Origin of the sequence: Roseateles subflavus (assembly GCF_030285365.1) — a bacterium.
Taxonomy (GTDB): domain Bacteria; phylum Pseudomonadota; class Gammaproteobacteria; order Burkholderiales; family Burkholderiaceae_C; genus Roseateles_B; species Roseateles_B subflavus.
This window is the reverse complement of the sequence record NZ_JASVDS010000002.1, coordinates 57672-112868: the sequence shown is the minus strand read 5'-3', so window position 1 is coordinate 112868 and position 55197 is coordinate 57672. Positions and strand designations below refer to the sequence as shown.

Below are 55197 nucleotides of genomic sequence, written 5' to 3'. Positions count from 1 at the left end.
CCCAGACAATCAGCTTGGCGACCATGGAGTCGTAGAAGGGGCTGATCTCGTCGCCCTCGTCGACCCCGGAATCGATGCGGACGTCACCGCGCTGGAACTTCACGTGGGCGGGCCAGCGGGCCACCCCGAGGCGGCCGGTGGCGGGCAGGAAGCCGGCTTCCGGGTTCTCGGCGCAGATGCGGGCCTCGATGGCATGGCCGTGCATGCGCAACTCGTGCTGCTTCAGCGGCAGCGGCTCGCCGGCGGCCACGCGGAGCTGCCACTCGACCAGATCCTGGCCGGTGATCGCTTCCGTGACGGGATGCTCCACCTGCAGGCGGGTGTTCATCTCCATGAAGTAGAAACGCCCATCCTGCTCGGCGATGAACTCGACCGTGCCGGCACCCACGTAGCCCACCGCCTTGGCCGCGGCCACGGCCGCCTCGCCCATCTCGCGGCGGCGAGCCTCGGTCATGCCGGGCGCCGGGGCCTCCTCCAGCACCTTCTGGTGACGGCGCTGCACCGAGCAGTCACGCTCGAAGAGGTAGACGCAGTCGCCCTGCGTGTCGCCGAAGACCTGGATCTCGATGTGGCGCGGCTTCTGCACATAACGCTCGATCAGCACGGCGTCATCCCCGAAGCTGTTGATGGCCTCGCGCTTGCAGGAAGCCAGCGCGGCCTCGAACTCCTCGGCCGCATACACCGCACGCATGCCCTTGCCGCCGCCGCCCGCGCTGGCCTTGATCAGCACGGGATAGCCGATGCGGTCGGCTTCCTTCTTCAGCAGGGCCGGGTCCTGGTCCGCGCCATGGTAGCCGGGGACCAGCGGCACGCCGGCCTTCTCCATCAGGCGCTTGGACTCGGCCTTGAGGCCCATGGCCAGGATGGCCGAGGCCGGCGGGCCGATGAACACGAGGCCGGCGGCCGCGCAGGCCTGGGCAAAGTCTTCGTTTTCCGACAGGAAGCCATAGCCCGGATGGACGGCCTCGGCGCCGGTGGCCTTCGCCGCCTCGATGATGCGCTGCCATTGCAGGTAGGAGTCACGGGGCGCAGGACCGCCGATCAGCACGCCCTCGTCGCAGGCCTGCACATGGCGCGCGCGGGCGTCGGCCTCGGAGTAGACCGCCACCGTCTTCACGCCCAGGCGACGGGCAGTCGCCGCGACGCGGCAGGCGATTTCGCCGCGATTGGCGATCAGGATCTTCTTGAACATGGCGGTGACTCCGTTTTCTTGTGATCAGCAGGGCGGCGGGTAAGCCGCGGTAGGCATCGGGAGGGCGGGGTGGCCTCTTGGATCCAAAGGTTCAGTTCGAGTGGCAGAACAGCTGGCAAAGCGCTGACTTGTGCTCAGCGGCGCCCGAGGATCCGGCCTGGCCGGGCCTGCGGTCGACCTGGCCGTCCGCGTCGCGCCCGAAGGCCCGACGCGTCGCCGGGTGGGTCAAGCCGCTGCGCTGCAGCCGCGCAGCGTGCCCACCGGCGCCGGCTCGACGGCATTCAGGCGGATCTTGGCTTCCTTGCCATGGCCGTCCGACAGCTCGGCTTCCGTGGCGCAGTGCATGCCCAGGCGATCCAGCAGCGCGCGGTCCTTCTCGGCCTGCGGGTTGGACGTGGTGAGGAGCTTGTCGCCGTAGAACATGCTGTTGGCGCCCGCCAGGAAGCACAGGGCCTGCAGACTTTCGGGCATCTCCTCGCGGCCAGCCGAGAGGCGGACCATGGCGCGCGGCATGATGATGCGGGCCACGGCGATGGTGCGCACGAACTCGAAGGGATCGAGCTGGGCCGTGCCGGACAGCGGCGTGCCCTCGACCTGCACCAGGTTGTTGATGGGCACGGACTCCGGGTAGGGGTTCAGGTTGGCCAGCTGGACCAGCAGGCCCGCACGCTCGCGGCGCGTCTCGCCCAGGCCCACGATGCCGCCGGAGCAGACCTTCAGGCCCTGTGCACGCACGCGGTCCAGCGTGTCCAGGCGATCCTGGTAGGTGCGGGTGGTGATGATCTGGCCGTAGAACTCGGGCGAGGTGTCGAGGTTGTGGTTGTAGTAGTCCAGGCCGGCATCCTTGAGCTTCTCGGCCTGACCGTCCGCCAGCATGCCGGCGGTGAGGCAGGTCTCCAGGCCCAGCGCCTTGACCTCGGAGATCATCTCGCCGATGGCCTCGATGTGACGCTCCTTGGGCGAACGCCAGGCGGCGCCCATGCAGAAGCGCGTCGCGCCATTGGCCTTGGCGGCACGCGCGGCTTCCATCACTTCCTGCAGCGGGATCAGCTTCTCGGCCTTGAGCCCGGTGTCGAAGTGGGCCGACTGCGGGCAGTAGGCGCAGTCCTCCTCGCAGCCGCCGGTCTTGATGGACAGCAGCGTGGAGAGCTGGATCGCGTTGGCATCGAAGTGCTCGCGGTGCACCTGCTGGGCGCGGAAGAGGAGGTCATTGAAGGGCAGCTCGAACAGCTCGGCGACTTCGTTGACCGTCCAGGCCTTGGCGTTGCGACGCTCGGCGTCGGTGGTGGGCGTGAGCGTCTGGACTTGGTTGGTGGTCTGCTTCATGGTCAGGGTTCCTGGACTTGTCGCACGGCCTGCAGCAAGGTGGCAGGCATCAGGGAGAAATGGGCGGCCACGGCCGCAGGCGAAGGATCGGCGAGACGGGGCACCTCGCCCCAGCATGGCGCGCCCATCCGGTCGAAATGGGCGGTCAGCGCGGCGACATTGTCGGCCACATGGGTCTGGCGCGGGTCGGCGACGTTGGCCACCCATCCCGCCAGGCGCAGGCCGCGGGCGCGGATGGCCTCGGCCGTCAGCAGCGCATGGTTGATGCAGCCGAGGCGCAGGCCGACGACCAGCAGCACCGGCAGCGCGAGGTCCACGGCGAGGTCGGCGGTGTCGTAGGCGTCGTTGAGCGGGACGCGGAAGCCGCCCACCCCCTCGACCAGTGCCAGCTCGCCGAGCTGCGCGCTGGCGCGGATGGCGGCGAGCAGCGGCTCGCGCTCGAGCGTCCGCCCCTCCAGCCGCGCGGCGATGTGCGGCGCGCAGGGTTCGCGGAACTGCACCGGGCCGACCTGCACCGGCGTGAGCCCAAGTCGCTGCGCGGCGTGGAGTTGCAGCACGTCCTCGTTGACCCACTGGCCGGCGGCGTCCTGCACCTGGCCCGCGGCGAGGGACTTCACCGGCGCCACGCGCGCCCCGGCCTCCGCCAGCGCGTGCGTCAGGCCGGCGGTGATGCAGGTCTTGCCGATCTCGGTGTCGGTGCCTGTGACGAACAGGCCTTGGAGGCGCGTGCTCATGCGGCGGCTCTTTCCATGTCAGCCGCCGCGGTTTCCAGCGCAGCGAGCAGGCGATCCACATCGGCGACGGTGTGGGTCGCGCACAGCGTGATGCGCAGGCGCGCCTCGCCCACGGCGACGGTCGGCGGGCGGATGCCCGGCACGCGCAGACCCTCGCGCTCCAGACGCGCGGCGAGCTGCATGACCTCGGCGTTACCGCCGACGATCAGCGGGCGCACCGGCGTTTCGCTGGGCGCCAGGCGCCAGGGCAGGCCGCGGTGGCGCTTGAGGATCGCCTTGATGCCCTGCGCGAGCTGCAGCTGCAGCGCCTTCAGGTGCTCGCGCCGCTGCTGGCCGACCTCGCTCTCGATCAGGTCGAAGCTCGTGAGCAGCGCGTGCTCCACGGCCGGCGGCGAGGCCGTCGAGAAGATGTAGTTGCGCGCCGCCTGCAGCAGGTACTCGGTGATGGTCTCGTGCGCGACGACGAAGGCGCCGGCCAGGCCCGCGGCCTTGCCCAGCGTGCCCACGAGGATCAGGCGTTCGCTGCAGAGGTCGAAGTGCTCCAGCGAGCCCCGCCCCTTGCGGCCCAGCACACCGAAGCCATGGGCATCGTCAACGATCAGCCAGGCGTCGAATTCCTCGGCCAGGGCGAGCAGCGCGGGCAGCGGCGCGATGTCGCCGTCCATGCTGAAGACGGCGTCGGTGACGATGAGCTTGACCTTGGCCGTGCTCGCTGCCAGCAGCGTGCGCAGGCCCGCGACGTCGGCGTGGCCGTAGCGCGTGGTCCTCGCGCGGGCGAGGCGCGAGCCGTCGATCAGCGAGGCGTGGTTGAGCGTCTCGGAGAAGATTTCCGTCTCGACATCACCCAGCGCCGTCACGACAGCCAGATTGGCCATGTAGCCCGTGCAGAAGCCCAGCGCACGGGCCTTGGGGATGTGCGGCGAGAACCAGTCGGCCAGGGTGTCGGTGACCCGCCGGTGCGCGACGGAATGGCCGCTCACGAGGGGCGATGCGCCGCTGCCGCCGCCATAGAGCCGCGCGCCCTCGGCCAGGGCTTCCGCGAGGCGCGGATGGGCGGCGAGGCCCAGGTAGTCATTGCTGCAGAACATCAGCAGCTCGCGCGGGAGGCCGTCGGCGCCGCGCACGGTCTGGTGCGGCGCGGTCGGGCTTTCCGCCTCGCGCAGGAAACGGGTCAGGGACTGCGCTTCAATCGCGCGCAGCTTGGACTGCAGGTGCTCAATCAACATCGGATTCTGGGAAAAGATCGGCCAGGGTGCGCCGCACCGCCGCGGCCAGCCAGGCGGCCACGTTGGCATCCAGCAGGTAGGGCGGCATCACGTAGACCGTGCGCCCGATCGGGCGGATCAGCAGCTCATGCCGGCGTGCGGCGAGATGGAAGGCCTCCGCGAAGCCCGCGGGGGCGTCGACCACGTCAAAGGCCAGGATCATGCCCTGCTGGCGCAAATGGGCCACGCGGGCATGCTTCGCCAGCGGGGCGAAGGCCTCGGCCAATTGCGAAGCCTGTTCGGCATTGCGCGCGAGCTGCCCGGCATCGAAGCGGTCCAGCACCGCGTTGGCGGCGGCGCAGGCCAGGGCGTTGCCGGTGTACGAGTGCGAGTGCAGGAAGCCGCGGGTGACGTCCTCGGACCAGAAGGCGCGGTAGACGGCGTCGGTCGTGAGCACGAGCGACAAGGGCAGCGTGCCGGCGGTGATGCCCTTGGACAGCAGGATGAAATCGGGCCACGGGGATGGTGGGCCCCCACGCTCGCCGGCAGGCGAGCTGCCCCCCACAGGGGCTTCGCCAGCTTGGGGCGGCGCGGCGCTGGCGAGGTCGCCATCAAGCAGCGTGTGCTGCCAGGCAAAGAACTGCCCCGTCCGCCCGCAGCCCACGGCGATCTCGTCGGCGATGAGGTGGACGCCGAATTCGCGGGTCATGGCGCGCACCTGGCGCAGGTAGTCCGGCGAGTGCATCACCATGCCGGCCGCGCCCTGCACGAGCGGCTCCAGGATCACGGCGGCGATGTGGGCATGGCGCTCGGCCAACAGCGTGCGCAGCGCGGCCAGGGCCTCGGCCTCGTTGCCCAGGCGGCTGTCGGGCGACTCCACGATGTGGGCGCGCATCAGCAGTGGGTCGTAGGCATCGCGGAAGATGGCGACGTCGGTCACGGCCAGCGCGCCGATGGTCTCGCCGTGGTAGCCGTTGCGCAGGCACACGAACTCGCGCTTCCCGGCCTGCCCGAGGTTGCGCCAGCTGTGGAAGCTCTGCTTCAGCGCGATCTCCACGGCGCTGGCACCATCGCTGCCGAAGAAGACATGGCCCAGCGCACCACCGGTGCGCGCGCTCAGACGCTCGCCGAGGCGGATGGCGGGCTCGTGTGTGCAGCCGGCCAGCATCACATGCGGCAGGGTGTCGAGCTGCTGCTTGATGGCGGCGTTGATTCCGGCATCCGAGTGGCCGAAGAGGTTGACCCACCAGGAGCTGTTGGCGTCGAAGTAGCGGCGGCCGTCGAAGTCGAAGAGCCAGGGGCCCTCGCCCCGCGCGATGGGCAGCGGCGGCACGCGCTCGGCGCGCGCCATCTGCGTGCAGGGGTGCCACACCGCGTCGAGGCTGCGGCGTTGCAAGGCGGCGGTGGTGCGGTCGTCAGCCATGGTCCGGCGTCACGCGAGCCACGAGGGCTTGGCCTTGTTCAGGAAGGACTGCACGCCCTCACGCCCTTCGGCGGACGCACGGATGTCGGCGATGCGGCGCGCGGTGTCGTCGCGCAGCTGGGGCGTGATCTCGCGGTGGGCCACGTCCTGCACCAGCCGCTTGCAGGCGCGCACGGCGGCCGGACCGTTGGTGCACAGGGCGTCGACGAGGCCCTGGACCTTGGCATCGAGCGTCTCGGGCGTGGCCAGCTCATGCACCAGGCCCAGGCGGTGGGCTTCGGCGGCGCCGAAGCGCTCGGCGGTCACGAAGTAGCGGCGCGAGGCCTGCTCGCCCAGCGCGCGCACGACATAGGGCCCGATGGTGGCCGGCAGCAGGCCCAGCTTGGCCTCGGACAGGCAGAAGCCCGCGCCCTCCACCGCCACCACCATGTCGCACACCGACACCAGGCCCACGCCGCCGGCATAGACGTCCCCTTGCACGCGGGCGATGACGGGCACGGGGCAGCTGTAGAGGGTCCAGAGCATCTCGGCCAGGCGGCTGGCGTCGGCGTGGTTCTCGTCCCAGCTGTAGCCGGCCATGGCCTTCATCCAGTTGAGATCGGCACCGGCGCAGAAGGCCTTGCCCTCGGCCGCGAGCACGATGGCGCGCAGGGTCAGGTCTTGCCCCAGCGCGGCGAAGGTCTCGGTCAGTTCGGCGATGACCCCCTCGTTGAAGGCGTTGCGGACATCGGGGCGATTGAGGGTGACGCGGGCCACATGGCCTTCGCGTTCGATCTTGAGCGTGCTCGTCATGGGGTTCTCTTCTCAGTGCTTCCAGACCTTGAGGCCACGGTGGACCTCCAGGGCGTCGAAGTCGCGGTCCTTGTGCAGCAGGGCGTAGTCGTTCTCGATGCAGAAGGTGGCCAGCAGGACGTCGATGGGGCTGCGCACCGTGTAGCCCTGGGCGCGCAGATGGCGGTAATGGTCGACAGCGGCCATGGCCAGCGCCTCGCCGCCCGTGGTCTCGACGGCCAGGCTCTGCATCAGCAGCGTGGCCTGGCGCAGTTCGCGCGGATGGCGGAACCCGCGCAGGACCTCGAACAGCACCAGGTCCGGCACCACGAGGCGCAGCTCGCCCTGCTCCAGCAGCGCGGCCAGCTGATCGACGGCCGGGTGCGAGGCCCCCGAGAAGAAGTCGATCCAGACGCTGGAATCAACGACGAGCACGGCGCTCCCCCGGAGCCGGTTCCTGGACGGACAGGGGCGCGGACGCGGGCGCAGCCGTCCAGTCGACGTCATCACCGCCCTCCCACTTGAGCTTGCCGCGCCACTTGAGCAGCTCGCGGTAGGCCGCCTGGCGCGCCAGCAGCTTCAGCCCCGCCTCGACCGCTTCCTTCTTGGTCTTGAAGGGGCCGGCCTGCAGGGCTTTGGCCATCAGCTCGTCATCGATCTCGATATTGGTGCGCATGATGTGTACGTTTTGCAGACGGAACGCACATTGTATGCATCACATGCGGAAAACGCCGAACTTGGCGTCCGGGATGGGGGCATTCAGCGCGGCCGACAGGCCCAGTGCCAGCACGCGGCGGGTGTCGGCCGGATCGATCACGCCGTCGTCCCAGAGGCGGGCGCTCGCGTAGTAGGGATGGCCCTGGTCCTCGTACTGCTGACGGATGGGCGCCTTGAAGGCCTCCTCCTCCGCCGCGCTCCACTGCCCCCCCTTGGCCTCGATGCCGTCGCGCTTGACGGTGGCCAGCACGCTCGCCGCCTGCTCCCCGCCCATCACCGAAATGCGGGCGTTGGGCCACATCCACAGGAAGCGCGGGCTGTAGGCGCGACCGCACATGCCGTAGTTCCCGGCGCCAAAGGACCCGCCGATGATCACGGTGAACTTCGGCACGTTGGCGCAGGCCACGGCGGTCACCATCTTGGCGCCGGCGCGGGCGATGCCCTCGTTCTCGTACTTGCGGCCCACCATGAAGCCCGTGATGTTCTGCAGGAACACCAGCGGGATCTTGCGCTGGCAGCACAGCTCGATGAAGTGGGCGCCCTTGTTGGCGCTTTCGGCGAAGAGGATGCCGTTGTTGGCCACGATGCCCACGGGCATGCCCTCGATGTGGGCGAAGCCGCACACCAGGGTGTTGCCGTAGCGGGCCTTGAACTCGTCGAAGGCCGAGCCGTCCACGACGCGGGCGATGACCTCGCGCACGTCGAAGGGCTTGCGGGTGTCGGTGGGGATCACGCCGTGCAGCTCGGCCGGGTCGAACAGCGGGGCCACGGGCGGCTGCAGGCGCAGCGACTGGGGCTTGGTGCGGTTCAGGCTGGCGACCACGTTGCGGGCCAGGGCCAGGGCATGGGTGTCGTTCTCGGCCAGGTGGTCGGCCACGCCGGAGAGGCGGGTGTGGACGTCACCGCCGCCCAGGTCCTCGGCGCTCACCACCTCGCCGGTGGCGGCCTTCACCAGGGGCGGGCCGCCCAGGAAGATGGTGCCCTGGTTCTTGACGATGATGGTCTCGTCGCTCATAGCGGGCACATAGGCGCCGCCGGCGGTGCAGGAGCCCATCACCACGGCGATCTGCGGGATGCCCTTGGCGGAGAGGTTGGCCTGGTTGTAGAAGATGCGGCCGAAGTGGTCGCGGTCCGGGAAGACCTCGTCCTGGTTGGGCAGGTTGGCGCCGCCGGAGTCCACGAGGTAGACGCAGGGCAGGTTGTTCTGGTCGGCGATCTCCTGGGCGCGCAGGTGCTTCTTGACGGTGACCGGGTAGTAGGTGCCGCCCTTGACCGTGGCGTCGTTGCAGACGATCACGCACTCCACGCCATTGACGCGACCGATGCCGGCAATCATGCCGCCGCCCGGCGCGGCGTTGTCGTACATGCCGAGGCCCGCCAGCGGCGCGATCTCCAGGAAGGGCGTGCCGGGGTCCAGCAGCATCTCGACGCGGTCGCGCGGCAGCAGCTTGCCGCGGGCCGTGTGCTTGGCACGGGCCGCCTCGCCGCCGCCCTCGGCGATCTTGGCCAGACGGGCGTTGAGGTCGGCGATCAGGGCCTGCATGGCCTCGGCATTGGCCTTGAAGTCGGCGGAGCGCGCGTTGAGCTTGCTGTGCAGCACGGACATGGTGTCTCCTGGCGGGCGGGGTGCGGAGCCTGATCTGAGTCAAGCTCAATTCATCATGTGAAACCCATTGAATCGTGTTCGCCGGGCTCGCGAATCCGTGAGGATACGACATGCGGCAACACCCCAGCAAGCAAGACTTGAGCTTGACTCAGAATTTCAGGGAGAATGGCCCGCATGAGCCTGCCCGCCGACCCGCCCGCCGTCATGCCTCCCGCTCTGCAGCGCCGTGCGCCAGCGGGCGCCAAGGCGGAGCAGCGCGTGCGGGACCTCCTGCGCGTGGGCCGCGAGGTCTTCGCCGCCAAGGGCTACGAGCGGGCCACCACCACCGAGATTGCCAAGCGCCTGGGCATCTCGGAGGCGACGGTGTTCACCTATTTCCGCGGCAAGCGCGAGCTGTGCATGCGCGTGATCGCCGACTGGTACGACGAGATCATCGACGCCATCGAGCAGGGCCTGCCCCGCGAGGCGCCGATCCGGGAGCAGCTGGAGTTCGTGGTGCACACGCACCTGCGGCTGTTCCTGATCCAGGGCACCGGGCTGTGCGAGCTGGTGCTCTCGGAAGGCCGCAAGCGCGAGGCCGACATCACCGGCGGGAGCGGCAGCTCCGCGGAGTTCGGCGAGGCCTTCATCGAGCTGCAGCGCCGCTACACCGCGCCGCTGATGGAGCTGCTGTCGCGCGGGCAGCAGCTGGGGCAGGTGCGGCAGGACATTCCGCTGCGCATGCTGCGCTCGCTGGTCTTCGGGCCGATGGAGCACATGCTGTGGGAGGTGATCATCGCGGGCCGGCAGATCAACGTCGACCAGAGCGCCCGCGACCTCGTCGCCCTGCTGTGGCCCGCCCTGCAGGCGCCGGAGGCGGAGCTGCTGCGCCTGCGCGCCCTGAAGGCGACGCTGCAGCAGGCGCTGGGCCAGGCCTGACCGCACCCCGGCCCACGACGGGCGCGCGCCATGAAAAACGCCCCGTCGTCGCGGGGCGTGCCGGTGAGCGAAAGAGCGCTCAGCCTTCGAGCTTGACCAGCCCCAGCAGGCCGTCCCGCGTGGAGTCGCGCACCTTCGGGCCGATCCACACCTTCATCATCATCGGGAAGAAAGCCTCGCCCGCGATCGGGTCGCCCAGGCGCTTGCCGTTGAGCGAGAACTCGGTGTTCTTCTCGACGGGGTTGTAGTCGATCACCACCAGATCGCCCTTGTTGACCTTGCTGCGCTGGCCGAAGACGGCACCGAGCTGCGAGGTGGCGATGACGTTGGCCGAGAACTCCTCGGTCGTCACGTTCTGACGGATGCGGTCCAGCATCGCATTGGCCAGGTCCTTGGCGGACACGGCGCGCAGCATGTAGAACTGGATGCGCTTGGGGCCCTTGATGCCCGTGGCGCCTTCCATGGTCGTCTGCTTGCTGGGCAGGTAGAAGGCCACGACGGTGGAGCGGGTCGAGAGAATGCTCGAGGCCGCAATGCCGTTCAGGACGAGGTTCTGGTTGCCCACGGCGGCCGTGGTCGGAAAATCGAAGCCCTCGAACTTGACGTCCGTGGCCTGTGCCGAGCCGGCCAGCACGAGCAGGCCCATCGCGAGGGGTCGCAGGAATCGCAGCATCTTGTCTCCTTGACATGCGGCAGCGCCACATCACGACGGTACTGCCAGGGGGCGGATCATAGAGAAGTGCGCTCGCCGACGCAGCAGCGCAGTCCGGCAAGATTACGCAGCTTGCACCGATTCGACAGGCGCCTCTAGCTGGATTGCTGTGCATTTCACGCCAACACTGGCAGCATCCGCCCCACTCCCCGTCCCGGCGCCCCCGGGCCCGCCCGCAACGCTGCCGCGCCGACCGCACGGCGGCGTCTTGCGCCTTCCCTTTTTCCAGCAATCAGGACCACCATGAAGAAGTACACCCTGGCCCTCCTCGCTGCCACTGCCGCCCTCGGCACGGCCCATGCCACCGAAAACGGCCAGCTGCGCGCCCTGCTCGGCGCCCCGAGCTACGAACTGGCCTCGCCCCAGTTTCCCGGCTGGTACGGCCAGCTCTGGCTGCAGCACTACAGTGCCAAGCGCCTGAAGGGTGACGATGGCCAGGCCCTGCAGACGCAGGCCGCCACGCCCCTGGGCACGCTGCCCGTGCAGATCCAGGGCGAGATCGACGCCGACGTCTTCGTGACGCGCGGCACCTGGGTCACCGAGAAGCTCGTCGCCGAAGGCCGCCTGGGCTTCTCCGCCACGCTGCCCCTCATCCGCCAGCGCAATGACATCCGCCTGAGCGCCACGCTGCCTGCCGGCGTGCCGGCCGGCGCCGCGACCGCCGTGCAGGCACTGCTCGACCAGCAGAGCGCCGCACGCTCCGGCAGCAAGACGGGTCAGGGCGACCTGGACGTGGCCGGCTTCGTGGACTGGCAGAACGACGACAGCCGCCTGGTGCTGGGCCTGAGCGTGGTCGCCCCGACGGGGGCCTACGACGCGCAGCGCGCCGTGAACCCGGGCGCCGGCAAGTTCTGGACCGTGCGCCCGCTGGTGATCGCCTCCAAGGTCTGGGAGAACGGCGTGGAACTGGGCCTGCGCGCCACCTACTCCGTCAACACCCGCAACACCGCGACCGACGTCCGCTCCGGCCAGTACCTGCATGCCGACTACGCCGCCATGTACCGCATCAATGACGAATGGCGCACCGGCCTGCAGGGCTATCTGGTCGAGCAGACCACCCGCGACAACGGCCCGGGCGTCGCCGCCAATGGCAACAAGGCCCGCGTGCGCTCGCTGGGCCCGATGGTGGCCTATGTGTCGGAAGACGGCGTGTGGTCGGCCGAGTTCAAGGTGGCCAAGGAGTTCAGCGTGCGCAACCGCCCGGAAGGCACGACCGCCTGGGTGCGCCTGAATCTGCGCCTGGATTGATGCATCAGTCCTAGATGCGAAAGGCCGGGCATTGCCCGGCCTTTTTACCTCAAACAAGCAATATCCCGCTTAGGGATTCGGCTCAGCAAACTGGAACTTAGGCTTGCCCTTATCCAACGCCGGCCCGCCGAAATCACCGATTGCAGAAGACCCAGCTCGAGGACCAGAAACCTCCACGGGAGGCAGCACGTTCTTGCCTTCCTTATCCGTCCCCTCCCCCTCGCCACCTTCTCCGCCGGCAACGAGTTCAATTTCAGCAGCAATCAAATTCTTCATATACATCCCTCAAATATCGATACAGGAGCCCCAATTATTGCGACCAAGCAACCTTCAGACAACACGGAAACCATTACATATGAAGAAAGTAATGCGCAAAAAAAAGCCGGGCATTCGCCCGGCTTTTTGCATATGCGCTGGCGCTGCCAGCTGCGTTACAAGCTTAGAACTTGTACTCGGCACCCACCTTGATGGTGCGGGGACGCACGCCGTAACCGCCGCGCAGGTCGACCGGGAACTCGTCGTGGAACAGGTTGCCGATGTTCATGCTCAGACGCAGGTTCTTGATGCCGCTGTAGGCCATGTTGAAGCTGGTGACCAGATCCTTGCCGTAGTAGCAAGGCAGGCTACCCGGCTTCAGACGAGCCTGGCAGGACGCCTCGCCCCACACGCTCGGATCGGTCTCGTCGAAGTTGAGTTCCGTACGCGAGGTGTAGTTGAAGCGCAGACCGGCGGTCCAGTCGCCTCGAGCCCACTGGGTCGTCAGGATGGAACGAACGCGCGGCGTGCTGCGAAGGCCGACGGTGTTCGGGCGCCATTCGTTGGCGTCGATGTCCCAGCCGCGCGACTTCAGGGCGTAGGTGGTCTGCCAGCCGACGGTGAAGGTGCCGACGTCAGCAACCTTGAAACGGCCCTTCATGTCGATGTCGATGCCGGAGGACTCGGTCTTGCCGAAGTTCTCGTACTGCAGCAGCAGCGTGATCAGCTGGCCGGCATCCCACTTCAGGTTGGCACCCGGCTTCAGCGCGTTGGCACGTGCAGCCCAGGCTTGGTCTTGAGCGGAGATCGGCTGACGGGCGATCAGAGCTGCGTACTCAGGCTTGTCTTCGCGGTCCAGCACATAGCTCGGGTCACGGTAGCTGATTTCGTCGCGGCGCTCGATGTGGAAGTAGTCCACGGCCACGGAGAAGTCACGCACCGGCTCGAACACGAAGCCGACGGTCTTGCTGGTGGACAGCTCAGGCTTCAGCTTGGAGTTGGCGGAGATCATGGCCGGCACGGAAGCCAGGCAGCCCGTGTTGTAGGCCGTGGTGGCGTCCTGCTTGTCGTTGGCGTCGCCCAGGCGCAGCGCGTCACGGATGGCCGTGGCGGTGTCGCAGCGCTTCGGATCGTAGGTGCTGTTGAAGAAGCCAGTCAGACCCACCTTACCCAGCGTTTCGGGGATGTTGGGGGCGCGGAAGCCACCAGCGATCGTGCCGCGCAGCAGGAACTGCGGGCTGGCTTCCCAGCGCAGGCCCAGCTTGGGAGACACGCGGCCGTCGAAGCCCGTGGCCTTGTCGTAGCGCAGGGCGCCGTTGGCGGTCAGGCTCTTGACGATCGGGCCTTCCAGCTCGACGAAGGCAGCGGTCAGCTTGCGATCGCCTTCCACCCAGACCGAGCCACGGTTGATGATCTCGGCGTTCATCACGTTGTCGCTGGACTTGATCTTCAGGTGCTCGTCACGCAGATCCACGCCCACGGCCATCTGCAGCGCGCCGGCGGGCAGCTTGGCGACTTCGCCGCTGACCTTGGCGTCGATGAAGCGGGTGCGGTTCTCACCCTTCATCTCGAGAGGCACGAACATGCGGTCCAGCAACTCCTGGCTGTTCTGGGCACCAATCTTGTACTCGCCGCTTTCCACAGCGTTGATGAACGACGTGCGATGGGCACCGACGCCACCCTTCTTCGCATCAGCGCCGATCTGGCCGAAGGCGGTTTCCCAGTCCCAGTTGCCATAGGTGCCGCGGAAGCCGGCCATCACACGGTACTGGTCAGCAGTGGCGGGGGCGCCCCACATGTCCAGGTTGTCCATGAAGCGGTATTCCAGGCCAGCCACACCACCGGTGTTGTTGGCCGGATTGTTGGCGGCCAGCAGGGGCTTGTTGACCGTCTGGATGGTTTTGCTGTTGCCATCGAACCAACGGAAGGGCGTACCCGGGCTGTTGATGCCGAAGGGCAGATCGCGGTACTCCGTCTTCGTGTGCGACAGGCTCACTTCAGCGAAGGCTTCCACGTTCTCGTTCACGGCGTAGCGGCCGGCCGTGTACAGGTTCACTCGCTGCGCAGGGTCCGAGAAGGGGTTGATGCCGGTCAGGTCGCTCGTGCAAGCCTTGGCGCTGTTCAGCTGCGAAGCCGGGCACAGCGGGCTGGCCACGCGCGAGGAGGCGACGAAGTTGCCGTTCTTGTCCTTGGCGCCCTTCAGCAGGTTGCCAGGGTAGGACACGAGGCTCGGATCGCCGAAGGCCGGGCTGACGAACTGCTTATGCCACGCGGGGTAGTAAGGAATGATGTCCTTCTGCATGTAGCCCTCGCGCTTGTACAGCTCGAGGTTGGCCAGCACGTTGTAGCGGTCGCGGGCCATGTCGCCCATGCCGGCCACGATACCTGCAGTGGTCTGCTTGCCGGTGGCGGGCGAAACGCCACGCTGGTAGCTGGCGGACAGGCCCACGCCGCTGTAGTCGCGGCGGGTGATGATGTTGATCACGCCGGCCATGGCGTCGGAGCCGTAGATGGCGGAGGCGCCGTCCTTCAGGATTTCCACGCGGTCGATCACGTCGGCCGGGATGGAATCGATGTTGACGAAGGTTTCCTTGGCGCCGTCGGCCAGGCCGAAGTTGGCGATGCGGCGGCCGTTCAGCAGCACGAGGGTGGCAGCCTTGCCCAGGCCGCGCATGCCCACGCCAGTGGCGCCGGCGGCGAAGCTGGAGCTGTTGCCGTCGTCACGCAGTTCGCCGGTGTTGGTGGCGGTGATGGTGTCCAGCACCTGGCGCACGGTGTTAGCGCCGGTCTGCTTGACTTCATTGCGGGTGATCACTTGGACCGGGGATGCGGTCTCGGCGGCCAGGCGCTTGATGTTGGAGCCGGTGATTTCCACGCGCTGCAGCTGCACGGGTTCCGACTGGGCCTGAGCGTGTGCCGACAGGCAGGCGACGCTGCTGGCGATGGCCAGGGTGGACAGCGCAAGCTTGCGCTGGCTGATGATGATTCGAGACATTGGAAAGCCCTCTGACATGGCGCCACTTGTGGCGGAGCCGTAGCTCTGATGTAGTAGTTGCCCGCTGCCAAGTCCCCGACGTGCGGTACACCGGACAGCGCGGGGCGATTGTTTCATCCGTGTGTAGAAACGTATCTGGGAACTCCACCAAGTCTGCGGGCATGTGATGCAGGAATGCCACAGATGCCGCCGTCGGCGCGACGGCGTGCGCGCGCAGCGCCCGCCCCAAAGCCGGTTCAGGCCCGTTTCGGCGCTCCTTCTGCCCCCTCCCCGCCCAGGCACCGTGAGCAGCTGCACATAAATCGGGCGGCCGCGGGGAAGGTGCGCATCGCGCCAGGGGTTTACACCAGTTTCGGCGGGTAGCCGGCCTCGGTAAGCGCCTCGACCAGCCGGGCGTCCTCGGCGGCACTGCCGACCTGCACGGTCCGGGCCTCGCGCTGGAACTCCAGCTTAACCTCGGGATCGACGGCCTTCAGCGCCTCGGTGATGGCCGCCACGCAGTGGCCGCAGCTCATGTCGGGAAGGTGGAAGGTACGCATGGAAGGCTCCTAGACAGTTGATTCGCGCTGCAGCTTATTCATTGCCATCATGGCAAGGTCAAGCACAGACCCGGGCGGGTCACAGACCGCCGAGCACGGCTTGACCTTACCATCAGGTGAAGCTTGAGACTGGCGCCATGAACACCCCTGCCCCCCTGACCCTGCCCATCACGGGCATGAGCTGCGCCTCCTGCGTTAAGCGCGTCGAGCGCCTGCTGGCCAAGGTTCCCGGCGTCGCTGCCGTGACGGTCAACCTGGCGACCGAGCAGGCTGAACTCTCCGGCGAGGCCAGCCTCCCGGTGCTTGCCGCCGCGCTGCAGCAGGGCGGCTACGGACTGCGGGAGCGGCATTGGCAGCTGCAGGTCACCGGCATGACCTGCGCGTCCTGCGTCGGCCGGATCGAGAAGGCACTGCGCAAGCTGCCGGGCGTGCTGGACGCCACCGTGAACCTCGCCACCGAGACCGCCAGCGTGCGCGGCCTGGCCACGCTGGACAGCGACAGCCTGATCGCCGCCATCACCCGCGCAGGCTACGGCGCCCGGCTCCAGGACGAAGGCCAGACGGCCGAGGAGCCCAAGGGCATGCTGTGGCAGTCGCTGCAGGAGGGGCGGCTCGGCCTGGCCCTGGCCGTGCTGCTGAGCCTGCCGCTCTTGCTGCCCATGGTCGGCATGCTGTGGGGGGCGCACTGGATGCTGGACGGCTGGCTGCAGCTGGCGCTGGCCACGCCGGTGCAGTTTGTGCTGGGCGCCCGCTTCTACCGCAAGGGCTGGGCAGCCCTGAAGGCCGGCAGCGGCAACATGGACCTGCTCGTCGCCCTGGGCACGAGCGCGGCCTACGGGCTGTCGGTCTACGAGCTGCTGCGCCATGGCCCCATGAGCATGTCGCTCTATTTCGAGTCGGCCGCCGTGGTCATCACCCTCGTGCTCCTGGGCAAGCAGCTGGAGGCCCGCGCCAAGCACCGCACGACGGAGGCGATCCGCGCGCTGCGCAAGCTCCGCCCCGAGACCGCCCGCCTGCGCCGCGCCGACGGCAGCGAGCAGGACGTGCCGGTCGCCACGCTGGCGCTCGGGGATCGCGTGGTGGTGCGCCCGGGCGAGCGCATCCCGGTCGACGGCACGGTGCTGGAGGGCGCCAGCCATGTGGACGAATCGCTGATCACCGGCGAGAGCCTGCCGGTGGCGCGGGGCGAGGGCGATGCCGTCGTCGGCGGTGCCATGAATGGCGAGGGGCTGCTGCTGCTGGCGGTGCGGGCGCTGGGGGCCGAGTCCACGCTGGCGCGCATCGTGCGCCTCGTGGAGTCCGCGCAGGCCGGCAAGGCGCCGATCCAGCGCCTGGTTGACCAGGTCAGCGCCGTCTTCGTCCCGGTGGTGGTGGTTCTCGCCGCGCTGACGGTGCTCGGCTGGGGCCTGGGCACGGGCGACTGGGAGCGCGCGGTGCTGCATGCAGTGGCGGTGCTCGTCATCGCCTGCCCCTGCGCGCTGGGCCTGGCGACGCCCGCGGCGCTGATGGCCGGCACCGGCGTGGCCGCGCGGCGCGGGCTCCTGATCAAGGACGCCGAGGCGCTGGAGATGGCGCGCCAGCTGGAGGTGGTCGCCTTCGACAAGACCGGCACGCTGACCGAGGGCCGCCCCCGCCTGCTGGCGCACCAGCCCGCCGGGGCCCTCGCCGCCGACGAGCTGCTGCGGCTGTCCGCCATCCTGCAGCAGGGCAGCGAGCATCCGCTGGCCAAGGCCGTGCTCGGCGCCTGGCAGGAGGCGGCTGCGGGCCGGTCTCTGCCCCGGGCGACCTCGCTGCGCGCCGTGCCCGGCCGTGGACTGTCGGCCGAGCTGGACGGGCAGGCGCTGATGCTCGGCAGCCAGCGCTACATGCAGGAGCTGGGCGTGACGCTCGCGCCGCTGGAGGCCGCGGCGACGGCGCTGCAGGCCGAGGGCCGCACGCTGTCCTGGCTCGCCCGGCGCCCCGCCCCCGAGGCGCCCGCTGAGCTGCTCGGGCTGCTGGCCTTCGGCGACCCGGTGAAGCCCGGCGCGCGCGAGGCCATCGCGCAGCTGCGGCAGCTGGGCCTGCGCACCGTGCTGCTCAGCGGCGACAACCGCGGCGCGGCCGAGGCCGTGGGCCGCGAACTGGGGCTGGACGAGGTCCACGCGGAGGTGCTGCCGGAGCACAAGGCCGAGCAGGTGACGGCGCTCAAGGCCGGCGGCCGGCGCGTGGCCATGGTGGGTGACGGCATCAACGACGCGCCGGCCCTGGCCGCGGCGGATGTCGGCCTGGCCATGGGCAGCGGCACGGACGTCGCCATGCACGCGGCGGGCATCACGCTCATGCGCCCGGACCCGCGCCTGGTGGCCGAAGCCATCGACATCTCCCGGCGCACGGTCGCCAAGATCCGCCAGAACCTCTTCTGGGCCTTCGCCTACAACGTCGTGGGCATCCCGCTGGCGGCGCTGGGACTGCTCAACCCCGTGATCGCCGGCGCGGCGATGGCCCTGTCCAGCGTCACCGTGATCAGCAACGCGCTGCTGCTGCAGCGCTGGAGGCCCACCCGATGAACGGACGTCTCAACATTGGCGAAGCCGCGGCGCGCTCGGGCGTGTCGGCCAAGATGCTGCGCCACTATGAAAGCCTCGGCCTGCTCGGCGAGGTGCCCCGCACCGAGTCCGGCTACCGGCAGTACAGCGAGCGCGAGGTCCATCTGCTGCGCTTCATCCGGCGCGGCCGGGACCTGGGCTTCTCGATGGCGGAGATCGCCGAGCTGCTGAGGCTCTGGCAGGACCGCGACCGGGCCAGCAGCCAGGTGAAGAAGATCGCGCAGGCCCACATCGCCGACCTCGACCGCCGGCTCGCCGAGATGCAGGCCATGCGCCAGACCCTGCTGCAGCTCACCCAGTGCTGCCACGGGGACGAACGGCCGGACTGCCCCATCCTCGAGGGCCTGGCCGGCGGCGCCAGCGGCTGACGGTCGGCCGCCCGCGCGACTCGCACTCGTCAGCCGGCGAGCGCCTGCAGCAGCGTGTGCGGCAGGTCCGCCCGGCCCAGGCGCGCCGGGCGGGTGCTGTCGGGCACGGCGATGTCGAAGCGGTAGTCCTCGTCGCCCAGCTCGATCCAGCACCGCAGGCCGTGGCGCTGCCGCAGCGCTTCCACCAGGGCCGCCAGGCCCGGGGCCTCGGCGGGAATGCCGGACACGAGCGCATCCCAGCCCGGATCGGCCGATTCAAGCCGCGCGCGGGCATCGTCCAGCGTCGCATGGCAGTCGAAGGCCAGGCCGGCCGCCCCCAGCAGACGGGCGCATTCGACGCGGCTGCTCTCCTGGGGATCCAGCACGAGCACCCGCATCGACCGGTCCAGGCGGCGCCGGGGCAGGGCCGCGCCTTCCGCCCCCGCCGAGGGGTGATCCAGGCCCACGGCCGGTCCCAGATGCAGCTCGACGTCGATCGTCCCCGCGGGCGTCTCGCGGCGCAGCAGCGCCCAGCCGCGCGCCCGGGCCAGCAGTCGCAGCAGCTGCCAGTGCAGCTCATCCTCCGCGGCAGCCGGCCCGAGGCCGGACAGGCACAGGCGGTGGCGGGCCTCGTCGAGTGTTGAAAGGCTCAGCCGCACGTCCCGCCCGCCCGCCAGGCCATGACCCAGCAGCAGGTCCAGGGCGTGCTGCAGCAGTCCGGCATCGAGGTGCTGCACGAGGGCGGGCCCCGGCAGCAGCTCGGCACGCAGCCCGGCCCGATGCCAGGCGGGCGCCCACAGCGCCAGCGCCTGTGCCGCCGCCGCGTGCAGGTCCAGCGCTTCCGCGGCGCCGGGCCGTGCGCCGCGCAGCGCGTGGACCAGCGCCTGCATCTCCAGCCCCAGCTGCTCCAGCGCCGCGCCGGCCCGGACGACCCGCTCCGGACGGTCAGCCTCGGCCTGCAACTGCAGCGCCTGGCGCGCCAGCCACTCGCCGAGGCTGCTCAGCAGCAGCGCGGGCACTTCCAGGTTCAGCGGACCGGCCAGGTGGGCGTCGGCGGGGGGAGGTGTCATCTGGAGCTCCTTGCGGTCATGGGTCCGTCACTGGTTGCTGGCCGCCAGCACCTCGGAGAGGTCGGTCAGGCCGGCCAGCACCTTCTCGATGCCATCCTGGCGCAGCGTGCGCATGCCGGCCTGCAGGGCCAGCTGGAACATCTCGGCGGCAGGCGCCCGGCGGCGCACCAGCCCTCGCAGCGGCTCGTCGGCCACCAGCAGCTCGTGGATGCCGAGCCGGCCCCGGTAGCCGCTGCCCCCGCAGGCGTCGCAGCCATGGTGACGGTACTGCACCAGCCGGCCGTCCACGCCGAAGCGCTCGCGCCAGCGGGCCAGCAGGGCCTCGGTCGTCAGCCCGGGCGGCGGGGTCTGGAGATAGAGCTGCGCCAGGGAGTGCGCGGCCCGGTCGTCGAGCGGCTCCGCGACCCGGCAGTCCCGGCACAGCCGGCGCACCAGCCGCTGCGCCAGCACGCCCAGCAGGGAGTCGGAGAACATGAAGGGGTCCAGCCCGATCTCGAGCAGCCGGGTCACGCTCTCGGGCGCCGAGTTGGTGTGCAGCGTGGACATCACCAGGTGGCCCGTGAGCGAGGCCTCGATGGCGATGCGCGCGGTCTCTTCGTCCCGCATCTCGCCGATCATGATCACGTCCGGATCGGCCCGCAGAAACGTCCGCATCGCCGCCGCGAAGGTCCAGCCGATGCGGGCGTTGACCTGGACCTGGCGCAGGCCTTCCTGTGTGATCTCGATGGGGTCCTCGGCGGTCCAGATCTTGCGCTTGTCCTCGTTGAGCTCGCGCATCACCGAGTGCAGCGTGGTCGTCTTGCCGCAGCCCGTGGGACCGCAGATGAGCAGCAGCCCGTAGGACTTGGCCATCACCCGCCGCAGCCCGTCCAGATTGCCGGGCGACAGGCCGATCTCATCCAGCGGCAGCGGCTTCATGCCTCCCAGCAGGCGCAGCACCACATCCTCCAGGCCGGTGTTGGTGGGCACCGTGACCAGACGCAGCTCCACCGGCGGGCCGCCGAAACGGCTGAAGTCGATCTTGCCGTCCTGGGGGCGGCGGTGCTCCGAAATGTCCAGGTCCGCCATGATCTTCAGGCGGGCGATGAGGGCGAAGCGCACCCGCGTGGGCAGCTCCAGGTAGCGGACCAGATCACCGTCGATGCGCAGGCGCACGCGCACCGGACGCGGGGCATCCGAGGCCTCGATGTGGATATCCGAGGCGCCCAGCTCGACCGCATCGGCGATGAGCCGGTTGACCAGGCGCACGAGCGTGTTGTCCGACTCCGCCACCACGCCGACCTCGGCGTCGCCCGTCAGGCCGTCGGACTCCGCCAGCTGCTGGGCCAGTTCGCGGATGGTCGTGGCCTGCACGTCCGGGGCGAGGGCCTTGTCCGGGGCCTCGCCGGCCCCCCGCGCGGCGCTCGTCAGGTCCTGCTGGTAGGCCCGGGCTATGGCGGGCAGCAAGGTGCCGGGCCGGGCCAGGACCGGCCGCACGTGCAGCTCGCTGACGAAGCGCAGCACGTCCAGCAGGTGCTGGTCCCAGGGGTCCGCGACGGCCACCACCAGCTCGTCGGCCCGCACCATCAGCGGGCAGACGGACTCGCGCAGCGCGATCATGCGGGGCACCTGGGCCAGGGCCTCGGGCTCGGGGCGCACGCGGGCCAGGTCCACGGTGGGCACGCCCTGCCAGGAGGCGAGCATCTGCCGCAGCTGAGCCGGGCTCAGCACGCCGTCCTTGACCAGCTGCTCACCGAGCGGCAGATGGGGCACCGCCCCGAGCTGCCGGCTCAGGGCCCGCTGCAGCTGAGGCCGGCTCAGCAGACCGGCGGCGATCAGGGCCTCGCCCAGGCGGGCCGCGCGCGTGCCATGGCCCGTCTGCATGTGGCGCCAGAGCTGATCCAGGTCGGTGTGGACCTGGGCTCCGGCGGGCGGCGGCGCCGCGGTGTGGGTCAGATCCTCCAGGGCGGCGGGGACGGTGTCGTGCTCGTACTGCAGCTTCGTATCCATGCAACAAAGTGTGACAGCACGGGCGCAATCCGCACAATGTGCAGATTGCACCGCCGCCACGACTCGCTGCACCACACCGCCGATTCTTGAGCCATGTCAACGCCGGGTGGCCCGTCCCGGCCCGCCGCGTCCTCAGGCCAGCCGGCCGCTCTGGAAGTCGCGCACCGCCTGCATCAGCTCGGCTTCCGTGTTCATCACGAAGGGGCCGTACTGGGCGATCGGCTCGCCCAGCGGGCGGCCGGCGATGAGCAGCAGCCGGGCCCCCGCCTCGCCCGCCTGCAGGCGCACGCCGTCGCTGCCGGGCGTGTTGGCGAGAAGCGCCATGCGCTGCTGCGGCACGGTGCAGCCGCTGTCGAATCGCACGGCGCCGCGGTAGACATACACGAAGGCGTTGTGCGTGTCCGGCAGGGCATGCTCGAAGCTGGCGCCAGGCGGCAGGTGGACGTCCAGGTAGACCGGTTCGGTGTGCTCGCGCTGCACGGCGCCGGCCACGCCGCGGTGGGTCCCGGCGATGACGCGCACGACCGTGCCGTCCTGCGTCCATTGCGGGATCTCGCTGCTCGGGATGTCGCGGTACCACGGCTCGCAGAGCTTGTTGCGGCCGGGCAGGTTCAGCCACAGCTGGAAGCCTTCCATGCGGCCCTCTTCCTGCTCGGGCAGCTCGGAATGGATCACGCCGCGCCCGGCGGTCATCCACTGCACGCCGCCGCTCTGCAGCAGGCCTTCGTGGCCCGCGGAATCGCGATGACGCATGCGCCCTTCAAGCATGTAGGTGATGGTCTCGAAGCCGCGGTGCGGGTGGTCGGGGAAGCCGGCGATGTAGTCGTCGGCCTTGTCCGAGCCGAAGGCGTCGAGCATCAGGAAGGGGTCCAGGCGCTGCTGCAGCGTGTGGGTCAGCACGCGCGTGAGCTTGACGCCGGCGCCGTCGCTGGTGGGCTGCCCGGCCACCAGGCGTTCCACCAGGCGGGGTTGGGTCAGCGGGAGCGTGTCGGTCGACATGAGAGATCTCCTTTCGATACGCCTCGGCCGGCGCGGCCCGCAGGCGCCCCGGCTCAGAGACCGCGGCGGCGGGGCCAGTGGGCCCAGGCCACGGCACAGAGGCAGCTGATCATCAGCACGCTGAACTCCATGCCGCCTTCACCCGGGCCAACGACATACCAGCCCAGGGGGTAATGAAACACCACGATGCCCGTCAGCAGCACCACCACATGGGCGACGCAGGCCGGCACCACCAGGCGCCCGGCCAGCATCAGCAGGCTGGCGGCGGTCTGCGCCAGCAGCACGATCCAGGCCAGCACGCCGCCGTAGGGGAAGCCCAGCGAGGACAGGTACTCGCCGAAGCGCGGAATGTTCTCGAGGTGGGCATAGCCATGCAGCGGATGCATGAGGATGACCAGCGCCACGGCCACGCGCACCAGCGCCACGCTGACATGCGCCTGCGTCGGCGCGCTGCGAATCCAGGTCGAGATCATCCTCTTGCGCTCCTCGTGCGGGGCCGTGACCGGCCTTGTCGAAATCGAATTGCGCGCGATGGTGCCATGCCCGGCCCCGCACCCCGACGCCGTGGCGCCGGGGACTTACCCTCAGGCGGGCTGGGCCTCGCCCTGGCCCTGCAGCAGCGACGCGATCTGCTCGCGCGCGGCGGCCAGGCCCTGCGCCTCGGCGTCGGGGCCCATGGACAGGCCTTCGGCGTAGATGAAGTGCAGGTCCGTCATGCCCAGGAAGCCGAGCACCGTCTTGAGGTAGGGCACCATGGTGTCGCTCGGTTGGTCGCGGTAGATGCCGCCACGGGTCAGGACGATGTAGACCTTCTTGCCCCCCAGCAGGCCCTCGGGGCCGTTGGCGGTGTAGCGGAAGGTCACGCCGGCCTTGGCGATGGCGTCGATCCAGTGCTTGAGCTGGGTCGGGATGCCGAAGTTGATCATGGGCACGGCCAGCACCAGGGTGTCCTGGGCGCGGACCTGCTCGATCAGCGCCATGTCCTGGGCGACGCGGGCGGCCTGCGCCTCGCTGCGCTGCTCGGCCGGCGTGAACAGGGCCTGCAGCGTGGCTTCATCGAGCGCGGGCAGATTGCGCTGGCCCAGGTCCAGGATGTCCAGGCGGGCCGCCGGTTGGCCTGCGCGCAGGGCGGCGACCAGCTCATTGGCCAGGCGGGTGGAATGCGAGCCTTGGCCATCGTCTTGAAGGCGGCGGGCGCTGCTGTTGATCTGCAGGATGTTCATACCGGGCTCCTTGCTCGCCGCAGGGCGGCGTGTTGTTGGCATGGCTGAACTTTATTGATCGCAAGACAGCACCAGAAGACCATCGAATGGATAAGATTGTTCCACCAACGGAACAATCACCATGAGCCTGGATGCCGACGACCTGCTGCTCTTTGCCCGCGTGATGGAGGCCGGCAGCTTCAGCCGGGCCGCCGAGCGCCTGCACCTGCCCAAGTCCACCGTCTCGCGCCGCATGGCGGCCCTGGAGGACCGGCTGGGGGAGAAGCTGCTGCAGCGCTCCACCCGACGCCTCGCGCTCACCGACTTCGGCCAGGGCGTGCTGGAGCATGCCCGCGTGGTGGCCAGCGAGGTCGACGGTGCCCTGGCGCTGGCGCTGCACCGGCAGCAGCGGCCGCGCGGCCGCCTGCGCGTCTCCATGCCCGGGGACTTCGCCCAGCAGGCGCTGCCGGAGATGCTGTCCGCCTTCGTGCGCGACAACCCCGAGGTGCAGCTGGAGCTGGACCTCTCACCCCGCCGCGTGGACCTCATCGCCGAGGGCTTCGATCTCGCGATCCGCATGGGCACGCTGCCGGAGGACTCGCAGCTCGCGGCCCGCCGCCTGGCCCTCATCGGCACCGGGCTCTATGCCTCGCCGGGCTATCTGGCGCGGCACGGCGAGCCTCAGCTGCCGCAGGCGCTGACTAGCATGCACGGCCTGATGATCCTCAGCCGCCATGGGGACGCCGTCCCCTGGAAGCTGCGCCGCGGGCACGAGGGCGCCTGGGCGCTGTGGGAGGGGCAGCCTCAGCTCAAGACGCTGGTCAACGCCCCTGACATGCTGCTGCGCCTGGCCTGCGCCGATGTCGGCATCACGGCGGTGGGCGCGCACTTCGCGCAGCCCTTCGTGGACCGGGGCGAGCTGGTGCGCGTGCTGCCCGACTGGGAGCTGCTGCCCACGCCCTGCTGGGCCGTGTTCCCGGAGCGTCGGCTGATGCCGCTGCGCACGCGTGCCTTCCTCGATGCGCTGGTCGCCACGCTGAGCCGCTGCCCGAGCAGCGCCAGCGGCGCCTGACGCTCCCCCGGATGCCGACCCCGCAATGAAAACGGCCCCGAGATGGGGCCGTTCAGGCAGGGCGGGCGGCCGCGTCAGTCGAGCTTGAAGCCGATCTCGACGGTGGCTTCGCGCTGCTTGGGGATGGGCGCGAACTTCCACTGCTGGACCGCGGCAATCGCGCTCGAGGCCAGGCGCTTGTTCGGATTGCCGAGCGTCTCCACCTTGGTCGTGGTGCCGTCCGGCTTGACCTGGAAGCGGACCATGACGGAGCCGTTGCGGATGTTGCTGACCAGTTGGCGCGGGATGTCCGGATCGACCTTCTGGATCAGGCGCAGCGCGACTTCCTCTTCAGGCTCCGGCTGCGGCTGGGGCGCCGGGCGGGTGGGTTCGGTCGGCGGCGGTGCCGGCGGCGTGGCGGGAGCGGTGGCGACCAGCTCGGCCTTTGGCGCGGGCTCGGGCTCGCGGGCCGCGACCTGGGACTCCTGGCTGGCGGCCGGCGCGGGCACGGAGGCGGCGGCCTGCGACGGTGCGGCGGCAGCGGCCGTCACGGCCGGCTTGGGCGCCGGTGCCGCGGCCTTGGCCGTGGGGGCAGGCTTGGGGGCCGGCGCCGGGGCCTCCGGCTTGGTGGCGTGCGAGGCGTGGAACTTGATCCATTGCAGGACCTTGTCGGCATCGCGCTTGGCGCGGTCGGAATCACTCAGCCCCGAGGCGGAACCGGCCTTGCCGGCGGGCTCCGCCGTCTGGGCGGACACGGCTGCGCTCAGCAGCAACTGGCAGGCCAGCGCCAGCGCGGTGGCGGAATACAGCTTGGTGGACATGCTCATTGCAACCCTAAGACCCCTGGCACGGTGTCGTGCCATCCCGTGAACAGCGGAACCTCTGCGGGCTCGTCCGTCGTTTTGATTCAGAAGTTGGCGGTCTCTTACGCCTATGACTTCCGGAAACAAGTGTCCTCCACCGGTCTGCAACCGGCACTGCGGGATTCCACCAAGCCTGCGTGCAGATCGCACGCTTCCTCCTATACACTGGCGCCTTGCTCCGGGGAGCCCTGATGCGCCAAGGCGATGGCCTTGGCGTCGGGCTGAGACGTGGTGGAAGCCATGGACCCGCTGAACTTGATCCGGTTCGTACCGGCGTAAGAAGAGCCTGCCAGCCCGTGCCTCCTGCCGGGGCTGCGGGCCCTGGCACCAGGGCCGCCATCCGCGAGATGGCGCACCCGCGGCGACCCGGGCCCCACCCCGCACCCACGCCCCGCTGGCGCCCTCGCGCCCCGACGGTTCCTGCTCGGCCTCCGGACCCAACCTGGAGACCGCATGAACAGCCTCACCGATCCGGGCCTCGCCGACGGCAGCCCCCTGGCCCCATCCCTGACCCTGACCCGCGAGCCGCTGCCGGCCTCGCGCAAGGTCCACCTGAGCGGCCGGATCCACCCGGACCTGCGCGTGCCCCTGCGCGAGATCGCGCTGACCAACGGCGAGCGCATCAGCGTCTACGACCCCTCCGGCCCCTACACGGACCCGGGCGCCACCCTCGACGTCAGCAAGGGCTTGCCTGCGCCACGCGCCGCCTGGGTCGAGGCGCGCGGTGACACCGAACCCTACGAGGGCCGCCCGATCCAGCTGATCGACGACGGCCTGCGGGACCAGGCGCAGCAGCTGCGCCTGCGCGAGCTCAGCGCCGGCCTGCAGCGCCAGCCGCGCCGCGCCAAGGCGGGCGCCAACGTGAGCCAGATGCACTACGCACGCCGTGGCATCGTCACGCCCGAGATGGAGTACGTCGCGATCCGCGAGAACCAGCGCCTCGAGTGGATGCGCGAGTACGAGGCCGACGCCGAGCGCCAGCAGCGCCTGGCCGGCAATGCCTTCGGGGCCAGCATTCCGGACGTCATCACGCCGGCGTTCGTGCGCGACGAGATCGCCCGCGGCCGCGCCATCATCCCCGCCAACATCAACCACCCGGAGCTGGAGCCGATGATCATCGGCCGCAACTTCCTGGTGAAGGTCAACGCCAACATCGGCAACTCCGCCGTCACCTCTTCCATCGAGGAAGAGGTCGAGAAGCTCGTGTGGGCCACGCGCTGGGGCGCCGACACGGTCATGGACCTCAGCACCGGCCGCAACATCCACACGACCCGCGACTGGATCATCCGCAACAGCCCCGTGCCCATCGGCACCGTGCCCATCTACCAGGCGCTGGAGAAGGTCGGCGGCGTCGCCGAGGACCTCACGTGGGAGCTCTTCCGCGACACCCTCATCGAGCAGGCCGAGCAGGGCGTGGACTACTTCACCATCCACGCCGGCGTGCGCCTGCCCTTCGTGCCGATGACGGTGAAGCGCCGCACGGGCATCGTCTCGCGCGGGGGCTCGATCCTCGCGAAGTGGTGCATCGCCCATCACCGCGAGAACTTCCTCTACACGCACTTCGAAGAGATCTGCGACATCATGAAGGCCTACGACGTCAGCTTCTCGCTGGGCGACGGCCTGCGCCCCGGCTCGCTGGCGGACGCGAACGACGAAGCGCAGTTCGCCGAGCTGCGCACGCTGGGCGAGCTCACGAAGATCGCCTGGAAGCATGACGTGCAGACCATGATCGAAGGCCCCGGCCACGTGCCCATGCACATGATCCAGGCCAACATGACCGAGCAGCTGAAGCACTGCGACGAGGCGCCCTTCTACACCCTGGGCCCGCTGACGACCGACATCGCGCCCGGCTACGACCACATCACCAGCGGCATCGGCGCCGCGATGATCGGCTGGTTCGGCTGCGCCATGCTCTGCTACGTCACGCCCAAGGAACACCTCGGGCTGCCCGACCGCGATGACGTCAAGCAGGGGCTGATGGCCTACAAGATCGCCGCCCACGCAGCCGACATCGCCAAGGGCCACCCCGGCGCGCGCGCCCGCGACGACGCGCTCTCCAAGGCCCGCTTCGAGTTCCGCTGGGAGGATCAGTTCAACCTCGGCCTCGACCCCGAGACGGCGCGCGAGTTCCACGACGAGACGCTGCCCAAGGACAGCGCCAAGGTGGCCCACTTCTGCTCCATGTGCGGACCGAAGTTCTGCTCGATGAAGATCACGCAGGACGTGCGCGACTACGCGGCGCAGCTCGAGCAGGAGGCCGGCATGCAGGCCAAGAGCGCGGAGTTCAAGGCGCAGGGCGGGGAGCTCTACATCCCCATCCAGAAGGCCTGAGCCCCCGGGAGCACGCATGAGCGCGACCATCGCCATCGCGGGGGCCGGCCTGGCCGGGCGACTCTTCGCCTGGGCCCTGGCCCGGGCCGGGCACCGGGTGCAGGTCTTCGACGCAAGACCTGGCCCCGAGCCGATGTTCGACGGCCTCGGTGCCGCCGCGTTCACCGCAGCCGGCATGCTCAGCCCGCTGGCCGAGCTGGAGAAGGCGGACGTCGCCATCGCCGCGGCGGGCTGGCGCTCGCTGGCGCTGTGGCCCGGCCTGGTGCAGCAGCTGCGTCGGTGCCGGCCGGTCGGACTGCAGCTGAACGGCAGCCTGCTGCTGGCCCAGCGCAGCGATGGCGGTGCCGCCCGGCGCGTGCTGGACCGCCTGCAGCAGCCGGGACTCGGCGCTTTCCCGACGCCGCAGGCGCTGGACCCCGAGGCCCTGGCCGCCCTGGAGCCCGCGCTGCGACGCAGTGCCGGCCTGCAGGCCTGGCTGCTGCCCGGCGAGGGCCTCGTGCACCCGCTCGAGGCCATGGCCGCGCTGCAGGCCGACGCCGCCGGCGTGGCCTGGCACTGGTCCATGCCCGCCGTGCAATGCGAGGCCCACCGGCTGACGCTCGCGGACGGCCGCGGCCTCGATGCCGACTGGGTCATCGACTGCCGCGGCCTGGGCGCCCGGTCGCAGCTGCCCGCCCTGCGCGGCGTGCGCGGCGAGGTCATCGCCCTGGAGGCGCCGGGCCACGGACTGACGCGGCCGGTGCGCCTGCTGCATCCGCGCCATCGCGTCTACCTCGTGCCCCGCACGGCGGACCAGCTGCTCATCGGCGCCAGCGAGATCGAGAGCGAGGACCGCAGCCCGGTGAGCCTGCAGAGCGCCGTCGAGCTGATGGCGGCGGCCCACAGCGTGATGCCGCAGCTCGGCGAGGCCCGCATCACGCGCCTGGACCGCAACCTGCGCCCGGCACTGCCCGACCACCAGCCCCACCTCCACCACGAAGCCGGCCTGCTGCGCCTGAACGGGCTCTACCGCCACGGCTGGCTGCTGGCGCCGGCCCTCGTCGACCAACTTCTCCGGCGCAGCGGCCTCGGCGCGCTGCCCGACCCCGCATGAAACCTGCCATGACGCCACGCATCGATCACTACGCCACCACCGTGCCCAGCTCGCTGCGCGTCCACCTGGACGGCCAGCCCATGGAAGTGCCCGACGGCTGCACGCTCGCCCAGCTGCTGAGCCTGCTCGGCCAGGCCCAGGAGGCCGCCGCGACGGCCGTCAACGGCCAGCACGTGCCGCGCGAGCATCGCGGCCTGCATGAGCTGCGCGAGGGCGACCACATCCTCCTGTTCCGTCCCATCGTGGGCGGTTGAGACGCGCCATGGACGATCTCCTGCACATCGACGGCCGTGCCTTGCGCAGCCGCTTCTTCATCGGCTCGGCGGGCTACCCGAGCCCCCAGATCCTGAGCGAGGCCATCCGGGCTTCGCAGAGCCAGGTGCTGACCGTGGGTCTCAAGCGCAGCCTCCAGGGCGCCGGGGACAACGGCGCCGTGGCACTCGCCCTGCAGTCCATCCAGGCCCAGGGCGGACACCTGCTGCCCAACACGGCCGGCTGCCGCAGCGCGCGCGAGGCCGTCACGCTCGCGCACATGGCGCGGGAGCTGTACGGCACGGCCTGGGTCAAGCTCGAGGTCACCGGCGACGATCACACGCTGCAGCCGGACCCCTTCGAGCTGCTCGACGCCGCCGCGCAGCTGGTGCGCGACGGCTTCACCGTCTTCCCCTACTGCACCGAGGACCTGGTGCTGTGCCGCCGACTGCTGGAGGTGGGCTGCGCGGTGCTGATGCCCTGGGGCGCGCCCATCGGATCCGGCCAGGGCCTGCTGCACCGCCACGGTCTGCGCACGCTGCGAGAGCGGCTGCCGGACGCCGTGCTGATCGTCGATGCCGGCCTGGGTGCCCCCTCGCAGGCGGCGGAGGCGCTGGAGATGGGCTTCGATGCCGTGCTGCTGAACTCGGCCGTGGCCCAGGCGCGCGATCCCGTGCGCATGGCGGCGGCCTTCCGCGATGCCGTCCTCGCCGGCCGCACGGCCCGACGAGCCGGGCTGATGGCCCCGCAGGACTTCGCCGTGGCCAGCACGCCGGTGGGCGATCACGCCTTCCTGCTGGGATGACGACCATGGCGACCCTGACGACCGCCCTGCCCCACCCCAGCCTGCCCTCACCCTGGTTCGAGGCCCCGGACCCTGCGCTGACGCAGCTGCCCGACTGGACGCAGGAGGCCACGCCCCCCGTCATCTGGAGCGTGGCCGGCCACGACAGCGGCGGTGCGGCAGGCCTCAGTGCCGACGCCCGGGCCGCAGCGGCCTTCGGCGTCCATCTCTGCCCGGTGGTCGCGGCCATCACCGCGCAGAACTCGCTCGGCGTGCAGGCCTTGCATCCCGTGCCGGCCGCCCAGATCCGCCATCAGCTCGCCGCGCTCGCGCAAGACCTGACCCCGCGCGTCATCAAGACCGGCCTGCTGGGCAGCGTCGAGGCCATCGAGGCGCTGCTGGAGACGCTCGCCGCCCTGCGCGCCGATGGTCGGCGCGTGGACCTGGTCGTGGACCCGGTGCTCGGTGCCAGCGCGGGCGGTGCGGCCTTCTGCAGCGACGCCCTGCTGCAGGCCTGCCGCGAGCGCCTGCTGCCCCAGGCCACCCTGGTCACGCCCAACCGGCGCGAGGCGCTGGCCCTGCTGGCGCACCTGCCTGGCGCCGCGTCTCGCGAGGCGCTGGATGTCCCCGCACTCGCGGCGGCCCTGCGCCAGCATCTCGCCCCCCAGGCGGGCGTCTGCATCACGGGGGGTGACGACGCCCTGCCCGTGCCTGGCGCGCAAGACCTGGCCCTCGACTGGCTGGACTTGCCCCCGCACGCCGGCCCGGGGCTGCGCGGCTGGATGGCCCTGCCGCGCCAGCAGCAGACGCCCCTGCACCATCACGGCAGCGGCTGCACCTTCGCCAGCGCCGCGGCCGCCGCACTGGCCCGGGGCTTCCCGCCGGCCGACGCGCTGGTGCTGGCCAAGATGTGCAGCTGGCACGGCCTGCGCCAGGGGCATGCGGCCGGTGCGGGTGCCGGTCCGCTGCGCCCGGCGGCCTCCTTCATCCACGCCCCCGAGGCCCTGCCGGTGATGGGATTCGGCGACGAGACCCGCCCCGACGCGGCCACCCTCGCCCGCTGGCAAACGGTGCTGACCGGTGCCGCCGAGCCCGGCGCCTTCGCGCCCGGGCTCTACGGCATCGTCGAGGACGAGGAACGCCTCGCGGCCGTGGCGGGCTGGGGCCTGCCGCATCTGCAGCTGCGCAGCAAGACCACCCCCGGCCTGGATCCCGCGTCACTGCGGGCACGCGTCACGCGAGCCGTGCAGTGCATGCGCGACCATCCGGGCACGCAGTTCTGGATCAACGACCACTGGCAGCTGGCCCTGGAGGTCGGGGCCACCGGCCTGCATCTGGGCCAGGAGGACTGGGCCTGCCTGGACGCGATGCAGCGCCGGCGGATCCTGGACAGCGGCATGGCGCTCGGCCTGTCCAGCCACAGCCTGTGGGAGCTGGTGCGGGCACGCGGGCTGGCGCCGCGCTACATCGCCTGCGGCCCCGTCTGGGCCACCACGACCAAGCACATGCCCTGGCTGGCCCAGGGTCTGAGCCAGCTGGCGTGGTGGGCGCGCATGGCGGGGCGGCCGGTCGTGGCGATCGGCGGCGTGCTGGAGGCGGCTCAGGTGGAGGCGGCCGCGCGCTGCGGCGTCTCGGCCGTCTGCCTCGTGCGCGGGCTGGATGCACAGCGCCTCACGGCCTGCCGTGCCGCCTGGGAGGCCGGTCGATCCTGATGGCGACGGCGCTTCGCCAGCGCTGGCTCAGCGGCTGAGCCCCCGGGCTTCGATCGCCCACAGCGCCTCCACGCGCCCCTGGCGATGCACGACCAGCTGATCGTGCAGGTTCAGCGTCGGGTCGCAATGCCCGGGCACCAGCAGGACCTGCGTTCCCAGCGCCGGCTTCGCCGAGCCGGGTGCCCGGCATTGCAGGAGGCCGTGCTCGTCGTTCGCGGAGACATAGTCCCAGCGCGGGCTGCGCCCGCCGGCTTCCCAGACCCAGGGCATGCCGGACTCCGCGCTGAGAGACTTGAGTCCGGCATCGAGCACCGCACGGTCTCCGACGCCCTCGCTCATGACGGTGCTCGCCAGCAGCAGCGCGTGCTCGAAGCGCAGGCCTTCATCGGCGACGTCGTTGCGGCCGTAGTCGGCGTCCATGAAGACGTAGGAGCCCGGCTGCAGCTCGGTGTACAGCCCGAGGCCGAGGTCGAAGGCGGCACTGCCCGTGCCGCCGCCGGTCACCGTCTCACACACGACGCCCTGGGCCTGCAAGGACTGCAGCACCGCCGCCGCGCGGTCGGTGGCGCGCTGCACGGCCTCACGGCGCGCCTCGACGCCACGCACATGCTGCAGCGCTCCCTGGTAGGCCTGCAGCCCCTTGAAGCGCAGGGTGTCGGGGTACTGGCACAGGGCGTCGATCAGGCGCAGCACGGCGTCGGCATCGGCCACACCGCAGCGGTCCTGCCCGATGTTGATCTCCACCAGCACGTCCAGGCGACTGCCCGCCGCCTCGCAGGCCTGCGCCAGCTGCTCGACCTGCAGCTCGTGGTCCACGCAGACGCTCAGCCGCGTGCGCCCGGCGAGCCGGGCCAGCTGGCCGGCCTTGGCCGCCCCCACGACCTCGTTGCTGATGAGGATGTCCGGGATGCCCGCCTGCACGAAGGGCATCGCCTCGCTGACCTTCTGGCAGCAGATGCCCACCGCCCCCGCCGCCATCTGGGCCTGCGCGATGGTCACGCACTTGTGTGCCTTGGCATGCGGACGCAGCGCCACGCCGGCGGAGTCCGCGGCGGCCTGCATCTGCCGGACATTGCGCTCGAAGGCATCGAGATCCAACAGCAGGGCGGGGGTGTCCACGGCCGGGAGCGGGTCGCCGGGGCGGGCGACCGGCGGCAGGGTCAGCAGGGCGTCGGAGGCAGTCATGCAACCATTGTGGCGCAGGACACTAGCGCCGCAAAGGCGTGCACGGCGACGAGGCGGCACGGCGGCGTCGCCCCTCGCGCAGCGGACCCTCCGCCCTGCCCCCAAGCGGCAACCTCGGCGGGCAGGCGCAGGCATACTGCAGGCCCCGCGCGGGCCTCTCGCCCGGCGCGGACCGCCGCCCGCCATGACCCCCCTTGCCCTGCTCCTCGTCCTCGCCGCTGCGCTGTGCCACGCCAGCTGGAACCTCATCGTCAAGCGCCATGGCGGCGGCCAAGAGGTGGTGCTGATCAGCGCCATCCTCGTCGGCCTCGTGTGGGCGCCCGTGGCCCTCTGGCAGGGCTGGGACACGGTGCCGCGCTTCGGGGCGGTCGAATGGGCGGCGCTGGCGGCCAGCGCGGTGCTGCACCTCGTCTATTTCAACTGCCTGCTCTACGGCTACCGCGTCTCGGACCTCACCGTGGTCTACCCGGTGGCGCGCGGCAGCGGCCCACTGCTGAGCACGCTCGGCGCCGTGCTGCTGCTGGACGAACCCCTGAGCATGACCGGCGCCATCGGCGCACTGGCCGTGGTCGCCGGCGTGTTCCTCATCGCGGGCGGCCCGGCGCTGCTGCGTCAGGCGCACGACCCGGCGCGCAAGGCGCGGGTCCTGCTGGGCCTGCGCTGGGGCGCCATCACGGGGGCCTGCATCGCGGGCTACACCGTGCTGGACGGCTACTCGGTGAAGATCCTCCTCATCTCGCCCATCGTGCTGGATTACCTCGGCAATGTGCTGCGGATCCCCGTGATGCTGCCCCTGGCCCTGCGCGACCCGGCCGGTTTCCGCGCCGCCTGGCGTCGGCAATGGCGTGTCGCCCTGGCGGTCGCCGTGCTGGGACCGGCCAGCTATGTGATGGTGCTGTATGCCATGCGGCTGGCACCGCTGAGCCATGTGGCGCCGGCGCGGGAGCTGTCGATGCTCTTCGCCGCGCTGGCCGGCGGCTCGCTGCTCGGGGAGGGCGACCGCGCCTTGCGCCTGCTCGGCGCCGCGTTCATCGCCCTGGGCGTGATGGGACTGGCGCTCGGCTGAGGCAGCGCCGCCTGGATCAGGGCGAGGCGAAGTCCTGCGTCCACGTCAGGCGGCCCGTGCCACCGTTGGCCCGCACGCAGGCGAGGCCCATGTCCACATAGCGCGCGTTCATGATGTTGCGGCAGTGGCCCTCGCTGTTCATCCAGGCCTGCACGACGGACTCGGCCGAGCTCTGCCCCGCGGCGATGTTCTCGCCCCACGAGGACCACCGATAGCCGGCGGCACTGATGCGCTGCCCGGCATTGCTGCCGTCCGATCCCGTGTGGTCGAAGAAGTTGCGGTCCACCATGTCCTGGGAGTGCCGCTGCGCTGCCTGCGCGAGCGCCGTGCTCCAGCGGATCGCACTGACCGCCGGCATCGACTGCGTGCCGCAGACCGCGCCGCGCTGCCGCTGCGTGTTGACCAGGCGCAGCAGGCTGGCCTGGAAGTCCGGCAGACCGCAGTCGGCCGCCAGGGGGGTGGGTGAAGGTGTCGGCGTGGGCGTGGGCGTGGGCCTGGGCGTGGGCGTGGGCGTGGGTGCTGGTGCTGGTGCTGGTGCTGGTGCTGGTGCCGGGGCAGGAGCAGGAGCAGGAGCAGGAGCAGGAGCAGGAGCGGGCGTAGGCGTAGGCGTAGGCGTAGGCGCTGGCGCTGGTGCTGGTGCTGGTGCTGGTGCTGGTGCGGGCGCAGGTGCCGGTGCCGGTGCGGGCGCAGGTGCCGGCGCAGGCGCAGGCACAGGGGCCGACGCCGCCGGGGAGGTCGGCACCGGCGCGGGCGTCGGCGCCGTGGACGAGCCCCCGCCCCCGCATGCCTGCAGCAGCAACAGAAGGCTCAGCACGCCCAGGGGCTTGCGGGAAGGCAGGGAGGAAGACGGCATGACGGCTCGGGAGGGAGGCCCACAGGGGGCGGCGGCGCATTGTGAAGGGGCTCGGGCCGCCTGGCGCGCGCCTGCAACAACTGCACACCGTCTCATGCAGCTTGTTGCGCCCGCGCCCGGCGCGATGCCGCCCCTCGGGCCGCCGGCAAGCGGTGAAGTCCCCAGGCGTCCGGGCGACAGGCGGGTGCTAGGCTGGCGCCCTCCTCGTTCACGTCGCCTGGCCACCGTTGCGGCCCCTGCCCATGATTCCCATGCCCCCGCCCGGCACGGTCCTGCCGCCCATTCCGCCGACCGCCCCCCGCCTGGTCGATGACGGCCTTGAGCTGGGTCGCAACTACTGGGTCTGCGACAACGTGCTGCCCAACGCCCACGAGATCCGCGAGCGCTGCCTGCAGCACCAGGACTGGCATTACGGCTTTCCCCACGCCAAGGAGAGCTGGCCGGGCATGCGCTTCCGGGGCGCCCTGAACGAGGACGAGATCGCGCAGCTGGAAAGCCGTGTCCGTGAACTCACGGGCGCCCGGCGCCTGTGGGTCGGTACCGCGCCCAATGGGGCGACGCTGGACTTCAATGTCGCCCAGCTCGTCGGGGCCAAGGAATGCGGCGCCCGCCCGCATACCGACCGGCGCGACCTCTGCACCTATGCCGCCGTGCTCTACCTGCACCCCGACCCTCCGGCGGACAGCGGCACCAGCTTCTACCGGCTGCGCTACCCCAACGGCGCAATCGGCGGCAACCTCGTGGGCGCGCCGCACAAGAGCCTGGTGGATGCGCTGAACGTGCGCAGCCTGCCGCCGCAGGCCTGGTACGAGGAGCGGCGCGTGGACAACCGCTTCAACCGCCTGCTGCTCTACAAGGCGGCCCTCGTCCACAGCGCGACCGGCTATTTCGGCGAGCAGCTGTCGGACAAGCGACTCACGGCCGTCTTCTTCTGGCTCGCAGAACACTGACTTGTTCACGGTCTGTGCCGGTCTGGCGCGCCCCGGGCTTGCCACACCCCCGGACGTCGGCTAGCGTCCACCTGCCGACTGCCACCATCGCCATGAAAAAAATCCTGATCGTTGATGACCAGAACGAGATCCGCGATCTGCTGCGCATGACGCTGGAGCTGGCGCAGAGCTTCTCGCTCACCGAGGCAGGCACCGCCGACGAGGCGCTGGCGAAGGTCAAGGCCGAACAGCCCGACCTCATCCTGATGGACGTGATGATGCCCGGCGGGATGTCGGGCCTCGAGGCCTGCCGCCAGATCAAGCAGGCCGCTGAGCCCGGGACGGCGCCCAAGGTCGTGATCGTCAGCGCCCGCCCGTTCTCGGACATGCAGGCGGAGTTCGAGGCCTCCGGCGCCGACCTCTTCATCGCCAAGCCCTTCGGCCCCATCCAGCTGGTGCAGGGCATCATGAGCCTCTACGGCCCGCCCGGCGGCGACGCCTGACCCCCGGGCAAGCACCAACACCACCGCGCATCTGACGGATTAGCATCGCGCTCCAGAGTCAGGCCCCAGGAGGCCTGCCACCCTGGAGGGATCCAGCCCTGACCGCATCCAAGCGGTCGCCCACACCTGACCAAGGACTGGATCATGAAATCGATCAAGAAGCGCATTGCCCTGTTCGCACTGGCCGCCATCTGCGGGGGAGCCATTGCCTACCCGCCGCCCAGCTACTTCTGCTACAAGGCCTGCGCCAAGGCCTTCCTGAAGGGCACCCCCGAGTACGCCGAGTGCATCGCCGAGTGCGATGACATCTATCCCTGACGTCGTGCCATGGGGCCCGCCTGAGGCGGGCTCCACCGGGCGGCAGGCCCGAGGGCGCCGCGCCCCCGGCGCCTGCCGCGCCATCCCCTGAACCTCCTCCATCCGGGCCGCGAGGCCTTCTGCCAATGCATCGCCTGCTACGCCGATTCGGTCCCGCGCTGGCCATCGTGGCGCTGGGCCTCGCGGCCGGCTATGCCGCGCCCCGCGTGCCGACGTGGCTGCGCCCAGCCTATACCGAGGGCGACTACCGCGCCCACTTCCAGGGCCACGCCGAGCCGGTGCTCCTGTATGGCACCGCCAGCTGCCGCTATTGCAAGGCCGCGCGGGCCTACTTCCAGGCCCGCCGGATCCCCTTCGCCGACCTGGACGTGCAACAGGACCCCGAACAGCAGCGCCGCCTGCAAAGCCTGGGAGAGGGGCAGGCCGTGCCCGTCGTCCTCATCGGGCGGCGCATGATCGTGGGCTACCAGCCGGAGGCCTTCGAGGCGGCCCTCGCCCAGCTCCCGCCCTGAGCACGCCGCCGGGCCGGGATCGGCCGATGTGCCGGAGCGTCCATCATGAATTCTGGTGGCGAGTTCCCAACCAGAAGGCATGGCGCGGACCTCCCGGCTTGCTATAAAGCGGGCCTGCCTGTCTTTGTCTGTGCCCGCCATGCTCCAACGCCGCTCCCTCCTCACCCGCAGCGCCCGCGCCCTCGTGCTGGCCGGTGTCTGCAGTCTCCTGCCGCTGGGGGCCGCGACGGCCGCGGAGGCCGGCACCGACGCCGCCAAGCGGGCCCTCGCCTACAGCGACTACGCCCCGTGGCGCAGCATCCAGGGCGCCGTGCTGTCGCGGGACGGCCGCTTCGCCGCGTATGCCCTGGTCGGGCAGGAGAGCGATGGCGAGCTGGTCGTGCGTCGGCTGGCCGACGGGCAGGAATGGCGCGTGCCGCGCGGCCTGCAGCCCGTGTTCAGTGCCGACAGCCGCTTCCTGGCCTTTGCCCAGGCTCCCACGCGCGCGGCGCAGGACCAGGCCCGCAAGGACAAGAAGAAGGGCGACGACGCGCCCAAGCCAGGCGCCGGCTGGCTGGATCTTGACAGCGGCCGCTTCGAGACCGTGGACCGCGTCAAGCGCGTCGCCTTCGCCGAGGACGGCGGCAGCCGCCTGGCCCTGTGGCTGGAAGCGCCGGCCAAGCCGGACGGCAAGACCGATGCCAAGAGCGACACCCGCAAGGCCGGCACCGCCCCGGCTGACGACGACGGCCCGGACCAGATCGCCCTCAGCGAGACCGGCTTCTTCGGGGCCAGCCATGCCAGCGCCGAGGCCGGCCGGAAGAAGGATGCCGGCACCGCGCTGCTGCTGGTGAATCCCGCCGACGGCCAGCGCCAGCGCCTGGAGGACGTCAGTGCCTTCGCCTGGAGCCGGGATGGCCTGCGGCTGGCGTTTGCCGTCACCACGCCGGCCCCGAAAGACACGAAGGACTCGAAAGCCCCGAAGGACGCCAAGCCCCCGCGCGACGGGGTCTACCTCCTCGCCGGCACGGGCGGCGAGCCGCGCCTGCTCCTGGGCGGCCGGGGCGCCTACCGGCAGCTGCAGTTCGACGACGCCGGCCGCCAGCTGGCCTTCGTCAGCAACCGGGACCATCTGGCCCAGGACGCCGGCGCGGAGCGCAAGGAGGACGGCAAGGGTGATGGCAAGGACGACGCCAAGGCCCCCGCCACGCCCTTCAAGCTGTACCACTGGCGCGCGGACGAAGCCGGCGCCGTCGAGCTGCTGGCCGCCGGCAACGCGGGGCTGCGGGAGGGTTTCTCCCCCAGCGAGCACGCCAGCCTGCGTTTCAGCAAGGACGGCCGCCGCCTCTTCCTGGGCACCGCCCCGCTGCCCCCGGAGCCGGCCAAGGACGCACCGGAGCCGCTCAAGGTCGACCTCTGGCACTGGCAGGACCCGGAGCTGCAGTCCATGCAGAAGGTGCGGGCCGAGAAGGAGAGGCTCCGCAGCTACCGTGCCGTGGTCCACCTGGACCTGCCGGCCGAACGGCGCTTCGTGCAGCTGGCCACGCCGGAGCTGCCGGAGGTCGTCGTCAATGACAACGCCGACTTCGCCCTGGGCTTCAACGAGCTCCCGTATCGCGCACTGCAGTCCTGGGACACGCTCTACCGCGACGCCTACGCCGTGAGCCTGAAGGACGGCAGCACGCGCCTGCTGGCACGCCGGCTGCGCGGCATGCCGCTGCTCTCGCCCGGCGGGCGCTACGTGACGGCCTTCCTGCCCGAGAAGAAGCAGTGGATGGCCTGGCGCACCCAGGACGGCAGCGCCCGCGCCCTGACGGCCGGCATCGCCGGCGAGCACTTCGAGAACGTGGAGCGCGACGTCGTCGAGCCCGCCGATGCCTACGGGCAGGTCGGCTGGCTGCCCGACGACCGCGCGGTGGTGCTGAACGCCCAGTTCGACCTCTGGTCCGTCGACCCCGAAAGCCTGGCGGCGAAGCGCCTCACGCCGGGCATCAACACGGCCCGGCCTGGCGCTGCATCGCCCCGGATCCAGCTGCGCCTGCAGCGCGTGGATGACGAGGGCGGCGACCGCACCGAGCGCGAGGAGCAGCGCCACGCCCGGCCCCTGCCCGCCGGCCCCTGGATCCTGCTCGGGACGGCCGAGCAGGACAAGTCCACCGCCTTCTACCGGATCGACCCGGCCGGCACCAGCGCCCCCGAGCGCCTGCTGCACCGCCCGCAGCTGCTCGGCGGCCTCGTGAAGGCGCGCGATGCCGAGGTCTGGCTGCACACCGCGCAGGACTTCCGCACCTTCCCGGATCTCTGGCTGAGCCAGGGGCCGCTCGGCCAGGGCCAGCGCCTGAGCGACGCCAATCCGCAACAGGCGCGCCTGCGCTGGGGCACGCAGGAGATCATCGGCTACACCTCGGCCAAGGGGCGCCCGCTGCGCGCCCTGCTGGCCAAGCCCGAGGACTTCGACCCCAGGAAGAAGTACCCGCTGATGGTCTACATCTACGAAAAGATGACGGACAACCTGCACCGCTATGTGCCCCCGGCACCCGGTCAGAACATCAACGTGAGCCGCTACGTCAGCAAGGGCTACCTCGTGCTGCGTCCGGACATCGTCTACACGATCGGCCACCCGGGCCAGAGCGCGATGGACACGGTCATTCCCGCCATCCAGCAGCTGGTGAAGCAAGGCTTCGTCGACGAGAAGCGCATCGGCATCCAGGGACACAGCTGGGGCGCCTACCAGGTCAACCACCTGCTCACCCGCACCACGATGTTCCGCGCGGCCGAGGCCGGGGCCTCGATGGCCAACATGATCAGCGGCTACGGCGGCATCCGCTGGGGCACGGGCCGCAGCCGCGCCTTCCAGTACGAGCAGCAGCAGAGCCGCATCGGCGCCACGCCCTGGCAGCGGCCGGACCTGTACGTCGAGAACTCGCCGATCTTCCGCATCGACCGCATCACCACGCCCTACCTCACCGTGCACAACGACGAGGATGACGCCGTGCCCTACTACCAGGCCATCGAGTTCTTCACCGCGCTGCGCCGCCTGGGCAAGGAGGCGTACTGGTTCAACTACAACGGCGAGAAGCACGGCCTGCGGGACCGCGACGCCCTCAAGCATTTCACGGTGCACATGGGCGAGTTCTTCGACCACTACCTGCTCGGCGAGCCGCGCCCGGCCTGGATGGACCAGCCGGTGCCCTATCTGGAGCGCGGCAAGCGCGACGTGATGCCGCTGTTCAAGCCGGTCGCCGAGCGCATCCCGGTCCGCGCGCCCGTGATCGAGGACCCGTCGACGCCGCCGCCTCAGCCGCTGCAGACGCGCTGAGGGCTCAGCCTGCCGACTTGTCGACCCGGGCGGCCGGCGCGGCGCCGGCGGGCGACACGGGCGGTGCCGGCTGCTCGCGGGCGAGGGCCTCGAAGAAGCTCTCGCTCATGGTGCCGGCACTCAGGCGGTGCACCAGCGCCATCATGAACCGGCGCTTGGCGGCCAGGGCCAGGTCCTGCTCGGACCAGGCCTTGACCCGGCCGGCGTAGCCCGGCGTCATCAGCCAGCCGAAGACCTCGGCCTTGTCTTCCTCGGGGCCGTAGAGGGCATAGCGGCTGACCAGCCCGGCCGCCGGATGACCCAGGTTGTGGAAGGTGCCGCCATAGGCCGTGGCGCCCCCCTGCCCGTAGGCCAGCCCCTCGGGATTGAGCGCCAGCCAGGCCGGGTCGCGGTAGTAGAAGTCGCCGAAGAGGCGCAGTTCGACGAGATGGTAGAGCTCGTGATGCACACGCAGCTCCATGCCGGCGGCGCACAGCGGATTGGCGTTGTCCGCGTAGACCACGGCGTGTCGCTCGGGCGCCGGCATGGCCAGGCGCATCTGGGTCTCCCCGACGACCAGATCCTTCACCAGCCCCACTTCCTGCAGGCCGGTCCGTTGGAAGAAGCTGGGGTGGTAGCGCTCCAGCGCCGGCAGCACGACGGCCAGCAGGCGGCGCAGGCGCGCCAGCTCGGCCGGCTCCCCGCCGAATCGCTGTGCCTGTGCGTGCGCCCAGGGGCCGTCCCAGTTCGCCCGCAAGCCCAAGGCCTGCAGACGCTGCTCGGCGTGGTCCCGCAAGGCCGCGAGGGGCGCGCCCAGCGGCACCGGCAGCTCGTAGCGGAATTCGGAGGGGCACTCCATCGCCAGGCTGTCCGGCCCCTGCACCGGCTTGCCAGGCCCGCCCGATCCGCCCGGGCCGATCCCGGCGCAGGCACTCAGGACGACGAGCACGGCGGCACACACACTGCGCGCGGCGGCCTGGCGCCCCGCCAGGGCGCGGCACCGCGACACCAGCCCGCGCGGTGCCGGGCCCTGCGCGCGGTCGCCTCGCGGCCGTGATGTCCGGTCCGCCGTGCCGTCCCTTGCCTTGTCGCCCGCTGCGCCCATGCCCGCTGTCCTCCCTGTTGACGGGCCGGTCGTCGCGGCCGCGGCTCCGCCCGGCGGCGCCATCCGCTGATCCGGATGGTCTGCACGACCCGGCCCGTGGCGGATGGTAGCGGCCTCGCGCATGGGATGATGGCGGCGCGGCGCGCCTGCCGCACGCCCTCTGTCTCCCACGGACCCGCGCCATGCTCGACGCCATCGAACTCCAGACCCCGGCCGCGCCGGCCGCCAGCCTCATCGTCCTGCACGGCCTCGGCGCCAGCGGGGACGACTTCGTGCCCGTCTGCCAGGCCATGGACCTGCGCGGCGTCGGCGGCCTGCGCGTGATCCTGCCGCAGGCCCCGGATCGGCCCGTGTCCATCAACGGCGGCTACCGCATGCCCGCCTGGTATGACATCGGCCTCGACGCCACGGGGCAGCGGGTCGAGGACGAGCGCGGGCTGCGGGAGTCCCAGCGCAGCATCGAGGCCCTGATCGCCAGGGAGATCGAGCGCGGCATCCCCGCCTCGCGCATCGTGCTGATGGGCTTTTCGCAGGGCGCCGCCATGACGCTGATGACGGGCCTGCGCCATCCGCAGCGGCTGGCGGGCCTGGTGGCGCTGTCAGGTTATCTGCCGCTGGCCTCGACCACCGAGGCCGAGCGGCAGGCCGCCAACGTCGACGTGCCACTCTTCCTGGCCCATGGCGATGCCGACGAGGTCGTGCTGCCCGCCCGCGGGATGGCCGCCAAGGTGGCGCTCGAGCGCCTGGGCTACCGGCCGCAGTGGCACGGCTATGCCATGGGCCACGAGGTCTGCATGGACGAGATCCACGACATCGCCGGCTTCATCAGCCGCTGCCTGGCGCCGGACGCCGCCGCCAGCGCGGGTGAGCGCTGACGGGCCGCCTCGCCCGTCGCCCCCCGTTCAGAAGCTCAGCACGAAGCAGGCCCCGCCCTGTGCCGGCCGGTGCAGGCGCACCGTCCCGCCCATGCCGTGCACCAGCTGCCGCACCACCGCAAGCCCGATGCCGCGCGCGCCCTGGGTGGCGTCGCGGGGCCGGGTGCTGAAGAAGGGCAGGAAGATGTCCCGCTCCAACCCCGGCGGCACGCCCGGGCCGTTGTCGCGCACCTCGATGCGCAGGCGCCCGCCGCGGCCGAGCCGGGCCTGCACCCAGGCCTCGGGTCGGCACTCGTCCTGCGTGGCCTGCTCGGCATTGCCCAGCAGGTTCAGCAGCACCTGCTCCAGCTGCCCGGCATCGGCCGTCAGCAGCAGGCCGGACGCCGGCAGCTCGAAATGCAGCGCGCCGCCGCGTGCCTGCCATCGCGCTGACAGCAGCTGCGCCAGGCGGTCGAACAGGGCCTGCAGCGGCACCGGCTCCAGCATGGGATCCGGCCAGTCGCTGATGCGGCGGTAGTCGCCCACGAAGCGCGACAACGCCTCCGCCCGCCGGGCGATCGCCTCCAGCGCCAGCTGCAGGTCCGCCCGACTGGCCTCGTCGGCCCCAGGGCCGCAGGCGGCGGCGGGCGGCAGCGCCTCCGCCTGCAGCTCCTGCGCGCTGCGCGCCAGCGAGGCGATGGGCGTCAGCGAGTTCATGATCTCGTGGGTCAGCACATGCACCAGCTGGCGCCAGGCGCGCAGCGTCTCGGCCTCCAGCGCCGACTCCAGCGGCTGCAGCGCCAGCAGCCAGCCCAGCTGGCCGTCCTGGATCCAGGCCCGCGACGCCAGCAGACAGCGCTCCTCGCCCCGCTCCGTGTCGACGCGCAGCCAGCTGCGCTGCCGGCTCGCCGCCTCGGCGTGCTCGTGCAGCTGCGCCAGCAAGGTGGCCGCGTCACGTGCCCCGCCGGGCGCCAGCCAGCGCCGGGCCGCCCCGTTCAGGGCCTCGGGGGCGCCGCCTGACGGGCAGCGCCACAGGGCGACGGGCGCCTCGTCCAGCAGCGCCTCGCTCAGCGTCGCGGCGTGCTCCCGCTGCCGCAGCAGCGCCTCCTGCCCTTCGCCGGCGCGCGCCCGTGCGCCCAGCTCGTGCATCGCCCGCAAGAGAGGCAAGACCTGACCCCACATCAGCGCAAGGATCACCAGCAGGACCAGCCCGGCGAGGACCCGTGCACGCGCATCGTCCAGCGCCCCGATGGCCGACGCCGCCAGCAGCGCCAGGCCGAGCAGCGGCAGCAGACGCCAGGCGGCGCGGCGAAGGAGGGGCTCAGAGTCCATGCTTGTCCAGACGGCGGTAGAGCGCGGCGCGGGACACCCCCAGGCGCCGCGCGGCCTCGCTGACATTGCCCTGGGCCAGGCGCATGGCCTCGTCCAGCGCGGCGCGTTCGCGCTCCGCCAGGGTCTGGCCTGTTGACGGACGATCCGCCTCGGCAGGGGCCGCGCCGGGCGCGACGAGCCCCTCCAGCTGGAAGTCCGCCGGCTCGAACTGCGCGCCCGGCGCCAGGATCACGGCCCGTTCGCAGGCCTGGCGCAGGTCCCGCACATTGCCCGGCCAGTCGTGTGCCTGCAGCCGCTGCATCGCGGCAGCGCTCAGCGGGCGGGGCGGGCGACCGTGCTCGGCCGCGAAGCGCGCCAGGAAGTGGGTGGCCAGCTGCGGGATGTCTTCACGCCGCGCCCGCAGCGGCGGCACGCGCAGCACGATGGTGTTGAGGCGGTACAGCAGATCGGGGCGGAAGCGCTGCGGGTCGAAGAGGGCCGTCTCGTCGAGGTTCGTGGCACTGACGATGCGGGCCTGCAGCGGCAGCGGCGTGTCCGCGCCCAGCGGCGTGAACTCGCGCCGCTCGAGCACGGCCAGCAGGCGCGCCTGCCCTGACATCGACAGGTTGCCGATCTCGTCCAGCAGCAGCGTGCCGCCGGCCGCCGCCAGGAAGCGGCCGGGACGGTCCTGGCGTGCGTCGGTGTAGCTGCCGCGGCGATGGCCGAAGAGCTCGCTTTCCAGCAAGGTGTCCGGCAGCGAACCCAGGTCCACGGCCAGCAGCGGTCGCAGGCGACGCGGCGAGCGCTCGTGCAGCTCGCGCGCGACCAGTTCCTTGCCCGCGCCCATCTCACCCAGCACCAGCACATGCGCATCCGTCGCCGCCACGGCGGCAATCAGGCGACGCAGCTCCTGCATGGGCGGGGACTGCCCGAGCAGCGCGCTCGGCGGCCCTGCCTCCGGCGCTGCGCCGGCCAGCCGTGACGGATCGCGCAGCGCAAGGGCCGCGGCCACTGCAGCCAGCAGGCGGGGGTGGTCCCAGGGCTTGGTGACGAAGTCCAGCGCGCCTGCCTTGAGCGCCTGGACGGCCAGCTCCACGCCCGCGTAGGCCGTCATCACGATCACCTGAGGCGCGCCGGGCTGCTGCCTCAGCTGCCGCAGCAGCGACAGCCCCTGCGCGCCGTCACTGTGGCCCGGCAGGAAGTTCATGTCCAGCAGCAGCAGGTCGGGCCGCCATTGCGCTATCGTCGCGGCCAGCTCGGTCGGACGCTCCAGACAGCGGACCTCGCCGAAGCGTCGCTGCAGCAGCAGGCGGGCGGCGATGCCGACGTCCGGGTCGTCGTCGAGCACAAGGAGGCGGGCCGGGCTGGTCAGCATGGGCGCGACCATACCAGCCCCGCCCCGGTGTCCGCCAGCGACTGTCCGGATCCGGACACCTCCACGCCCCTGCTGTACCGCCCCCGGACAGTGCCGCCCGCGGCGACCCCGTCGGCAGGCGCTGCCGGGCGCTGGCATGCGCCTTGCGATGAGGCCAGGCATGCAACGCTCGCCCGAGACTCCCACCGCACCGCCCGCGCCCCCCGCTCACTTGCGAGCCCTGTCCGGCGCCGCCATGGACCGCCTGCTGCCGCCCAGCCGCTGGCGGCATGCACGTCGGGCCGCCTGGGCTCTGCTGCCGGCCCTGGCCCTGCTCGCTTGGGCGCTCGCGCCGCAGGGCGTGCGGGTCCAGGCCCGGGACCTGCAGTGGGCGACCGTCGAGCAGGGGCCCTTTCTGGACGAGCTCACGCTGCGGGCGCAGGCCCAGCCGCAGGAGCAGCTGATGATCGATGCGACCGAGGGTGGGCGTGTCGAGGCCGTGCAGGTCCGGGACGGGCAGGCGATCACGGCGGGCCAGACGCTCGTGCTGCTCTCCAATCCGCAGCGCGAGCAGGAGGTGCTGGCCCGCACGGCCGAGGTGGCGCAGCAGCTCGCCAACCTCTCCACGCTGCGCGCGGCCCAGGCGGGCGCACAGGCCCAGTGGCGGCGTGAGCTGGCCCAGCGCCGGCATGAGCTCGCCCTGGCCAGCGACGAGTCCGAGCGCCAGCAGGCCTTGGCCGCGCAAGGCTTTGTCTCGCCGCTGGCCGCGCGCAACGCCCGTCGCCAGGCCGAGCTGCAGGCCGAGCTGCTGCGGCAGTGCGAGGAGGACAGCCAGGCCGAGCTGCGGGTGCGGGCCCGCACCGTCACCGAGATGGAGCGGGCGGTGCAGGGTCTCTCGTCCGGCCTGACGCTGGTGCGCCAGGCCGCCGGCCGCCTGACCGTGCGCTCACCGGGCGCCGGCCAGCTCAGCGGCTTCGATCTGCAGGTGGGCAGCGTGGTCCGCGCGGGCGAGCGGCTCGGCCGCATCGACGACCGCCGGCACTGGCGGCTGCAGGCCGAGGTCGACGAGTTCTACGACGCGCGCGTCCGCCCCGGCCTTGAGGCGCGGCTCACCCTGGGCGGCAAGACCTGGCCCCTCGTGCTGCGAGATCGGCAGGAGACGGTGCAGCAGGGGCGCTTCCGGGTGTCGTTCGCGTTTGCCGACCCGCCGCCCGAGGGCCTGCGCGCCGGCCAGTCCTTCGAGCTCAGCGTGCAGCTGGGCGCCCCCGCGCAGGCGCTGTGGCTGCCCACCGGCGCCTACCTCGACGAGGGGGGCGGCAGCGTCTACGTGCGGGAGAACGGCGGGCCGCTGGCCCACCGGCGTGCCGTGCAGCTGGGTCGGCGCACGGGCACGCAGGTGGAGCTGCTGGCCGGGCTGCGCGCGGGCGAGCGTGTGCTGGTGAGCGCCAGCGCCCGCCATGCCGGACAGCCCGTGCTGCGCCTCGTCGGCGAGGGCGCGGACGAGGCCGAACGCCCGCCTGCCTCCCCCCGATAGACCCGCCCCCCATTCGCACGAAGCGCCCCCGGCGCCCTACCATTGCCCCCGGAGATCCCGATGATCCATTTGAAATCCCTCAGCAAGCGCCACCGCAGCGGCGACGTCGAGACCACGGCGCTGGACCGCGTCGACCTGCAGATCGAGGCCGGCGAGTACCTCGCCATCACCGGGCCCTCCGGCTGCGGCAAGACCACGCTGCTGTCGCTGCTGGGCCTGCTGGACCGCCCGAGCGACGGCGAGTACTGGTTCGACGGGCGCGAACTCTCGCGCTGCACCGAGCGCGAGCTGGCGCTGCTGCGCCGGGGACAGATCGGCTTCGTGTTCCAGAGCTTCAACCTGATCGACGAGCTGAGCGTCGAGGAGAACGTGGGCCTCGCCCTGGACCACGCCGGGCTGCCCGCGCGCGAGCAGCGCCAACGCATCGCGGGGGCGCTCGACCGCCTGGGCCTTGCGCACCGCGCACGGCACCGGCCGTCCCAGCTCTCCGGCGGTCAGCAGCAGCGCGTGGCCATCGCCCGCGCCATCGTGCGACGCCCGAGCCTGCTGCTGGCGGACGAACCCACCGGCAACCTCGACAGCGCGCAGGGTCAGGAGGTCATGCGCCTGCTGCGTGAGCTCAACGACGAGGGCACGACGCTCGTGATGGTGACGCACTCGCCCACCCATGCCGCCCTGGCGCCCCGCAGCGTGCGGCTGCTGGACGGGCGCGTGCTCGTCGACGCCCTCGCGGCCTGAGGGAGACCGCCATGCGTTTTCCCGATCTCCGCGTCGCGCGGCGGCAGATGGCCGCAGCGCCCCTGCACACGCTCGCCAGCCTGGGCGGCCTCGCGCTGGCCGTGGCCGCCTGCCTGCTGCTCGCGACGCTCATCCTCGAGCGCTTGCTGCCCGACGCGACGCTCCAGGACCCCGAGCGCATCGTGCTGATCGACTTCAAGGGCAACATGCCGGGCCGCCAGGAGGACTGGTTCCTGCGCACGCCCTTCGCCTTCCACGGCGAGCTCAAGCGGGCCGGAGCGCCGCTGACGGACGTCGGCCGCTACCTCGAGGCTGAGCGGACACTTCGCCGCGCCGGCCCATCGGTCGAGGACGAGGGCCGGCCCGTGCGCACCGCCGCCCTGGATGCCGAACTCGCGTCGCTGTTCGCCCTGCAGTCGCTGCGCGGCGATGCCCGCCAGGCCCTCGCCCGGCCGGACCAGCTGGTGGTCACGGCGGACGTCGCACGGCGCCTCTTCGGTCGGGTCGATGTGCTGGGCGAGGCCCTGACGCTCGGCACGCACACGCTGCACGTCGGCGCGGTGATCCGCACGCCCACCGCCCGTCACCCGGTTCAGGCGGAGGTGCTGCTGAACTTCGACAGCCCGGCGGCCGGACTGAGCGAGGACCTCAAGACGGCGTGGTTCTGGGTCAGCGGCCAGGTGTGGGGGCGACTGGCCCCCGGGGTCTCGGCGGCGCAGGCCGGCGCCGTGGCCCAGGGCCTGCTGGACCACAGCCCCGTCATCAAGGAACTGCCGCCGGACTGGGTCGCGGGTGGGCGCAAGGCCGGCTTCATGCGCGCCCTGCCGCTGAGCGAGCGCGGCTTCGAGGGGCGGCTGGGCCAGCAGCAGCGGCAGGTCCTGGCCGCCCTGCTCGGCGCCGGGCTGCTGCTGGGGCTGCTGGCGCTCGTCAATGCCGTGAACCTGGGCGGCGTGCGCATGCTGCAGCGCCAGCGCGAGATCGCCATCCGCCAGAGCCTTGGCGCCGGACCCGGCGGGCTGCTGGGCCTGGCCCTCGCGGAGGCCGGCCTGCAGGCGCTGATTGCCGTCGGCCTCGGGTGGCTGATGGCCTGGCTGCTGGCGCCGTGGATGGCCGGTCAGCTGGAGCTGCCGCAGCCGGACGTCCTCTCCGGGCCGGGCTTGCTGCTGTGCGCCGGGCTGTTCGTCCTCATCACGCTGGTCGTGGCGGCCTACCCGGCCTGGCTCTGCCGGCGCCTGCGCTGCGCCGAGGCGCTGCAGGGGCGGCTGGGTGGCGAAGGCCGCTCCGGGCGCTGGCTGCGACGCCTGTTCGGCGCCCTGCAGTTCGGCTGCGCGCTGCTCGTCGTGGCCATGGCCCTGCTGGTGTGGGCGCAGAACCGGCACGTGCTGGCGCGCGATCTGGGCTACGAGCTGCCCGGCCTGCACGCGCTGACGCTGCCCGCGGGGACGACCCGGACGAAGCTGGAGGCCTTCCAGCAGGCCCTGCGCGCTTTGCCGGGTGTGCGAGGCAGCAGCTGGGCGCAGTGGATCCCTGGCTCGGGGCGGATGGAGCAGGAGGCCCTCATCGAGCGCCTGGAGCGCCAGGTCACCCTGCGCCGGCAGATCGTCGACGGCGACTTCCTCGACCTCTACCGCGTTCGGCTGCTGGCCGGGCAGGTCGGGCGCCCCTCGACCGCCGAGCCCCGGCTCGTGATCGATGCCGACGCCGCCCGGGCGCTGGGCTGGACGCGCCCCGAGGAGGCCGTCGGCCAGACCGTGCAGGACCAGCTGCGCGGCCTGGACCAGGCCCGGAAGCACAGCCGCATCGTGGCGGTGGTCGAGCACCTGGCGCTGGAATCGACCCGCGAGCCGCGCCTGCCACAGGGCTTCCTGCTGCAGGACCCGCCGGAGTCGGGCACCCCGGCGGACGGTCCCGGCGTGCTGCTCCTGCGCAGCTCGCCGGCCTTCGACGCGGCGCAGGTGCACGCCCTGTGGCGGCGGCAGTTTCCCTCGGCCCCCCTGCGGCTGGAACGGCTGGAGGAGGCACTCCTGGAGCCCTACACCCAGGACCTGCGCCTGGGCCATCTGGTGGCCCTGTGTGCGGGCCTGGCGCTGGCCATCGCGGGCTTCGGCATGTACGCGCTGGCGGCGCATCTGGTGCAGCGGCATGCGCGGGAGATCGTGCTGCGCAAGCTGCATGGCGCAAGCACCTGGCAGTCGCTGCGGCGCCTCGGCCGGGAGCTCGCCCTGCTGCTGCTCGCCGGAGCGCTGATCGGGCTGCCGCTGTCGTGGCTGCTCGGTCGCATCTATCTGGGGGGCTTCGCCGATCAGGCGGCGCTGGGCGTCTGGCCGCAGGGGATCGCCCTGGGCGGGCTGCTGGCGGTGGCCCTGCTGGCCAGCCTGCGCCACGGGCTCAAGGCCGTCGCCCTGCGCCCCATCGCGGTGCTGCAGGACTGAAGCGGCGCGCTCAGCGCAGCGCCAGCAGCGCGCGGCAGCGCTCCTCGTGCTGGGCGATTTCCTCGAGCGTCACCTCGATGTCCTCCAGCTGCTGCTCGAGCTGCCGGCGGTGCTGGGCGAGCACCTCGAGGAAGGCCTTGAGCTGCGGGGCGGTATCGGCGCCCGCCGCGTCGTACATGTCCACCAGCTGCTTGATCTCCTGGAGCGACAGCCCCAGGCGCTTGCCGCGCAGCGTCAGCTTCAGCCGGGTGCGGTCGCGATGGGTGTAGACGCGGTTGCGCCCCTCGCGGGCAGGGCTCAGCAGGCCCATGTCCTCGTAGAAGCGGATGGCGCGCGGCGTGATGTCGAACTCCGCCGCCAGCTCCGTGATGGTGAAAAGGCGGGTGCTGCCCTCCGCCGCAGCCTCGGCGGCGGCCGCGTCATCGGGCACCGCCAGGGCTTTTGCGGGGGCGCTCAGGTCGGACTCGATGCTCATGGCTACACTGCGCTGAATGACGTTTACGTTAACGTTAGTCTAAGCCCTTGCAGCCCATGGCCAATCCGCGCGAATCCGAACTGAGCTATCCCTGGGGCGACACCCTCCCCTCGCCCGGCGGCCTGTTGGCCCTGGAGCCTGGCCTGGCCTGGGTGCGCATGGGCCTGCCTTTTGCGCTGGACCACATCAACCTGTGGCTGCTGCGGGACGAGATCGACGGCCGTGCCGGCTGGACGCTCGTCGACTGCGGCGTCGCCAACGACGCCACCCGCACGCTGTGGGAGCAGGTGCTGACGGAGGGCCTCCAGGGCGAGCCGCTGCTGCGCGTGCTGGTCACGCACTTCCATCCGGACCACCTGGGCCTGGCCGCCTGGCTCACCGAGCGCTTCAGCACGCCCGAGCAGCCCTGCCGGCTGTGGATGAGCGCGGCGGACTACAACCTCGGGCGCATCGCCAGCAGCTCGACCGTCGGCATGGGCGGCGAAGCGGCGGCGGCCTTCTTCGCCAGCCATGGCCTCACGGACCCGGAGGCGCAGGCCAAGATCCGCGGCCGCGCCAGCTACTACCCCAGCATGGTGCCCGCCGTGCCCGCGAGCTACCGCCGCCTGATGCCCGGGCAGACGGTGCGGATCGGCGGCGCGCGCTGGCGCTGCATCGGCGGCTACGGCCATGCGCCCGAGCATCTGAGCTTCTTCCGTGAGGACGGCCCGCCGGTGCTCATCTCCGGCGACATGCTGCTGCCGCGCATCTCCACCAACGTCAGCGTGGTGGACGTGGAACCCGAGGCCAATCCGCTGCAGCTCTACCTCGATTCCCTGGCCGCCCTCCTCGAACTCCCGGCAGACACGCTGGTGCTGCCCTCTCATGGCCGGCCCTTCCGCGGCCTGCCGGCACGCGTGGACCAGCTCCAGGCCCACCACCGCGAGCGGCTGGACGAGGTGCTCCAGGCCTGCGCCGACAAGCCCTGCGATGCGGCCGAACTGCTGCCCCTGCTCTTCAAGCGTCCGCTGGACCTGCACCAGACGACCTTTGCCATGGGCGAGTCCATCGCCCACCTGAACGCGCTGTGGCTGGAAGGCCGCCTGCGCCGCGAGCGAGGCGCCGACGGCGTCCTGCGCTTCCGCTGCTGACCGGCGCGCCCTGCGCAGACGGGAACCCAAGAAAAAACCGCCGGCGCTTGCGCGACGGCGGTTTCCCTTTTGGTTGTCGATCGGGCCGGGCAGAGCCCTGGCTCGGCGATCCACGACTGACCCAGATGAATCAGCTGGGATCTCCTGAACACAGCCCGGACGAAACGGCCGCTGAATCGCGGATGCCTGGTTCGCCGAGGGCTGCCCTGTTCCTCTCAGAGCAGCCGGGGCCGTGTCGTGATGACAGCTTGCAATGGAGAGTGTGCGTTTGGCGGCCCTGCGACGACTATCCTCCTAAAGGGGGGACTGTCGGATCAAATCCGTATCACTCGCTGAAGTTCGGCAAGGCCGCCCGGCGCAGTTGCTGGCGGAATTGTTCGTAGTCCGGCAGGACGGCGCCCACGACGGCCCAGAAGCGCGGGCTGTGGTTCATCTCGTGCAGGTGGGCCAGCTCGTGCACCACCACGTAGTCGATCGTGGCGGGCTCGAAGTGGATCAGCCGCCAGTTCAGGCGGACGGAGCCGTCGATGCTGGCGCTGCCCCAGCGGGTCTGGGCCGAGGAGAGCCGCAGCCGGCTGATGCGCACCCCCATCTGCGCCGCGAAATGGGCGCAGCGCTGAGTGAACAGGCTGCGGGCCTGTGCCTGAAGCCAGGCGAGCACGGCATCCCGGATCTGCAGCGGCGCGGCGTCCTGCGGCAGGCCGAGGTAGAGCGTCTGGCGCGGCACGGTGGCGAGGCTCGACTGCGGGTCGGCCAGGCCGGTGTCCAGGCGGGCCTTGTGCGGCAGGCGGGCCGCCGAGGGGTCCAGCACGATGATCAGGTCCTGCCCGAGATAGGGCACCGTGCAGCCATCGGCCCACTGGATCTGCGCGGCCGCCAGGCGCTCACTGCGCTCCTGCTGCTCCTGGAGCTTGCGCAGGATCCAGCCGGCCTTGTGCTGCAGGGCACGCTCGATCTCGCCCACGGGCACCCACTTGGGCGCGCTGACCCGCAGGCCCGCCTCGCTGATGGTGAAGCCGATGCTGCGGCGGCGTGCGCGGCGCAGCTCGTAGCCCACCTCCTCCGCGCCGAGAAGAACACGGCGCTGCGGGTGAGACAGCGGGGGGGATGACGGCGGGACGGCGGACGAAGGCGGCATGCTCGGGCGGCGCGGGCGCCGGCTGACCGGCGGCACCGAAGCGTCCGCGGGAGGCGCCGAGGATGGCGACTCCGGCTCCCGCTCGAAAAGCGAGAGCTGGACGTACTGGAAAAGGCCGGCCAGGCGATGCAGCATGGCCGCCAAGTTTACGGGGGGAAGCCCACGCTCGCGAGAGGGAAGGCGATCAGTTGACAGCCGGACGCCCGCTCAGGCTCCCGGGCTCGTGCGTTCCGTGAGATAGGCCTCGGGATCCAGGCGTCGCATCTCGGCCTCGATCCACTCCTCGACCTGCTTCATCAGCTCGACGGGCTCCCGGCCCACCGAGGGGATCGGCTGGCCGATGGAGATGTCCACCACGCCCGGGCGCAGCAGGAAGCTCTTGCGGGGCCAGCAGCGCGCCGAGGTGGCGGCGATGGGCACCACCGGCACGCCGGTGGCCACGGCCAGACGCGTGCCGCCGCTCTTGTACTCGCCCTTCTGGCCGCGGGCGATGCGCGTGCCCTCGGGGAACATGATCACCCAGTTGCCCAGCTCGGCCATGCGCTTGCCCTGCTTGAGCACCTTGGCCCAGGCCTCCGAGCGGCGGCCGCGGTCGATGTGGATCATGTCCATGCGGGCCATGGCCCAGCCGAAGAAGGGCACGTAGAGCAGCTCGCGCTTGAACACGTAGGCCATGGGGTGGGTCATGATCGCCGGATAGGCGAAGGTCTCCCAGGTGCTCTGGTGCTTGGACAGCAGGATCACGGCGCTCTTGCGGTCCGCGCGGGTGGGCAGGTGCTCCATGCCCTGCACGCGGTACTTCACACCGCAGATCGTCTTGGCGCCCCAGATGGCCAGGGCCAGCCAGCCGGCGCAGGTCCAGTAGACCTTGTCACCCCGCACGAAGACGGACAGCAGCACCGCGAACAGCGCCCAGGGGATGACGGTGACGATCAGAAAGAGGACAAAGATCAGCGAACGGATCGCCGCCAGCAGCAAGCTCAATTCAAGTCTCCGGGAACGGTGTTGGGGGACAGCTGCTCGCCGCGGGCATCGGCCCGGGCGCGCCGTTCTTCTTGGATCAGGTGTTCGGCGAAGTTCGCCAGGTTGTCATGCAGGCGCGCGCCGGGGACCTGGGCGAGCTGCGCCTGGATCTGGCCTTCGTCGGCCAGGCCGAGACGTTCGCCGCGCAGCAGGTGCGGGATGCAGCCGGCGGCATGCGCCGTCTGGAGATCCTTGAGGCTCGCGCCCACCATGTGCACCTGCGCGAGGTCCACATTGAAGCGCTCGCCGATCTGGGTGACCAGGCCCGGCAGCGGCTTGCGGCAGGCGCAGCCCTCGTCCGGCGTGTGCGGGCAGAAGAAGACGGCATCCAGCCGGCCGCCCTTCTCCGCCAGCAGCTGGTTGAGGCGCTGGTGGACGGCGTTGAGCGAGGCCATGTCCAGCAGGCCGCGACCGATGCCGGGCTGGTTGGTGGCCATGACCGTGTGCCAGCCGGCGTGGTTCAGGCGCGCCACCGCTTCCAGGGCCCCGGGCAGGGGCTCCAGCTCGTCGACCGACTTGACGTGGTCGTCCCGGAAGCGGTTGATCGTCCCGTCACGCCCCAGGATGACGAGTTTCATGCTGTGGCTGTGATCGGAACGGGCAGGCATGGGAAGCTCCTCAGGAAGCCAGACGCGAGAGGTCAGCGACGCGGTTCATGGCACCGTGCAGCCGGTTCAGCAGGGCCTGGCGGTTGGCGCGCAGGGCCGCGTCCTCGGCGTTGACCATGACGTCATCGAAGAAGGCGTCGACCGGGCCCTTGAGCGCGGCCAGGGCCTTCAGCGAGCCGGCGTAGTCATGCTGCTCGAACAGCGTATCGGCCTGCGGCTGGACCTCGGCCAGCGCGGCGGCCAGGGCCTGCTCAGCGGCTTCCTTCAGCAGCGCGGCATCCACGGCCGTGGGCAGCTCGCCCTCGATCTTCTTGAGGATGTTGCCCACGCGCTTGTTGGCGGCGGCCAGCGAGGCGGCCTCGGGCAGCGCGGCGAAGGCGCGCACGGCCTCCAGGCGGCGCGGCACGTCGCCCAGGCGGCTCGGGTTCAGCGCGAGCACGGCGTCCACCTCCTGGGCGCTGTAGCCCTGGTCGCGCAGCGAGACGGCCAAGCGGTCCGCGAAGAAGCCCTGCAGGGCCTCGCCCGGGTTCGTGATCAGCTCGCCGAAGGCCGGCACGGCGGTGTCGATCAGCGCGGGCAGGTCCAGGGGCAGGTTCTTCTCGACGAGGATGCGGATCACGCCCAGCGCATGGCGGCGCAGCGCGAAGGGGTCCTTGTCGCCCGTGGGCAGCTGGCCGATGCCGAACAGGCCCACCAGCGTCTCGAGCTTGTCCGCGAGAGCCAGCACGGTGCCGGTGTGGTTGCGCGGCAGGGCGTCGCCCGCGAAGCGCGGCTTGTAGTGGTCCTCGATGGCGATGGCCACGCCGTCGCGCAGGCCCTCGTGGCGGGCGTAGTAGGCGCCCATGATGCCCTGCAGCTCGGGGAACTCGCCGACCATGTCGGTCAGCAGGTCGGCCTTGGCCAGCATCGCGGCCTGCTGCACCTTGCTGTCCA

Annotated in this window: 51 protein-coding genes and 1 riboswitch (2 of these 52 running past the window's edge); of the genes, 22 read left to right on the top strand and 29 right to left on the bottom strand. The window is 71.2% G+C overall.

Annotated features, from left to right (window positions below; genetic code table 11):
- The 9 genes from QRD43_RS06290 to QRD43_RS06250 all read right to left on the bottom strand — a co-directional run.
- Positions 1-1192, bottom strand: partial view of an acetyl-CoA carboxylase biotin carboxylase subunit gene (locus QRD43_RS06290; RefSeq protein WP_285981642.1) — the 5' portion only. The gene continues 809 nt to the left of window position 1, outside the view; only the first 1192 of its 2001 coding nucleotides appear in the window; it begins with the start codon at positions 1190-1192; the stop codon falls past the left edge of the window.
- A 225-nt stretch (positions 1193-1417) separates the two neighbouring features.
- Positions 1418-2518, bottom strand: coding sequence for a biotin synthase BioB (gene bioB, locus QRD43_RS06285; protein WP_285981641.1), 1101 nt, complete (start codon positions 2516-2518; stop codon positions 1418-1420).
- 2 nt (positions 2519-2520) lie between these two features.
- Positions 2521-3252 carry a dethiobiotin synthase gene (gene bioD, locus QRD43_RS06280; RefSeq protein WP_285981640.1) on the bottom strand — a complete coding sequence of 244 codons (732 nt, stop codon included), beginning with the start codon at positions 3250-3252 and terminating at the stop codon, positions 2521-2523.
- The gene (locus QRD43_RS06275; protein WP_285981639.1) at positions 3249-4478 is read right to left on the bottom strand and encodes an 8-amino-7-oxononanoate synthase; all 1230 of its coding nucleotides are present in this window, start codon (positions 4476-4478) and stop codon (positions 3249-3251) included. The genes bioD and QRD43_RS06275 overlap by 4 nt, the downstream gene beginning before the upstream one ends.
- Positions 4468-5880 carry an aminotransferase class III-fold pyridoxal phosphate-dependent enzyme gene (locus tag QRD43_RS06270; protein WP_285981638.1) on the bottom strand — a complete coding sequence of 471 codons (1413 nt, stop codon included), beginning with the start codon at positions 5878-5880 and terminating at the stop codon, positions 4468-4470. Before QRD43_RS06270 ends, QRD43_RS06275 begins: the two co-directional genes overlap by 11 nt.
- A 9-nt stretch (positions 5881-5889) precedes the next feature.
- Positions 5890-6672 carry an enoyl-CoA hydratase/isomerase family protein gene (locus tag QRD43_RS06265; RefSeq protein WP_285981637.1) on the bottom strand — a complete coding sequence of 261 codons (783 nt, stop codon included), beginning with the start codon at positions 6670-6672 and terminating at the stop codon, positions 5890-5892.
- 12 nt (positions 6673-6684) lie between these two features.
- Positions 6685-7086, bottom strand: coding sequence for a type II toxin-antitoxin system VapC family toxin (gene vapC / locus QRD43_RS06260; protein ID WP_285981636.1), 402 nt, complete (start codon positions 7084-7086; stop codon positions 6685-6687).
- Positions 7073-7327, bottom strand: a complete 255-nt coding sequence (locus QRD43_RS06255) for a type II toxin-antitoxin system VapB family antitoxin (protein ID WP_285981635.1) — start codon at positions 7325-7327, stop codon at positions 7073-7075. The genes vapC and QRD43_RS06255 overlap by 14 nt, the downstream gene beginning before the upstream one ends.
- A gap of 39 nt (positions 7328-7366) precedes the next feature.
- Positions 7367-8974: a carboxyl transferase domain-containing protein gene (locus QRD43_RS06250; RefSeq protein ID WP_285981634.1), complete on the bottom strand. Its 1608-nt coding sequence runs from the start codon at positions 8972-8974 to the stop codon at positions 7367-7369.
- Positions 8975-9148: 174 nt separating this feature from the next.
- On the opposite strand from QRD43_RS06250, the gene QRD43_RS06245 reads away from it, so the two are divergent.
- Entirely contained in the window at positions 9149-9892 is a 744-nt protein-coding gene (locus QRD43_RS06245; protein ID WP_285981633.1) for a TetR/AcrR family transcriptional regulator, read from the top strand.
- A gap of 79 nt (positions 9893-9971) precedes the next feature.
- On the opposite strand, the gene QRD43_RS06240 is transcribed toward QRD43_RS06245, so the two are convergent.
- Entirely contained in the window at positions 9972-10565 is a 594-nt protein-coding gene (locus QRD43_RS06240) for a chalcone isomerase family protein (protein WP_285981632.1), read from the bottom strand.
- A 282-nt stretch (positions 10566-10847) separates the two neighbouring features.
- On the opposite strand from QRD43_RS06240, the gene QRD43_RS06235 reads away from it, so the two are divergent.
- The gene (locus QRD43_RS06235) at positions 10848-11852 is read left to right on the top strand and encodes a SphA family protein (protein ID WP_285981631.1); all 1005 of its coding nucleotides are present in this window, start codon (positions 10848-10850) and stop codon (positions 11850-11852) included.
- A gap of 69 nt (positions 11853-11921) precedes the next feature.
- Here the strand turns inward: QRD43_RS06235 and QRD43_RS06230 are convergent, their stop codons facing one another.
- From QRD43_RS06230 to QRD43_RS06220, 3 genes are all read right to left on the bottom strand, one after another.
- Positions 11922-12128, bottom strand: coding sequence for a hypothetical protein (locus QRD43_RS06230; protein WP_285981630.1), 207 nt, complete (start codon positions 12126-12128; stop codon positions 11922-11924).
- 163 nt (positions 12129-12291) lie between these two features.
- On the bottom strand, positions 12292-15102 hold the full coding sequence (locus QRD43_RS06225; protein ID WP_285981629.1) for a TonB-dependent receptor plug domain-containing protein: 2811 nt from the start codon (positions 15100-15102) through the stop codon (positions 12292-12294).
- A gap of 341 nt (positions 15103-15443) precedes the next feature.
- Entirely contained in the window at positions 15444-15641 is a 198-nt protein-coding gene (locus QRD43_RS06220; protein ID WP_285981628.1) for a heavy-metal-associated domain-containing protein, read from the bottom strand.
- 137 nt (positions 15642-15778) lie between these two features.
- Here QRD43_RS06220 and QRD43_RS06215 point away from each other — a divergent pair, with 137 nt between their 5' ends.
- On the top strand, positions 15779-18187 hold the full coding sequence (locus QRD43_RS06215) for a heavy metal translocating P-type ATPase (protein WP_285981627.1): 2409 nt from the start codon (positions 15779-15781) through the stop codon (positions 18185-18187).
- Complete coding sequence (gene cueR / locus QRD43_RS06210) at positions 18184-18594, top strand: Cu(I)-responsive transcriptional regulator (RefSeq protein ID WP_285981626.1); 411 nt, start codon at positions 18184-18186, stop codon at positions 18592-18594. The genes QRD43_RS06215 and cueR overlap by 4 nt, the downstream gene beginning before the upstream one ends.
- A gap of 29 nt (positions 18595-18623) precedes the next feature.
- On the opposite strand, the gene QRD43_RS06205 is transcribed toward cueR, so the two are convergent.
- The 5 genes from QRD43_RS06205 to QRD43_RS06185 all read right to left on the bottom strand — a co-directional run bounded on the left by QRD43_RS06205 (position 18624) and on the right by QRD43_RS06185 (position 23854).
- Positions 18624-19643 carry a hypothetical protein gene (locus tag QRD43_RS06205; RefSeq protein WP_285981625.1) on the bottom strand — a complete coding sequence of 340 codons (1020 nt, stop codon included), beginning with the start codon at positions 19641-19643 and terminating at the stop codon, positions 18624-18626.
- Positions 19644-19670: 27 nt separating this feature from the next.
- Positions 19671-21632, bottom strand: coding sequence for a GspE/PulE family protein (locus QRD43_RS06200; RefSeq protein WP_285981624.1), 1962 nt, complete (start codon positions 21630-21632; stop codon positions 19671-19673).
- Between the two features lie 132 nt (positions 21633-21764).
- Positions 21765-22631, bottom strand: coding sequence for a pirin family protein (locus tag QRD43_RS06195; protein ID WP_285981623.1), 867 nt, complete (start codon positions 22629-22631; stop codon positions 21765-21767).
- Positions 22632-22684: 53 nt separating this feature from the next.
- A complete protein-coding gene (locus QRD43_RS06190) occupies positions 22685-23104 on the bottom strand; it encodes a DoxX family protein (protein ID WP_285981622.1) in 420 nt (139 codons plus the stop codon).
- Positions 23105-23215: 111 nt separating this feature from the next.
- Positions 23216-23854: an FMN-dependent NADH-azoreductase gene (locus tag QRD43_RS06185; protein WP_285981621.1), complete on the bottom strand. Its 639-nt coding sequence runs from the start codon at positions 23852-23854 to the stop codon at positions 23216-23218.
- 121 nt (positions 23855-23975) lie between these two features.
- On the opposite strand from QRD43_RS06185, the gene QRD43_RS06180 reads away from it, so the two are divergent.
- On the top strand, positions 23976-24905 hold the full coding sequence (locus QRD43_RS06180; protein ID WP_285981620.1) for a LysR family transcriptional regulator: 930 nt from the start codon (positions 23976-23978) through the stop codon (positions 24903-24905).
- A 74-nt stretch (positions 24906-24979) separates the two neighbouring features.
- Here the strand turns inward: QRD43_RS06180 and QRD43_RS06175 are convergent, their stop codons facing one another.
- The gene (locus QRD43_RS06175) at positions 24980-25705 is read right to left on the bottom strand and encodes a TonB family protein (protein ID WP_285981619.1); all 726 of its coding nucleotides are present in this window, start codon (positions 25703-25705) and stop codon (positions 24980-24982) included.
- A gap of 211 nt (positions 25706-25916) precedes the next feature.
- Positions 25917-26046: riboswitch (TPP riboswitch) on the top strand.
- Positions 26047-26200: 154 nt separating this feature from the next.
- Here QRD43_RS06175 and thiC point away from each other — a divergent pair.
- Genes thiC through QRD43_RS06150 form a run of 5 tightly spaced genes read left to right on the top strand, consistent with a single transcriptional unit; the run spans position 26201 to position 31919 of the window.
- Positions 26201-28078, top strand: coding sequence for a phosphomethylpyrimidine synthase ThiC (thiC, locus tag QRD43_RS06170; protein WP_285981618.1), 1878 nt, complete (start codon positions 26201-26203; stop codon positions 28076-28078).
- A gap of 16 nt (positions 28079-28094) precedes the next feature.
- Complete coding sequence (locus QRD43_RS06165; RefSeq protein ID WP_285981617.1) at positions 28095-29171, top strand: FAD-dependent oxidoreductase; 1077 nt, start codon at positions 28095-28097, stop codon at positions 29169-29171.
- An 8-nt stretch (positions 29172-29179) separates the two neighbouring features.
- Positions 29180-29425, top strand: coding sequence for a sulfur carrier protein ThiS (thiS, locus tag QRD43_RS06160; RefSeq protein ID WP_285981616.1), 246 nt, complete (start codon positions 29180-29182; stop codon positions 29423-29425).
- A gap of 8 nt (positions 29426-29433) precedes the next feature.
- Positions 29434-30228 (top strand): thiazole synthase, encoded by a 795-nt coding sequence (locus QRD43_RS06155; RefSeq protein ID WP_285981615.1) that lies wholly within the window; start codon positions 29434-29436, stop codon positions 30226-30228.
- 5 nt (positions 30229-30233) lie between these two features.
- On the top strand, positions 30234-31919 hold the full coding sequence (locus QRD43_RS06150) for a bifunctional hydroxymethylpyrimidine kinase/phosphomethylpyrimidine kinase (protein WP_285981614.1): 1686 nt from the start codon (positions 30234-30236) through the stop codon (positions 31917-31919).
- A gap of 27 nt (positions 31920-31946) precedes the next feature.
- On the opposite strand, the gene QRD43_RS06145 is transcribed toward QRD43_RS06150, so the two are convergent.
- Positions 31947-33104 carry a DSD1 family PLP-dependent enzyme gene (locus QRD43_RS06145; RefSeq protein WP_285981613.1) on the bottom strand — a complete coding sequence of 386 codons (1158 nt, stop codon included), beginning with the start codon at positions 33102-33104 and terminating at the stop codon, positions 31947-31949.
- Positions 33105-33288: 184 nt separating this feature from the next.
- On the opposite strand from QRD43_RS06145, the gene QRD43_RS06140 reads away from it, so the two are divergent.
- A complete protein-coding gene (locus tag QRD43_RS06140) occupies positions 33289-34170 on the top strand; it encodes a DMT family transporter (protein WP_285981612.1) in 882 nt (293 codons plus the stop codon).
- A 16-nt stretch (positions 34171-34186) separates the two neighbouring features.
- Here the strand turns inward: QRD43_RS06140 and QRD43_RS06135 are convergent, their stop codons facing one another.
- Positions 34187-34576 carry a CAP domain-containing protein gene (locus QRD43_RS06135; RefSeq protein WP_285982486.1) on the bottom strand — a complete coding sequence of 130 codons (390 nt, stop codon included), beginning with the start codon at positions 34574-34576 and terminating at the stop codon, positions 34187-34189.
- A gap of 56 nt (positions 34577-34632) precedes the next feature.
- Here QRD43_RS06135 and QRD43_RS06130 point away from each other — a divergent pair, with 56 nt between their 5' ends.
- The 6 genes from QRD43_RS06130 to QRD43_RS06105 all read left to right on the top strand — a co-directional run bounded on the left by QRD43_RS06130 (position 34633) and on the right by QRD43_RS06105 (position 40583).
- Positions 34633-34770 (top strand): hypothetical protein, encoded by a 138-nt coding sequence (locus tag QRD43_RS06130; protein ID WP_285982526.1) that lies wholly within the window; start codon positions 34633-34635, stop codon positions 34768-34770.
- Positions 34771-35265: 495 nt separating this feature from the next.
- The gene (locus QRD43_RS06125; protein WP_285981611.1) at positions 35266-35973 is read left to right on the top strand and encodes a DUF6445 family protein; all 708 of its coding nucleotides are present in this window, start codon (positions 35266-35268) and stop codon (positions 35971-35973) included.
- Positions 35974-36065: 92 nt separating this feature from the next.
- Positions 36066-36455, top strand: a complete 390-nt coding sequence (locus QRD43_RS06120; protein WP_285981610.1) for a response regulator transcription factor — start codon at positions 36066-36068, stop codon at positions 36453-36455.
- Positions 36456-36599: 144 nt separating this feature from the next.
- A complete protein-coding gene (locus QRD43_RS06115) occupies positions 36600-36773 on the top strand; it encodes a hypothetical protein (RefSeq protein ID WP_285981609.1) in 174 nt (57 codons plus the stop codon).
- A gap of 125 nt (positions 36774-36898) precedes the next feature.
- Entirely contained in the window at positions 36899-37285 is a 387-nt protein-coding gene (locus tag QRD43_RS06110) for a glutaredoxin family protein (protein ID WP_285981608.1), read from the top strand.
- Between the two features lie 139 nt (positions 37286-37424).
- A complete protein-coding gene (locus QRD43_RS06105; protein WP_285981607.1) occupies positions 37425-40583 on the top strand; it encodes a prolyl oligopeptidase family serine peptidase in 3159 nt (1052 codons plus the stop codon).
- A 4-nt stretch (positions 40584-40587) separates the two neighbouring features.
- On the opposite strand, the gene QRD43_RS06100 is transcribed toward QRD43_RS06105, so the two are convergent.
- Positions 40588-41667, bottom strand: coding sequence for a hypothetical protein (locus QRD43_RS06100; protein ID WP_285981606.1), 1080 nt, complete (start codon positions 41665-41667; stop codon positions 40588-40590).
- Positions 41668-41849: 182 nt separating this feature from the next.
- Here QRD43_RS06100 and QRD43_RS06095 point away from each other — a divergent pair, with 182 nt between their 5' ends.
- Positions 41850-42542 carry an alpha/beta hydrolase gene (locus QRD43_RS06095; RefSeq protein ID WP_285981605.1) on the top strand — a complete coding sequence of 231 codons (693 nt, stop codon included), beginning with the start codon at positions 41850-41852 and terminating at the stop codon, positions 42540-42542.
- Positions 42543-42569: 27 nt separating this feature from the next.
- Here the strand turns inward: QRD43_RS06095 and QRD43_RS06090 are convergent, their stop codons facing one another.
- Together QRD43_RS06090 and QRD43_RS06085 are read right to left on the bottom strand one after the other, a co-directional pair.
- On the bottom strand, positions 42570-43853 hold the full coding sequence (locus tag QRD43_RS06090) for a sensor histidine kinase (protein ID WP_285981604.1): 1284 nt from the start codon (positions 43851-43853) through the stop codon (positions 42570-42572).
- On the bottom strand, positions 43843-45207 hold the full coding sequence (locus tag QRD43_RS06085) for a sigma-54-dependent transcriptional regulator (RefSeq protein WP_285981603.1): 1365 nt from the start codon (positions 45205-45207) through the stop codon (positions 43843-43845). The genes QRD43_RS06090 and QRD43_RS06085 overlap by 11 nt, the downstream gene beginning before the upstream one ends.
- Before the next feature lie 160 nt (positions 45208-45367).
- On the opposite strand from QRD43_RS06085, the gene QRD43_RS06080 reads away from it, so the two are divergent.
- From QRD43_RS06080 to QRD43_RS06070, 3 genes are read left to right on the top strand one after another with little or no spacing between them, the layout of a single operon-like run.
- Entirely contained in the window at positions 45368-46720 is a 1353-nt protein-coding gene (locus QRD43_RS06080) for an efflux RND transporter periplasmic adaptor subunit (RefSeq protein ID WP_285981602.1), read from the top strand.
- A gap of 60 nt (positions 46721-46780) precedes the next feature.
- Positions 46781-47458 (top strand): ABC transporter ATP-binding protein, encoded by a 678-nt coding sequence (locus QRD43_RS06075; RefSeq protein ID WP_285981601.1) that lies wholly within the window; start codon positions 46781-46783, stop codon positions 47456-47458.
- Between the two features lie 11 nt (positions 47459-47469).
- Positions 47470-49890: an ABC transporter permease gene (locus QRD43_RS06070; protein WP_285981600.1), complete on the top strand. Its 2421-nt coding sequence runs from the start codon at positions 47470-47472 to the stop codon at positions 49888-49890.
- A gap of 10 nt (positions 49891-49900) precedes the next feature.
- On the opposite strand, the gene QRD43_RS06065 is transcribed toward QRD43_RS06070, so the two are convergent.
- The gene (locus QRD43_RS06065; protein WP_434063855.1) at positions 49901-50347 is read right to left on the bottom strand and encodes a MerR family transcriptional regulator; all 447 of its coding nucleotides are present in this window, start codon (positions 50345-50347) and stop codon (positions 49901-49903) included.
- A gap of 74 nt (positions 50348-50421) precedes the next feature.
- Between QRD43_RS06065 and QRD43_RS06060 the strand changes: the two genes are divergently transcribed.
- Positions 50422-51495, top strand: coding sequence for an MBL fold metallo-hydrolase (locus QRD43_RS06060; RefSeq protein WP_285981598.1), 1074 nt, complete (start codon positions 50422-50424; stop codon positions 51493-51495).
- Between the two features lie 325 nt (positions 51496-51820).
- On the opposite strand, the gene QRD43_RS06055 is transcribed toward QRD43_RS06060, so the two are convergent.
- The 4 genes from QRD43_RS06055 to glyS all read right to left on the bottom strand — a co-directional run.
- The gene (locus tag QRD43_RS06055; protein WP_285981597.1) at positions 51821-52768 is read right to left on the bottom strand and encodes a M48 family metallopeptidase; all 948 of its coding nucleotides are present in this window, start codon (positions 52766-52768) and stop codon (positions 51821-51823) included.
- A gap of 72 nt (positions 52769-52840) precedes the next feature.
- Positions 52841-53617: a lysophospholipid acyltransferase family protein gene (locus tag QRD43_RS06050; RefSeq protein ID WP_285981596.1), complete on the bottom strand. Its 777-nt coding sequence runs from the start codon at positions 53615-53617 to the stop codon at positions 52841-52843.
- Positions 53614-54264, bottom strand: a complete 651-nt coding sequence (gmhB, locus tag QRD43_RS06045) for a D-glycero-beta-D-manno-heptose 1,7-bisphosphate 7-phosphatase (protein WP_285981595.1) — start codon at positions 54262-54264, stop codon at positions 53614-53616. The genes QRD43_RS06050 and gmhB overlap by 4 nt, the downstream gene beginning before the upstream one ends.
- 10 nt (positions 54265-54274) lie before the next feature.
- Positions 54275-55197, bottom strand: the final stretch of a protein-coding gene (gene glyS, locus QRD43_RS06040; RefSeq protein ID WP_285981594.1) for a glycine--tRNA ligase subunit beta. 1222 nt of this gene lie beyond the right edge of the window; 923 of the gene's 2145 nt are visible here — the last part of the coding sequence; its start codon lies off the right edge, out of view; the stop codon is at positions 54275-54277.

What these genes read in the sequence shown, in the direction of transcription:
- QRD43_RS06200 (WP_285981624.1), bottom strand. Translation starts at nt 21,632, where the DNA reads ATGGATACGAAGCTGCAGTACGAGCACGACACCGTCCCCGCCGCCCTG.
- QRD43_RS06085 (WP_285981603.1), bottom strand. Translation starts at nt 45,207, where the DNA reads ATGCTGACCAGCCCGGCCCGCCTCCTTGTGCTCGACGACGACCCGGAC.
- thiC (WP_285981618.1), top strand. Translation starts at nt 26,201, where the DNA reads ATGAACAGCCTCACCGATCCGGGCCTCGCCGACGGCAGCCCCCTGGCC.
- QRD43_RS06120 (WP_285981610.1), top strand. Translation starts at nt 36,066, where the DNA reads ATGAAAAAAATCCTGATCGTTGATGACCAGAACGAGATCCGCGATCTG.
- QRD43_RS06235 (WP_285981631.1), top strand. Translation starts at nt 10,848, where the DNA reads ATGAAGAAGTACACCCTGGCCCTCCTCGCTGCCACTGCCGCCCTCGGC.
- QRD43_RS06100 (WP_285981606.1), bottom strand. Translation starts at nt 41,667, where the DNA reads ATGGGCGCAGCGGGCGACAAGGCAAGGGACGGCACGGCGGACCGGACA.
- QRD43_RS06090 (WP_285981604.1), bottom strand. Translation starts at nt 43,853, where the DNA reads ATGGACTCTGAGCCCCTCCTTCGCCGCGCCGCCTGGCGTCTGCTGCCG.
- QRD43_RS06145 (WP_285981613.1), bottom strand. Translation starts at nt 33,104, where the DNA reads ATGACTGCCTCCGACGCCCTGCTGACCCTGCCGCCGGTCGCCCGCCCC.
- QRD43_RS06140 (WP_285981612.1), top strand. Translation starts at nt 33,289, where the DNA reads ATGACCCCCCTTGCCCTGCTCCTCGTCCTCGCCGCTGCGCTGTGCCAC.
- QRD43_RS06245 (WP_285981633.1), top strand. Translation starts at nt 9,149, where the DNA reads ATGAGCCTGCCCGCCGACCCGCCCGCCGTCATGCCTCCCGCTCTGCAG.
- QRD43_RS06055 (WP_285981597.1), bottom strand. Translation starts at nt 52,768, where the DNA reads ATGCTGCATCGCCTGGCCGGCCTTTTCCAGTACGTCCAGCTCTCGCTT.
- QRD43_RS06110 (WP_285981608.1), top strand. Translation starts at nt 36,899, where the DNA reads ATGCATCGCCTGCTACGCCGATTCGGTCCCGCGCTGGCCATCGTGGCG.
- QRD43_RS06225 (WP_285981629.1), bottom strand. Translation starts at nt 15,102, where the DNA reads ATGTCTCGAATCATCATCAGCCAGCGCAAGCTTGCGCTGTCCACCCTG.
- cueR (WP_285981626.1), top strand. Translation starts at nt 18,184, where the DNA reads ATGAACGGACGTCTCAACATTGGCGAAGCCGCGGCGCGCTCGGGCGTG.
- QRD43_RS06195 (WP_285981623.1), bottom strand. Translation starts at nt 22,631, where the DNA reads ATGTCGACCGACACGCTCCCGCTGACCCAACCCCGCCTGGTGGAACGC.
- QRD43_RS06275 (WP_285981639.1), bottom strand. Translation starts at nt 4,478, where the DNA reads ATGTTGATTGAGCACCTGCAGTCCAAGCTGCGCGCGATTGAAGCGCAG.
- QRD43_RS06095 (WP_285981605.1), top strand. Translation starts at nt 41,850, where the DNA reads ATGCTCGACGCCATCGAACTCCAGACCCCGGCCGCGCCGGCCGCCAGC.
- QRD43_RS06180 (WP_285981620.1), top strand. Translation starts at nt 23,976, where the DNA reads ATGAGCCTGGATGCCGACGACCTGCTGCTCTTTGCCCGCGTGATGGAG.
- QRD43_RS06265 (WP_285981637.1), bottom strand. Translation starts at nt 6,672, where the DNA reads ATGACGAGCACGCTCAAGATCGAACGCGAAGGCCATGTGGCCCGCGTC.
- QRD43_RS06175 (WP_285981619.1), bottom strand. Translation starts at nt 25,705, where the DNA reads ATGTCCACCAAGCTGTATTCCGCCACCGCGCTGGCGCTGGCCTGCCAG.
- gmhB (WP_285981595.1), bottom strand. Translation starts at nt 54,264, where the DNA reads ATGCCTGCCCGTTCCGATCACAGCCACAGCATGAAACTCGTCATCCTG.
- QRD43_RS06250 (WP_285981634.1), bottom strand. Translation starts at nt 8,974, where the DNA reads ATGTCCGTGCTGCACAGCAAGCTCAACGCGCGCTCCGCCGACTTCAAG.
- QRD43_RS06105 (WP_285981607.1), top strand. Translation starts at nt 37,425, where the DNA reads ATGCTCCAACGCCGCTCCCTCCTCACCCGCAGCGCCCGCGCCCTCGTG.
- QRD43_RS06115 (WP_285981609.1), top strand. Translation starts at nt 36,600, where the DNA reads ATGAAATCGATCAAGAAGCGCATTGCCCTGTTCGCACTGGCCGCCATC.
- thiS (WP_285981616.1), top strand. Translation starts at nt 29,180, where the DNA reads ATGACGCCACGCATCGATCACTACGCCACCACCGTGCCCAGCTCGCTG.
- QRD43_RS06075 (WP_285981601.1), top strand. Translation starts at nt 46,781, where the DNA reads ATGATCCATTTGAAATCCCTCAGCAAGCGCCACCGCAGCGGCGACGTC.
- QRD43_RS06185 (WP_285981621.1), bottom strand. Translation starts at nt 23,854, where the DNA reads ATGAACATCCTGCAGATCAACAGCAGCGCCCGCCGCCTTCAAGACGAT.
- QRD43_RS06080 (WP_285981602.1), top strand. Translation starts at nt 45,368, where the DNA reads ATGCAACGCTCGCCCGAGACTCCCACCGCACCGCCCGCGCCCCCCGCT.
- QRD43_RS06190 (WP_285981622.1), bottom strand. Translation starts at nt 23,104, where the DNA reads ATGATCTCGACCTGGATTCGCAGCGCGCCGACGCAGGCGCATGTCAGC.
- bioB (WP_285981641.1), bottom strand. Translation starts at nt 2,518, where the DNA reads ATGAAGCAGACCACCAACCAAGTCCAGACGCTCACGCCCACCACCGAC.
- QRD43_RS06155 (WP_285981615.1), top strand. Translation starts at nt 29,434, where the DNA reads ATGGACGATCTCCTGCACATCGACGGCCGTGCCTTGCGCAGCCGCTTC.
- QRD43_RS06070 (WP_285981600.1), top strand. Translation starts at nt 47,470, where the DNA reads ATGCGTTTTCCCGATCTCCGCGTCGCGCGGCGGCAGATGGCCGCAGCG.
- QRD43_RS06150 (WP_285981614.1), top strand. Translation starts at nt 30,234, where the DNA reads ATGGCGACCCTGACGACCGCCCTGCCCCACCCCAGCCTGCCCTCACCC.
- QRD43_RS06220 (WP_285981628.1), bottom strand. Translation starts at nt 15,641, where the DNA reads ATGCGTACCTTCCACCTTCCCGACATGAGCTGCGGCCACTGCGTGGCG.
- QRD43_RS06215 (WP_285981627.1), top strand. Translation starts at nt 15,779, where the DNA reads ATGAACACCCCTGCCCCCCTGACCCTGCCCATCACGGGCATGAGCTGC.
- QRD43_RS06255 (WP_285981635.1), bottom strand. Translation starts at nt 7,327, where the DNA reads ATGCGCACCAATATCGAGATCGATGACGAGCTGATGGCCAAAGCCCTG.
- QRD43_RS06270 (WP_285981638.1), bottom strand. Translation starts at nt 5,880, where the DNA reads ATGGCTGACGACCGCACCACCGCCGCCTTGCAACGCCGCAGCCTCGAC.
- QRD43_RS06205 (WP_285981625.1), bottom strand. Translation starts at nt 19,643, where the DNA reads ATGACACCTCCCCCCGCCGACGCCCACCTGGCCGGTCCGCTGAACCTG.
- QRD43_RS06125 (WP_285981611.1), top strand. Translation starts at nt 35,266, where the DNA reads ATGATTCCCATGCCCCCGCCCGGCACGGTCCTGCCGCCCATTCCGCCG.
- bioD (WP_285981640.1), bottom strand. Translation starts at nt 3,252, where the DNA reads ATGAGCACGCGCCTCCAAGGCCTGTTCGTCACAGGCACCGACACCGAG.
- QRD43_RS06240 (WP_285981632.1), bottom strand. Translation starts at nt 10,565, where the DNA reads ATGCTGCGATTCCTGCGACCCCTCGCGATGGGCCTGCTCGTGCTGGCC.
- QRD43_RS06165 (WP_285981617.1), top strand. Translation starts at nt 28,095, where the DNA reads ATGAGCGCGACCATCGCCATCGCGGGGGCCGGCCTGGCCGGGCGACTC.
- QRD43_RS06230 (WP_285981630.1), bottom strand. Translation starts at nt 12,128, where the DNA reads ATGAAGAATTTGATTGCTGCTGAAATTGAACTCGTTGCCGGCGGAGAA.
- QRD43_RS06060 (WP_285981598.1), top strand. Translation starts at nt 50,422, where the DNA reads ATGGCCAATCCGCGCGAATCCGAACTGAGCTATCCCTGGGGCGACACC.